Consider the following 57542-nt stretch of genomic DNA (forward strand, 5'->3'; position numbering starts at 1 on the left):
GAAAGGAGAAGCCTTAAAACAGATAAAAGAAAGAGATTATGCGCAGAAGTATTTAAATAAATCTAAAGAAATTTACCTGGTTGGTATAGAATTTAGCTCTGAGGAAAAGAATATTGTAAATTTTGAATGGGAGATGTTAGAGTGTTTAAAGGCTTAAGCGAGCGTTTCAACCCTATAAATGTGGCAGGGTGGAAGTTGGTTGTATGAATTTGGGAGTATGAAAGTTAGCTAGAAACTTGTTTTAAAACCAATTATACTCACCTTCCCTTCTTCAAAATCTACTTGACATTTTTTAAGAAGTTTAGAAAGCAGAGTTCATCTGTTGAACAAAAAAAATATGATTGGAAAAGGTTATGGCCTTTTTAGCAAATCTTGAAGAAATTTATAAAATTATCAAGGAAATAGAGAAGGATAGTAATGTCTCTCAGCGAGACTTAGCCAGGAGGCTGGGATATAGTCTGGGCAAGATAAACTATCTTCTAAAGGCGCTTGCAGAAAAGGGGATAATAAAATTTGAGCGCTTTAAAAAAAGTCCAAACAAATGGGCATATCGTTATCTCTTAACACCTAAAGGAATAAGGGAAAAATACAAAATTACTAAAAGATTTTTGCAAATAAAGCTTGATGAGTATGAGAGGCTAAAAAGGGAGATTGAGGAATTGGAGAGGGAAGTGGGGGAAGGGGGGAGAGGGTTTTGAGGTTGTAGACGTTGTAGAGGTTGTAAATGGGTAATAGTTGGAAAGATTTGGTGGTTTGGCAAAAAAGTCATGATATGGTATTAGATATTTACAAATTGATAAAGGATTTTCCAAGGACAGAGGTATATTCTTTAGTTGATCAACTTAAAAGAGTAGCCTGTTCTGTGCCTGCCAATATTGTAGAAGGGCATTCTAAGAAAAGTAAAAAAGAATTCTCCAGGTATTTATACAGTTCCAGAGGCTTTCTGGAGGAATTAAGATACTTCCTTTTGCTTGCGAGAGATTTAGGCTATATAAGCAAAGAAAAGTACAGTGAACTTGAAGACAAACTCACTGAAATAAGCTACCTCCTCAACCAACTAATAAAATCCATAACCTCTAGCTCCTCTACAACCTCTACCACCTCTACAACGTCTAAAACCTCTACAACCTTTACAACGTCTAAAACCTCTAGAACTTCTACAACCTCTAAAACCTAAGTAACCATGCTAACTAAGATGCTTAAAAAGGAGATTGGGGAAATATATGAGGTCAAAAAAATGATTTACCTGTTCACTCTTCACTTTTCACTGTTCACTTTTCACTCTTCACTCCCAAGGGGTAATCATGCTAACTAATCTTGCAGCCAAATTCCGAGAAAAATCAAACTTAAAAAGGCGTCTTAAAACCCTCAGCACTGATAAAAAACGACTTTTAGAGAATTTTATTTCTCTTTCTGTTTTACAGGGAGTAAATTACATATTACCTTTAATTACTTTTCCATATTTGGTTAGGGTTTTGGGGGTAGAGAAGTTTGGGCTTTTGGCATTTGCTACTGCAACTGTAACTTACTTTCAAATACTTACTGATTATGGTTTTAATCTCTCTGCAACGAGAGAGATAAGCATTCACAGAGAAAATAAAGAGAAAGTTCAGGAGATTTTCAGCTCCGTGATGATTATTAAGTTTGGTTTATTGATTTTAAGCTTTGTTTTACTTATAATATTGATTTTAAGTTTTGATAAGTTTAGGAAGGATTGGGAGGTTTTTATCCTGAGTTTTGGCATGGTTGTAGGGCAAGTTTTGTTTCCTGTCTGGTTTTTTCAGGGAATGGAAAAGATGAAGTATATAACAATTTTAAATATTTTTGCGAAGCTTTTGTTTACCGTTGCTATTTTTATATTTGTTAAAGAACAATCAGATTACTTGAAAGTTCCGCTTTTAAATTCTTTGGGGTTTATTTTGGCTGGGACATTGGCTTTGTGGGTTGTTTTTAGGGATTTTGGGATTAATTTTACTATTCCAAATATGAGTGCTATAAAACATCAATTAATAGAGGGATGGCATATATTTATATCCACTGTTGCGATAAGTTTGTATACAGTTTCCAATACATTTATTTTAGGGATACTTACAAATAACACAATCGTGGGTTATTATTCAGCGGCTGAAAGAATTGTTAAAGCTATTCAGGGATTATTAAATCCAGTTTCGCAAGCTATATATCCATATGTTAGTAAACTGGTTCATGAATCGAAAGAGATGGGTATTAAATTTGTAAGAAAGTTAACTTTAATGATAGGTAGTATAAGTTTCTTTTTGTCTTTAATTTTATTTGTTTTTGCAGATTTAATAGTTAAAATTTTTCTTGGAAATCAGTATTTAGAATCAATAATAGTTTTAAGGATTTTATCATGGCTAATTTTTATTATTGCGTTGAGCAATATATTTGGAATACAAACTATGTTGCCTTTCAATCATAAAAAAGCTTTTTCGAAGATTCTTATAAGGGCAAGTATTATTAACCTTATATTAGCTTTTATTTTAGTTCCCATTTACAAACACATTGGGACCTCTATTGCTGTTTTAATATCCGAGATTTTTGTTACTCTTAGTATGTTTATGTATCTGCAGAATAAGGGAATAAAAGTTTTAGAGGGAAAAGTTGTTTAAGTACATAGTTGTAGGCTCAGGTTTTGCAGGTAGCGTTATAGCTGAAAGGATAGCTAATGTACTGAATGAAAAAGTTTTAATCATAGAAAAAAGAAACCATATTGGCGGAAACTGTTATGACTATAAAAATAAAGATGGAATAATTATCCACAAATACGGACCCCATCTTTTTCATACAAATTATAAAGAAGTTTTTGACTATCTCTCTAACTTTACTAATTGGGATATATACCACCATAGAGTTTTGGCTTTCATAGATGGTAAAAAAGTCCCAATACCATTTAATCTAAATAGTCTTTATATAGTGTTTTCAGAAAGTTTAGCAAGAAAGATCGAAGAGAAACTGTTAAAAAAATATCCTTATAATTCAAAAGTACCAATATTAGATCTCAAAAAAGAAGATGATGAAGATTTAAAATTTCTTGCGGAATATATTTATCAAAGAGTCTTCCTAAACTATACAGCTAAACAATGGGATTTAAAACCAGAAGAAATAGACCCTGAGGTTACTGCAAGAGTACCAGTTTTAATAGGAAGAGATGACAGATATTTTAATGATAAGTATCAGGCAATACCAACAGAAGGTTACGCAAAAATCTTTGAAAGAATGCTATATAATCCAAATATAAAAATTATGCTAAACACAGATTTTAAGGAAGTTATAAATATAGATTTTGAAAGAAAAAAAATATACCTCTTTGGACAAGAGTTTAAAGGAAAGTTAATATTTACAGGAATGGTAGATGAGCTCTTTGATTTTAAATATGGTTATTTACCATACAGAAGTTTAGACCTAAAATTTGAAACTTTAGACATAGAGTGGTTCCAAGAGGTAGCAACTGTAAATTATCCTAATGATTATGATTTTACAAGGATAACAGAATTTAAACATATTCATCCAGTTTCTACAGAAAAAACAACAATATTGAAAGAATATCCAAAGCAGTATACACCAAATAAAGATGTGCCATACTACCCTGTATTTAAGAATGAAAATCAGGAGCTTTATAATAGATATAAAGAAGAAGCTGAGAAGTTTGAAAATTTAGTTCTTGTTGGTAGGCTTGCAGAGTATAGATACTATGATATGGATGATGTAGTAAAAAGGGCTTTAGAAGTGTTTGAGGAGAGGATAAGATGATAAAAGTATATTCAGATAATAAAATTTATGTAGTTGCTCCTGCTGCTTCTTCAACAGGAGGTCCTGAATTGCTTCACCAACTTGTATATCATTTAATAAATGATTTAGATATAGAAGCATACATTTACTATATACCTCCAACTCATCCTGATCCTGTTCATCCAGCGTATAAAAATTATAGGGTACCGTTTGTAAGACAGATAGAGGATAAAGAAAGAAATATTTTAATTGTTCCAGAAGTCCATACAGGGGTATCCTTATTAAAATATTTTAAAAATATCAGAAAAGTTTTATGGTGGCTAAGTGTAGATAATTTTTATTTATCTTATATATTTCGTTCTAAATTAAATTTTTTTACACAAAGATTAATAAACTATATATACAAAAAATTTAGAGGAAAAAATTTATTTGATCTTGTAGAAATTGCATTAGAAAATGAAAAATTTAAAAAATTACAGTTGCCCATATATATAAAAAAAGCTGATTATCATCTTGTACAAAGCTTTTATGCTTTAAATTTTATTAAAAGTAAGGGAATAACTCAAAACAAAATATACTATCTATCAGATTATCTTAATGAATCTTTCCTTGAAACCAAAACGGATTTATCTGAAAAGGAAAATATAGTAGTATACAATCCTAAGAAAGGATTTGTTTTTACAGAGAAAATAATAAAAGCTGCTAAAGAAATAAAATTTGTACCTATAATTAATATGAGTAGAGAAGAGGTTATAAAAACACTTCAAAAATCAAAAGTTTATATAGATTTTGGTAATCATCCTGGCAAAGATAGAATGCCAAGGGAAGCAGCTATTTTGGGTTGTTGTGTAATCACCGGTAAAAGGGGGTCAGCTGCATTTTTTGAAGATGTTCCTATACCTGATGAATATAAGTTTGAAGACAAAGAAGAAAATATTCCAAGAATTATAGAAAAAATAAAAGATTGTTTTGAAAACTTTGAAGAAAGGTATAAAGATTTTGATTATTATAGAGAAATAATTAAAAATGAACCGAAAAAGTTTGAAGAAGATTTAAAGAAAATATTCGTAAGAGGAGAAAAATGAATTACATAGATGAATATTTTGACAAAATTAATAATGAAAATTTAAAAAAATTTCTAAAAAAGTTATTAGAATATTATTTTAGTCCTTCTTTTGGTTCTACAAAGCAAAGAGAGTTTGATATATTTCTTTTTTCTTTATTAAAAGAATATGGTTTTTTTGATAATAAAGACCCTTCATTATTTGAAGTTATTTCAAAGTTACAAGTTACAAGAAATAAAGCAAAAAACTTAATATATGAATCAAATTTAAGGTTTAACAAAGATAATTTGGATGAAAAAGTTAAACAAGAATTAAAACATGCTAAATTTTTAAAATATGATGGTTCTATGATTGGATTAGATATAGAAGATCCATTGCTAATAGATTATTTAAAAGATAGATTGAAAAAATTAGGTCATCCTACTGATAGTTCTTATTCAAACCAAATATTAAAAGTTACACCAGATGCTTATATTTCACTTTTAGATGAATATTTAGATAAGGATATAAAGAAAAAAATAATAGAAGAGCTGGAACGAAATGGATTGATACATGACAAGTCTTTTAAAGGTGTCGCTAAACTAATATTGAAAGGACTAACCAGTAAAATTATAGGTTCTGCATCTGATAGTTTAATAGAAGAATATATGGCACCTTTGTTTGATGGTGCCATTGACAAGGTAGCAGAATTAATTAAAGCAGGTAAGACAGATGAAGAAATATCCTAAAACCTACATAATCATCCTCAACTACAACAGCTGGGCTGATACAATAGAGTGTTTGGAGATAAACGTATGGTAAGGAATAAAGAAAAAGTTTGTGTGGTAACTGTAACTTATGGGGATAGATTTCATTTTCTTAAACAAGTTATTGATGCTTGTTTTAAAGAGGGTGTAGATAAAGCAATAGTTGTTGATAATGGTTCAGTATTAATTTCAAAAGAAAAGTTAAAGAAGTATGAGAAAGAGAATAAAGAAAGATTAAAGGTCATCTATTTAAATGAAAACTCTGGTTCTGCTTATGGGTATAAAGTGGGGCTTCAGGATGCTTATAATTGTAAAGAGTGTGATTTCATTTGGCTTTTAGATGATGATAATAAACCTTTAGAAAATTCTCTTAATATTTTACTGAATTTTTGGAGTTCTTTGGAAGTTGATAATAAAGAAGAAAAAATAGCTTTGCTTTCTTATAGATTTAAAAAAGAGCAAATGGCAAAGGAATCCATTATTAATAAATTAATAGTAGGAAAGAAAAACAGTTTTATGGGATTTCATATAAAAGATTTACCAAAGAAAATCTTAAAACATTTAAAAATTAGAGTTAATTTAATAACTGACAAAAAAGAAAAGACGCAAGCAACAAATGTAAATGTAAAGTATGGAGTGGTGCCTGTTGCTCCCTATGGAGGATTATTTATACATAAAAATATTCTTAATAAGATTGGTTATCCCAATGAGGAGTTTTTTCTCTATGCTGATGATCATGATTGGACAAATAGAATTACTAAAAATAGTGGAAAAATATATTTATTGTTAGATAGTAAAATAGATGATTTAGAACTTTCGTGGCATGTTCCTAAAAGCGTAAAGGATACAGCATTTTCTATAATATCAAGAGGCAATCCCCAAAGAGTTTATTATAGTGTCAGAAATAGAGTGTTTTTTGAAATAAATAACTTAGTAGACAATAAAGTGATTTATTGGATGAATATATTTGTGTATCTGCTTTTTATAAGTTTTTCAAGCACTAAAAACCTAAAGTTAATCATAAAAGCGATAAAAGATGGCTATAAAGGGAAATTGGGAAAGTTGGAGGTATAAAAAATGAGAATACTATTTGTAAATGTATTATATGCTCCCTTAATAGGCGGTGGTGCTGAAATTACTATAAAAACTTTGTTGGAAGGTTTACAGAGTTTAGGGTATGAACTGAAAGTATTAACTTTTTGGGATAAAGATGATATAGAAGAAGTTGTCAATGGAATTCCAGTTTATAGGGCTAAAATTCCTAATCTATATTTACCATATGGTAAATATAGGCAACCTTTCTTAAAAAGAAGGCTATGGCATATTTTAGACATTTATAATCCTATATCCAGAAAAATAGTGCTTAAACAGATTAAAGATTTTAAACCTGATATTATATCAATTCATAATACTCAAGGCTGGTCTTCTTCCATATGGGATGCAGTAAGTGAATCGAATGTACCAGCTATTCAAGTTCTCCATGACTTATTTCTCTTATGTCCAACTAATATGTTTAAAAATAATGTTGCATGCAAAAAACAATGTTTAATTTGTAAGTTAATGAGGTATCCTTATAAAAAAAAATCCAACAAGATTAAAGCTGTTGTCGGAGTGAGTAATTTTATTCTTAAAAAATATCTAAGTTATGGATATTTTAATGATACACCAATTAAAAAAGTAATATATAACTCTAGAAAACTAAATAATATCGTCAAAATCAAGAGAGATTTTAATTCTAAGTATATAAATTTTGGCTTTATAGGTACATTAGCACCAAACAAAGGAATAGAGCTTTTACTGAAAGCTTATCATAGTATCAAAAAAACAAATTATAGGCTATTTATAGCTGGAGAGGGCAAACAGGATTATAAGGAATATCTAAAATCAAAGTATAAAGATGATTCAATCATCTTTATGGGAAGAGTTAAACCCGAAGACTTTTTTGAGAAGGTAGATGTTACTATTGTCCCAAGTGTTTGGTATGAAAACCTACCTGGAGTAGTTTACGAATCCTTTGCTTTTGGAATCCCAGTAATTGGAAGCAACATAGGTGGTATACCAGAAATGATTACAGAAGAAGTAAATGGTATACTCATTGATCCTTATAAAGAGGGAGATTTGGAAGAAAAAATGCTAAAATTTGAAAGTGATATTTTCTATTGGAGAAATAAGTCTGATATTATAAAACAAAGTGCGCAAAAATTTTTGGACTATGAAGGATGGCTAAATCAATGGGAAGAGTTGTATAAATTAGTCGCTGGAGAGGTTAAGTGATATATGTACATTCTATGAATTTTGATAAACTTATAAAATATAGTATTTATAGCTTAGCAGGAGTTATATTAGTCTTGTTCTGTTTTTTAAAACCCATTGGATTTGATCCTGATAGCCTTCAATATGTTTCAGTTCTGGAATATTCACCAGCAGAATATGTTTTTTCACTATATGAACCTTTGCATTGGGGTATTGTTTATATAAATTCTTTGCTATTTAATTCTAATCCACATACTTTCTTTCTTATTTATGGAATTATTTATGTATTTTTATCTTTATATGCTATTTCAAAGTTTTCTGTTAACCCTTTTTTCTCTTTATTAATATTTATATTGTTAGTTTATCCTAATTATGGCTTAATACAGGTAAGACAGGGTGTTGCTCTTGCTATTCTATGGTTAAGTATCGATGATATAATAAGGGGAAACTATAAAAAACTATTATTGAAGGGGCTATTTGCAACAGCTTTTCACTATTCATCTATAATTTTGCTTATATTAGTGTTGATAGCAAAAAAAATACAATTAAAGTTTGGGAACTATATTTTAATACTCCTTGTTGCTATAGTTTTAATAAAATTTATTAGTCTTGAATATTTATTAATTATTATTAATAAGCTTGAGTTTTTAAATATTTATCCTTTTTTAAGTCTGCCTATAATAAAACTTCAAAATTATATACAGATTAAATTGAGCGATGAAGAATTATCACTGAACAAGATAAATTTAATTAATCTATATACTCTAACAAACTTTTTTTTTATATCTTTAAGCTTATTTTTTTTAAAACTTTCAAGCAAAAAAAGAGATATTTATTTATTATTTTATAACAATGTGCTTATTATTGGATTATTAATTTTTTCTGTGTTCTCATTTTTACCAGTATTATCTTTTAGGATATTTTATCCTTTATCATCTTTCTTAGTTTTTTTAATACCTTATTTACTTAGAAAATTTGAGCCTGTTTCGTTAGCTTTTTTCATTTTTTTAATGCTTATTTTGATAAATTCTATTAATACTTATATTTATGGCGGTTTATTTAAATTTAATATAATATTCGAATGAAACTATTTGCAGTCTCCCCGTTTTTTTAATGGAATTATGTAACTGATTGGTTTTATGTAAGAAATTGTAATAAAATAGTTGTAAGTACCTCTTTTCGCTGGTATAGTTGAATTCGCGTAAACAACTAACAACCAAACAAAAAGAGGTGTTTAATTATGACTGAATTATTAAAAAAAGTGAAGGGAAAAATTAGAGTAATGGTCCATAACTTTGAAGGTAAAGTAAGTCTACCATATGGTAAATTCATTCTGGAACTAGTATCAGGGGTATTAATAACAGGAAGTTGTAACATTACTGAAATATCAAGAAGCCTGAATGAGAAAATAAAACTTAAAAACACTATGAAACGTTTGTTTAATCATCTTGAGGGTAAGACTAATTTACTTGAATTAGCTAATGATTATTTATTATCACAAGCATCTACTAAAGTAGATGATAATACAATAATAGCCCTTGATGATGGAGATATAAGCCATTTATTTGCTAATAATTTTGAGCAGTCCTGTAAAGTGAGAGATGGTAGCACAGGTAAATATCTCGAGGGTTATTATTTGAATCAGATAAGTTTATTTGATGACAAAAGTAATCAAACTTATCCTGCTTATCTTGGGATGTACAGCACAGAGAGTAAAGATTTTAAGAGTGCTAATGCAGAAGGCTTAAAAAGTGTAGAAAGTTTTGTAACTAATGTTGGTAAAAAAGGCTTATGGGTAATGGATAGGGGCTATGATAATGGAGCTTATCTTGGCTATTTCCTAAAAGAATGTTTAAGTTTTATTGTGAGAATGAAGACCAACCGTCATTTAATTTATAAAGGGAAAAGCGTAAATATTGAAGAGTTAAGTAAATCTATAAATAGAAGATATAAAAACGGAAAACATTTTAGATATGGATATTTGAAATGCTTTATAGAAATTAAATCAAAATTATATCCTGTCACCCTAATATCACATAAAGGAGAATTTAATAAAGAATCCCATATATTTTTAACCAATGGACATTTAAGTAAATCAGAAGAAATTAAGAGGAGAATACGTGGCTATTATAGACGTTGGGGAGTAGAAGAAAGTTACAGATTTGAAAAGCAAGGCTTTGGCATAGAGAAATCAATAATAAGAAATTTTAATTCAATAAGGTCAATGCTTGGTGCAGTAATGCTTGCTTGGTCTGTACTGGTTGATATTAATGAAGATGAAATATTACGAGAAGAAGTAGTTCTTGCCTCAAAACCCGAAAAGAAGAAACGACCTCAGTTTATTTATTATACACTTTTAAGGGGTGTAAGAAATATTTTTGCTGGAGTTAAGACATTATATCTTCACAGGCGACGAAAGAAAAATAAACTAAAACAACTGACAATAGAAGATTTCTTGTTTCCAAAAAGTTCACTATGCCATATAGTATGAAAAAAACGGGGAGACTACAGAATGAAACTATACATTGATGGACTCTTTTATAAAGGTTCAGGTATTGGACGGTATTACGAATCTCTTACAAAAGAATTTGCTAAAAGAGGTATAAGAATTTATACTTGTGTACCGAAAAAGCTGAAAGACGAATTTGAAAAGGATTTTAAAGATGTTTCAAGCAATATACAGCCTATTTTTGTAGATTATGCAAAGTTTTCTATTAAGGGTTTTATAACACAATCAAAAATATTAAAAAAACTGGAAGGTGAGGTTGATTTATTTTTCTATCCTCACATTAATCTACCCCTTTATGTGCCCTCCAATACAATAGTTACTATACATGATTTGGGACCATTAACAGATTTTTGGGATAGAGATGAAATTAGAAGGAAGATTTTTTTGTTTTATCTCAAAAGGGCTTTAAAAAAATCAAAGATAATAATAACAATATCAAATACGGTTGCAGATGAATTAAAAAATAGATTTCTCATAAGTACGGATAGATTAAAGGTTATATATGAATTTATAGGTGATAAATTTTATAATATTGATTTAAGCCAAAAGCCTATAGTTGAGGAAGAGTATATATTATTTGTCGGAAATAAAAAAAAACACAAAAATCTTAAAAATCTTGTTTTAGCTTTTGATAAGATAAAAGATAAAGCGAAAGTAAAGCTTGTAATTGCTGGTTCAAAAGATAGGAAAATAGATGAGGTTGATGAACTAGTGGATAAACTAAACCTAAAATCCCACATAGTTGAGTTTATAGCACCATCTGATGAGGTAATTATAAATCTTTACCAGCACGCAAAATTATTTGTTTTTCCTTCTCTATTTGAAGGTTTTGGATTACCACCACTTGAATCCATAGTCCTTGATTGTCCTGCTATTACTTCAAATATATCGGTTCTCAGAGAGATACTTGGCGAAGAAATAGCCTCCTTTAATCCCTATGATGTTAATGATATAGCAGACAAGCTAATAATGGCATTAACTGATGATAACCTCAGGGAAAATCTATTAGCAAATGGAAGGGAAAGATTGAAGATTTTTGATAAGAACCGCATAAAAGATGAATATCTTAAAGTTTTTAAAGAAATTTTGGGAGATAGAAAATGAAAGTTTTACACCTTGGGAAACTTTGTCCTCCTAATGAGGGTGGAATAGAAGTTTTTACTTATGATTTGTTGGAATATTTGAATTCAAAAGGTATAAAAGCAGATTTACTTTGCTTTGGAGATAGAACTTTTGAGGACGATTATAGAGGGTTTAAGTATTTTTCTTGTAAGATGAATTTGAAATTATCTTCTGCTCCATTATCAATTGATTTTATTAAAAAATTTGTAAAACTGGCTAAAAACTATGATATTATTCATGTTCACTCACCGAATCCTCTTGCCGAAGTCTTATCAATATTTTCTTCTAAACCGCTTATAATACATTGGCACTCCGATATTGTGAAACAGAAAATTCTGTATTTATTTTATAAACCCTTTCAACAAGCTACATTAAAAAAAGCAACAAAAATAATATGTACTTCTCCACAGTATCTTGAAAGTTCTAAACAGATCTCAAGATTTAAAGATAAAGCCATTGTAGTTCCTTTAGGACTTAATACACAAAGATTAACCCATGATGAAGGAGATAAAAAATTTTTGGAGTTAATAGATAGAGTAAAAGAAAAAAAGATAGTTTTATCTATTGGTAGATTAATCTATTATAAAGGTTTTGAATATATGGTTCAAGCTGCCAAATATTTACATGATAATGTAGTGGTTGTAATTGTAGGGGATGGTCCATTATATAGTAAGCTTAAGGGTATGATAGATCAACTGGGATTGAACGATAAAGTTTTCCTTACTGGAAGGGTAAATGATATTGGTATTTTTCTAAAAAACTGTGATTTGTTCTGCTTGCCATCTATTGAAAGGAGCGAAGCTTTCGGTTTAGTATTGGTAGAAGCTTTATTTTATGGCAAACCACTTGTTACTACGGATGTATATGGTTCAGGGATGAGTTATGTAAATAAAAGTGGAGAAACGGGATTAGTTGTTCCTCCAAAAGATCCTAAAGCTCTTGCTGGTGCTATCAATAAAATTTTGTCAGATAGCAAACTTTATAAAAAGTTCAATTATAATGCAAAAGAAAGATTTAAAGAGTTTGAAATTAGCTCTATTGAGAATAGAATTATCACTTTATACAAGGAGGTCTTAAATGATTATAAGAGCTAAAGCACCGCTTAGACTTGGGCTTGCAGGTGGAGGAACTGATGTTAGCCCATATTCAGACTTATACGGAGGAGCCATACTAAATGCAACTATATCTATGTATGCCTATGCCACAATTGAGCCTAAGGATGATGGAAAGATTGTCCTAAACTCCATAGATAGAAATGAAAAGATTCAAAAGAAACTTTGGATATAGATGGGAAATTAGACTTATTAAAAGGCGTCTATGACAGGATAGTTAAAGATTTTGTAAAAAGACCATTATCATTTGAACTGTCAATTTATGTGGATGCTCCTCCTGGCTCTGGACTTGGTAGTTCTTCTACTTTAGTTGTTGCCATAATTGGAGCTTTTGCAGAGTGGCTTAAACTTCCACTTGGTGAATATGATATTGCCCATTTAGCCTATGAGATAGAAAGGAAAGACTTGGAAATGGCAGGAGGAAAGCAAGACCAGTATGCAGCAACTTTTGGTGGCTTTAACTTTATGGAATTTTATGACAACGATAAAGTTATAGTTAACCCACTTAGAATTAAACAGGAAATAATAAATGAACTTCAATTTAGCATTTTATTATACTATACAGGTACAAGCAGGTTATCATCTAAAATAATAGAAGCTCAAGTAAAAAATGTTAAAATAAAAAAAGAAAAATCTGTAGAAGCCATGCATAAACTAAAAGAGCAAGCAATTTTAATGAAAGAATCTTTATTAAAAGGGAAATTAAATGAAATAGGAGAGATTCTTGACTTTGGATGGCAATATAAAAAACAGATGGCAGAAGGTATAACAAATCCGGTTATAGAAGAAATCTACGAAACAGCAAGAAAAGCCGGATCTCTTGGAGGAAAAATCTCTGGTGCAGGAGGAGGTGGATTTATGATATTATATTGTCCTGAGAATACAAGATATAAAGTTATTGAAGCTCTACAAAAATTTGGTGGTGAGTTTAGAAGATATCAATTTACAAAATATGGAGTAGAAGCATGGAAAATTTAAAATTAAAAAGCTACTTTACAAAAATAAAGGGAGTAAGAAATGAAAGCACTAATAATAGCAAGACTTAAGGAATCTATTGATGTAAAAAAGAAAATGTTAGAGGACGAGATACTACAAACAACAATATTTGATGTAGCTAAGGCTATTATAGAAGCATTTAAAAACGACAAAAAAGTTCTTCTCTGTGGTAATGGTGGATCTGCAGCTGACGCTCAGCATATAGCAGCTGAACTTTCAGGTAGATTTTATAAAGATAGAAATCCCTTGTTTGCAGAAGCATTGCATGTCAATACTTCGTATTTAACAGCTGTGGCTAATGATTACTCTTACGATGAAGTGTATTCAAGATTAGTTAAGGCAAAAGGTAGAAAAGGAGATATCCTAATAGGGATATCAACTAGTGGAAACTCAAAAAATGTTGTTAGAGCTATTGAAGAGGCTAAAAATAAAGAAGCGGAATTATCTATGATCCATCAAAAGTTGCAGATTTACTCACAGAAAAACAGGAACTTGAAAAGTGGATAAAAAATCCTGTAATAATCCGTCCTCTCGGTGAAATTAGTTTAAGTCCTAAACCCGTAAAACCAAAACCTTTGCTTAACCTGAGCATTGGAATTGTCTCAGGTATTTTTATTGGAATTTTTGTAGCACTTTTAAAGTGTGCTTTAAAAGAGAGAAAATTTCAAACAAATTCATCAAAATTTTAAGATTTTTGGTGTTTTAAACTTTACAATTTTGAAGTATAATCATACATAAAACAATGCAAAGGCGATGCAGAATACTATAAGAACTGTTGGATTTCTCCAGAACAAAACTGCAGGAATTGTACACAATATCTGAACCATCCACAAATAAGGCGAAGTCAGCGAATTCCTGAGCTTTCTTTTTATTTTTCTGAACTTTGGTCTTACAATTCTCCTATATATCAGTGTATGTAGATGAATTGAGTCTGGATTAAAGGGGCTGAAAGCTCGGGCATATTTTCTTCTCCATATTGAAAAGACGGTTTCCCATACAGGATACATAAGCAATAACAAAGGGAACCATGCTGAAACAGAAGAATGATTTTTAACAAGTAAAATTCCGCTTAAGCCTGCAAGAAATCCCAGTGTATATGCTCCTCCGTCACCCAGAAATATTTTACCAAAGGGATAGTTCCATAGAAAAAAGCCCATCAAAGAGGCAAAAATACAGAGATTAAGATAAAGAAGAAAACTATCATTAACTAAAAAAGCTACATATGCGTATGATAAAAAAACAATAATGCTTACACCTGATGAAGGTAAAAATCCATATAAAGATGTTAAACTTTCTTTAGAGTATTTAAAGCTATATAAAAAAATTAAACCAGATATAGTTATAAATTTTACTATAAAACCAAATATCTACGGTTCTCTTGCTTGTGGAGTTTTAGGAATAAATTCTATTAGTGTAGTCACTGGACTTGGTTATGCATTTATTAAAAAAACTTGCTAACGGTTATTGTCAATAATCTTTATAGACTATCTTTTAAACAAAATAAGTTTGTAGTGTTTCAAAACGAAGAAGATTTAAAAGAGTTTATTCCTTTTTTAGGTAAAAATAAAGCTGTGCTAATAAAAAGCTCTGGAGTAAATTTAAAATATTTTTCTAAAGAAGTTTGCCAAGAATTTTCTAAATTTAAAATAAATAAAAAATATTTTACTTTTTTATTTGTCGGTAGGTTTTTAAAAGATAAAGGAATTTACGAACTTATAAAAGCATGCAAAAAATTAAGTCAAGATGATTTTTTATTTAATCTCTGGATTCTTGGTTCTATTGATAAGGGAAATCCAGCTTCAATGTCAGAAGAGGAATTGAACCAGTTAAAAAAACTATCCTTTATAAAGATTTTACCTTTTGCAAAAGATGTTCGCCCTTATCTTTGTGCTAGTGATTGTGTAGTATTACCTTCATATAGAGAAGGTATACCAAGAAGTCTCTTAGAAGCTATGGCTATGGAAAAACCTATAATTACAACTGATGCTCCAGGATGTAGGGATGTTTGTTTTGATGAGGTAAATGGTTTTTTGGTAAGGCCAAAAGATGAAGAAAGTTTATATATGGCCATGAAAAGAATGATTGAATTATCTGAGGCAGAAAGAAAATCAATGGGAGTAGCAGGTAGAAAAATTGTTCAGGAAAATTTTAGTGAAGATATCGTTATAAGAAAGTATATTGAGGTGATAAATAAAATTTTAAAAGAAAAACAGAGGACAGGAGAATAATATTCTTTTTGGTTGAGTAGATGAATAGTTGAGTAGATAAGTGGGCAGAAGAAATACAAAGAATTAATTATTAAACATTAACCACTATTCTACTATTCCACTCAACCAATTCTATTAAAAGGAAAAACCTTGAGCCAGTTCTTTAATCTGCCGGGCATAGGCTTTTTTTAGCTGCTCCAAATAATTGGGGTCAATGGGGCCTTTGTAGGTAACCACCTGTAAGTAGCGTTTGGGAATGTTGATTTTTTCAGGGTCAAAGCCGGTTTTAAAGCGTAATTGCCAGCGCAGGCTCTGAATTTTTTTTCCTAAAGTTTTTAGCTCCTCTAAAGAAGTAGTAAAGCTTACACTTTCCAGGCAAGCAACCAGGGTTTCCAGGGTATAGGCCTTGCGGGCAAAGAGGCAGCCCACACAAGAAGTTAGAATTACTCGGTAGTTTTCTTCTCTGGCAAAGAAATCTAAGGCCTTATCCAGATTTTTGGCCTCTTTTTCCTGGTCAAAACTATAGGCGCCCAAATCCAGATGAGAGTGTCTAAAGCCCAGAGCTTGAGCCACAAAATAGTTTTCTCCTGTAGCATAGCCTGCCATTTCTTGGCCTAAAACGCAGGCAAAATCTTCTCCTCCATGGTGTTTTATCATCCAGTTTAAACCTTTGCCTGCATCCCGCCAGAATTTATTGGGTGGCATGGCCAGATATCTGATTGCCTGAAGGTAGTTTGCAGGCTCAGAAAATTTCAATTCCAGAAGGACTTGTTCCTGGGTAAAGACTTTTTTCTCTAACCCTTCAGTTATGTAAGCTAAAATTACTCCTGTGGAAATGGCGTCCAGGCCCATTTTTTCCACTTCTTCCAAAAGCTTGAGCACAGCAGAAGCGCTTTTGATGCCCAGCATGCTGCCCAGGGCAAAGATGGGTTCATAATCATAGGCCACCTGATGGTAGAGAAACTCGTGCTCTTCTCCAAACTGCTCTCTAAGCAGACCAATGTGAATGCAACCCACAGGACAGCCTGCGCAAGCCACCTGCCTTAATAGCAGGTGTTTGGCAAAATGTTCCCCAGAGATGTTGGTTATATCCGGGTCAGAAGTCTTTTGCAGGTTGTTCCAGGGTAAACACTTAAGTTCGTTTAAAGGGATTAGGTTTTGAGGAGTGCCCAGGTCATGATATTTGTTTACTGCCTTGGTGGTGGTAACTATTTCGTGGATTTGTTGGTAGAGTTTGGGATATTGAGAGGAAGCCATTTTGTTTAAATCAAAGGCACTATTTCCTCCAACAATAATACCTTTTAGGTTTTTGCTGCCCATAACAGCGCCTGCACCCAGTCGCCCAAAGTGGCGATAGGTATCCACATTGATACAGGCAGTGGGCACCAGGTTTTCTCCAGCAGGACCAATGCGCAAGATGGAGCGTTTGCCACTGGGGATGGTGGAAACTCTTCTTAAGAGTTTGCCAGTGCTAAAGACATCTTCTTCCTTGAGAAAGGGTGTAGAATGAAAGTTTACTTCCTGATCGCTTATTTCCAGGGTGGTCAATCCCTTAGCCTTGCCCTTTACCACCAAGCCCAGGTAGCCAGCAAACCTTAAGGCCAAAGCCAGTCTGCCCCCAGCATGGCTTTCTGCATATTGTTCATGATAGGGGGATTTAAAGCCCAATACCACCTTGCTCATCATGGGAAAGGCGCCAGTTAAAGGTCCAATGGTAAAAATAAGGGGCTGGTCTGGATGAAAGGCTGGTTCTTCGAAAAGACCGTATTTTAAATATAGAGAGGCAGCCAAACCTGAGCCGCCCAATAAGCCTTCTTTTAAATCTATCTGCTCGATACTAGCCTTTTGGGAAGTGAGATCTATAATTAAGATTTTAGCGAACATTTTCCACCTCTACCAGATCAATACAGTTATGCGGACAAAAACTTACACATCGGCCACAGTGTAGACAAAAAATGGGCTTTCTAAGCTCCAGGTCAAAATATATTGCACCTACTGGACAGGCTTTGGCACACTCTGCACAGGCAATACACTGCTTTTCCTTAAATAATATCCCTCCTCCTTTTCTGGGAGTAAGGGCTTGAGTGGGACAAACTTCTGCACAGGGTGGAGGATCGCAAGCCAGGCAATAAATAGCTTCAAAACCTGTGGAAATGCCTCCGGAAGAGCGAATTTGGATGCCACTTCTTTTCCAGGACAAACTTTTATGCACTTCCCTAGCACAGGCCAGGGAACAGGAATAACAACCTATGCACTTTTTCATATCTATGGCTTTAAGTTTTTTCATCGACTATTCCTTTGGGTAGAAATTAAAAATAATATTTGGGTTTCCAGGGAGTTTACCTTGCGTTAAACTTCTATTAATGAGAAAAGCTCAAACAGTCCAGTAAAAGAGGTGTAAAGATGAACTTAGCTGAGAGAATTGTAAATATCCCCCCTTCAGCCACTTTGGCCATTAATGCCAAGGCTCAAGAACTAAGAAGTAAAGGGAAAAAGATTATTAGCCTGGCTGTGGGTGAACCTGACTTTACTCCGCCTAAAGAAGTAAAAGAAGCCATGCTTCAGGCTGTAGAGCAGGGTTATTTTCGCTATTTGCCTGTGCCAGGCACTTTAGAACTCAGGCAAGCTGGAGCCAGGTACTTTCAGCACTTTTACGGAGTGGAAGCTAAGGCCACAGAAATAATGTTTAGTAATGGTGGCAAGCAGTGTTTGTACAATCTTTTTCAGGTGCTTTTAAACCCTGGTGATGAAGTTTTGTTGCCCGCGCCTTACTGGGTGAGTTATCCGCCCATGATTCAGCTAAGTGGTGGAATAGCCAGAGTAGTTCCCACCAGGGTAGAAGATAATTTTAAGTTAAAAATAGAAGAGCTGGAAAAGCAGGTTAGCCCCAGGAGTAAGATGCTCATTCTCAATTCACCTTCCAATCCCACGGGCATTACCTATACCCAGGAAGAATTGGAAGAACTGGCTTCCTGGGCTATAAGTAAGGGGCTGATAGTGATTTCTGACGAGGTTTATGACCAGCTGGTCTATGCTCCCTTTAAGCCAGCTTCTTTAGCTTCCTTTTGGCAAGAGCATAAAGAATCTGTGGCTATAGTAAATGCCTTGTCCAAGAGCTTTGCCATTCCTGGCCTGCGCATAGGCTTTGTGCTGGGGGCAGAAAAGCTTATCCAGGCCATGACCAAATTGCAGGGTCAGAGTTGTTCCAATATCTGCTCTATTGCCCAGGCTGGGGCTTTGGCTGCCTTGCAGGGTGATTTTTCCTTTCTGGAAAGGGAAAGGCAGTCTTTACAAGAACGGCGAGATCTGGCCTGGAATTTTTTGACTGAACTGGGACTAAAGTGCCCCAGACCTGAAGGGGCCTTTTATCTTTTCCCTCAGGTAAAGGATTTTTTTAAAGGAGAGATAAAAAATTCTACAGACTTGTGTGCCTATCTTTTGGAAGAAGCTGAAGTGGCCCTGGTGCCAGGCATAGCCTTTGGGGATGACTCCTGTTTGCGCATCTCTTATGCTGTGCAACAAGAAGTACTAAGGGAAGCTTTGAATAGAATCAAACAGGCCTTAACCAAACTAACCTAAAGGAGAGGATATGGCCTTTATTCGCTGGGACCTGGCTTATAAAAAGCAGGTGGAAGGGAGCGCCAAAAGGGAAGACAAGGCTTCCTTTTTAGCGCACAGGCTAAAAGAAGAGTTTAGTAATCTGGGGTTTCTCAACTTTGAACATGTGGAAAAGCTGGAAAAAGACTTGGCCAGGGTTGGGCCCAGAATAGAAAAGTATAAAAACATGCTGGTCCTGGGGATTGGTGGCTCTGCCCTAGGGGCAAAGGCCTTGCAAAGGGCCTTTTACCCAGAGCAGGATTTTCCTCTGCACCAGGGAAAATCCCTTTATATTCTGGATAATATTCATCCAGAGCTCATTAAAGGGTATTTAGACAGACTTTCTCCTGAGGAAACTGTAGTTGTGGTCATAAGCAAGTCCGGGACCACTATAGAAACCCTGTCTCAATATTTCTGGGTAAAGAAGTGGTTGGCCCAGCAGGTGAAGAACTATAAAGAGCATCTGGTTATTATTACTGACCCCAGGCAGGGCTTTTTGCGGGCAGAGGTAGAAAAAGAGGGCTTTTTAAGCCTGGAAGTGCCTCCCAGGATGGGAGGCAGATATTCAGTGCTCTCAGCAGTGGGGCTTTTGCCTGCCTATTTTTTAGGTATAGATTGGAAGTCTTTACTTCTGGGAGCAAAGAGCCTGGTGCCTGGGGAAAATTTAAAAGACCATCCAGCCTTTAAACTGGCCTTCTGGGCTCATGAACTCTGGACTCAAGGGTTAACTGAACTTATTTACTTTAATTACATTCCCTTTTGGGACTGCTGGGGAGATTGGTTTGCCCAACTGTGGGCAGAAAGTTTGGGTAAAGCTGGCAAAGGCAGTATGCCCATTCCCAGTGTTGGGGTGACAGACCAGCATTCTTTGCTGCAGATGTTTTTAGATGGTCCCAAAAATAAAGGCTGTATTTTTTTGAAAACCAGAGAATTGCCTCCAGACCCCTATTTTTCCTTTGCTTTGCCTCAAGAATTCTCTTTTTTAGAGCAAAAGAGCTTTGGAGACATCTTTCAGGCTGAAGCCCTGGGCACAGAGATGGCCCTGGCCAGGAAAATGCCTCTGGTAGAAATAGAGTTAGATCGCAGGACTGAGCTTGAAGCTGGAAAACTCATCTTACTTTTGGAATTAACTACCTTATTTACTGGCTGGCTTTTAGACCTTAATCCTCTGGACCAACCTGCTGTGGAGCTGGGAAAACGCCTGGCCAAAGCCAAACTGGGGGCACCTGGCCTGGAAGAAGAAAAAAAGGAACTGGCTATTTTTTTGCAAAAAGATAATAAGTTAGAGGAATTTTAAGTGCGTATTTTTAGACCTGACCCTGCTCACCCTTTTCAATTTGCCAAATTTGTCTCTCTGAGTTCCTTTTTACTCATTTTAAGCACTGCGCTTTTACTCTCAGTGTTTATGTCCAATTATGCTAGAGAAGTGTTGTTAAAGAAAAATAGTGACTTTGCCTTACTTCTGGCTGAAAATTTAAACCATCAAATTTTTCAGCGTTTTACTTTGCCCACTATTATTGGTTTTGGCCGGGTGGAATTGAAAAACAAAGACCAGTACGAACGCCTGGACCAGGTGGTTAAAAGCACCATCCATAGTTTTCATGTCCTGGAAGTGAAAATTTTTAACAATTCAGGTGAGGTTTCCTATGCCAGCAATAAAAAATTTTTAGGAGAAAAATTGCTTTCCAACCTGGAAGTAGAAAGGGCAGTAGAAAAAAGGGAGCACTTTTTTATTCTGGAGAAAAAAATTTCTAACCTCAGGGCCATGTTTAAACTGGACTTTGAGCCCAGGACAGTGGTGCTTAGGACTATTTATCCTTTGAAGGCTGAGCGCACCTTTGGTCTGAAAAAAGAACCCATTATGGGGATACTGGAATTTAAACAGGACATAAGTAAAGACTTTGAAACCATAGTTTACTTTCAGTGGTTGATTATTGCGGTGTTCTTTTCTTCTTTTTTAGTACTTTATGTTTTGTTGCGTTTGATTATCAAACGGGCCGAAAGTTTGCTTTTGGAAAGGCTTAAGGAAAAGGAAAAATTGGAAACCGAGTTGCATAGGACTGAAAAGCTGGTGAGTATGGGGAGAATGGTTTCAGGCATTGCCCATGAAATAAGGAATCCTTTGGGGATTATTCAAAGTACCAGTGAGTTTTTGTATCAGCGTTTTAGCAAAGAAGACAAGGCTGAGTCCAAGCTGATTAAAGCAGTTTATGAGGAAGCCAAAAGACTGGGTAAAACAGTCAATGATTTTCTGGATTATGCCAGGCCTGTAGAGCCCAGGCAAGAACTTGTGGATTTAAAGCAAATTTTTGAAGAGATAAAAGGGTTTTTACAGGGAGAGCTGGAAAAGAAAAAAGTAACTCTGGAACTGGAAGGAGAGTCCATATATATAGAAGGGGATAAACACCTGCTCTATCGTGCCTTTTATAACCTGATTTTAAATTCCTTTCAGGCTGTAGAAGAAAAAGGGTGGATAAAGGTAAAGTTTTTAGCCTCAGAAAAAACCATAGAGATTTTGGACTCTGGCCCGGGGTTTGAGCCTGCTTTGCTGGAAAAGTATTTGGAACCTTTTTTTACTACCAAAGATAGTGGTACTGGTTTAGGTCTGGCTATTGTCAAAAATATTTTAGAAGGGCATCGGGCCAGTATGCTTTTGGACAATCATTCCCAGGGAGGAAGGATTATTCTTAAGTTTTAAGTTTGATAGATGGGAAGCTAAGTGGGAGGACAGATAAATATGTCTGGGCATATTTTGGTTATAGATGATGAAAAAAATTATCTTTTGTTGCTGGAAACCCTTTTAAGGGAGGAAAGTTTTGAGGTTACTACCTTAAGTGACCCAGAGCTGGCCCTTTCTTTTCTGGAAGAGTCTGAGGTGGATGTGGTTATTACTGATATGAAGATGCCCAAAATAAGTGGGCAGGAGATTTTAGAAAAGATCAGACGGGATTTACCCCATGTGCCAGTGATTATTATGACCGCCTTTGGCTCTATTGACGGCGCTGTTGCTGCTATTCGTTGTGGAGCCTTTGACTATTTGACCAAGCCCTTTTCCAACGAAGAATTACTTCTGGCAGTAAAACGAGCTTTGAATTTTGCCCGCATGGAACGGGAAAATGTTTTACTCAAGGAAAGTTTGGTCAAACAGTACGCCCGAGAGCATATTGTAGGCAAGAGCAAGAAAATCCAGGATATTTTAAGCATTTTAGATAAAGTTGCTCCCAGTAAATCCACGGTGCTTATTACTGGAGAATCTGGAACAGGAAAAGAACTCATTGCCAGAGCCCTGCACTATGCTTCTCCCAGAAAAAAGGAACCTTTTATTGCTGTAAATTGTACAGCCTTAAATCCAGGAGTATTGGAGAGTGAACTTTTTGGCCATGAAAAGGGTTCTTTTACTGGTGCTATTGCTACCAAAAAGGGTAAGTTTGAACTGGCCCACAAAGGCACTTTGTTTCTGGATGAAATAGGTGAGCTTTCTCTAGAGACACAGGTAAAACTATTACGGGTATTGCAGGAAAAAAGTATCGAAAGAGTAGGTGGTAGTAAAACCATTCCAGTGGATATTCGTCTGGTGGCTGCTACCAATAAGGATTTAAAAAAAGAAGTAGAGGAAGGCCGTTTTAGAGAGGACTTGTACTATCGCCTAAATGTAGTGCAGATTCACCTGCCTCCTTTGCGAGAGAGAAAAGAGGACATTCCTTTATTGGTTGCTTATTTTGCTTCTAAAATATGTCGGGAAAACAATTTGCCAGAGCGTAAGTTTTCTTCCCAGGCCCTGGAATACCTTACCCTTTATGATTGGCCAGGCAATGTAAGGCAATTGGAAAATGTGGTGGAAAGATGCCTGGTGCTTTCTTCCAGTGAAGTCATAGGTGTGGAAGATTTGCCTGCAGAAGTAAGAGATGAGGACAGCCAATTAAAAAGTGCAGTGGATTTACTGCCCTTGCAGGGCAATTTGGCTGAAACCCTGGAAAAGATAGAAGCTGCTCTGGTGAAGCGAGCCTTGGTCAAGGCCAATTTTGTCCAGGTAAAGGCAGCAGAGCTTTTGGGTATTTCCAAAAGCTTGCTCCAATATAAAATTAAAAAGTATAAAATTAGCTTTTAATCAATTTGTTTTTAGGGTCCTTTAATCTTGTCTTTTAAACAATTATCCCTTTTTACTCCAAATTCCTTAGACCTTTTGGTAGATAAATTAAAAAAAGAGGAATTGGGCTGGCAGGTGGTTTATGAGCACACTTTGCCTGGACAAGCACCTGATTATCTCCCTTATCCAGAGGAACTGCTGCCTGTACTTAAGTCCTTTTTAGAAAAACAAAAGCTTAAGTTGTATTCTCATCAGGTAAAAGGGATAGAAGGTCTTTTAAAGGGCGAGCACATCTGTTTGGCCACTCCCACTGCCAGTGGCAAGTCCCTGGTATATAACTTGCCTGTGCTCCAAAAGTGGCTGCAAAATCCAGAGCAAAGAGCACTTTATATTTTCCCCTTAAAAGCCCTGGCTCAGGATCAGGTGAGAGTCTGGCAAAGCTGGAAGAAAGAATTGGGTTTACAGTTGCAGGTAGAACTTTATGACGGAGATACCTCTGCCTGGAAACGGAGCAGGATTAGAAGTAATCCACCGCATATTCTGGTTACCAATCCAGATATGTTGCACCTGGGAATCTTGCCTCACTTTGAGCTCTGGGTGGATTTTTTAAAAAAGTTGAAATTTGTGGTTGTGGACGAGGTTCATACCTATAGAGGAATTTTTGGCTCGCATTTAGCCTGGGTTTTTCGGAGGTTAAAACGGATTTGTTCCTTTTTGGATACCAGGCTTCAGTTTGTGTTTTCCTCTGCCACTATAGCCAATCCAGAAGAACTGGTTTTTAGCCTGGCTGAAATCAAACCTAGAGTAATTGACCAGAGTGGAGCAAAAAGAGGAGAGATAAGGTTTGTTTTTTTAAAACCTTTTTGGTCTGCTTCCAAATTGGTGCTTTACCTGCTCCAGCAGTTAGAAGCATTAAACTTGCGAACTATTGTCTTTACCAAATCCAGGAGAATGACCGAGTTGCTTTTTAAATGGGGCAAGGGAAATAGAAAGATTTTGCCCTATCGCGCTGGCTATAGACCAGAGCAACGCAGGAAAATTGAACAAAAGCTTTTTCAGGGAGAAATAAGTACAGTGGTGGCCACCAGTGCCCTGGAACTGGGAGTGGATATTGGGCACCTGGATGTGTGCGTAATTTTAGGATATCCTGGCTCCATTATGTCTACCTGGCAGCGTATAGGTAGAATTGGCAGAAAGGGACAGCCCAGCCTGGTGCTTTTTATTGGTCTGGAAGATGCCCTGGATGAATACTTTCTTTTAAATCCCACAGAGCTTATCTATGGCACTTCTGAAAAGATTAGAATAAATCCTTTTAATCCTTATGTCTTAAAACAGCAATTACCCTGCCTGGTGGAAGAAAGGGAATTGACTTCCAAAGAATATGCTTCTCAGCCTGAGTTTATTCAGTCTGTTTTAAATGAACTCTGGCAAGAAGGCAGAGTGCTTAAGACCAGGGAAGATAGTTTTATTAGCAGTGAAAAAAGGGTGGCCAGAAAAGTTAGTTTGCGTGGTACCAGTTCCAACTATAATCTTTTTGACCAAAACAATAATTGGCTTGGTGATATAGATGGTTATAGAGTTTACAAAGAAGCTCATCCTGGAGCAGTGTATGTGCATCTGGGTAAATCCTATCTGGTATTGAAGATAGATGAAGAAAAAAAGATGGTTTTTTTAAAAGCCCAGGAAGTTTCTTACTATACTCGGGCCTTAACCCACAAAGAAATTTCCATTTTGGAAGTAGAAAAACAAAAAAAACTAGGGGAGTTTTCTCTTTTCTGGGGCAAGTTAAGAATAAGGGAAGAAGTAATAGGGTATGAAAAGCGTTTAAATTATAATTCTGCACTTATGGGAAGGGTAGAACTGGACCTGCCGCCCTTAATCTTTTCTACAGAAGGTTTTTGGTTGACCATTCCTTCTACCCTAAAAGAACAGATTGAAGCCCAAAAACTACACTTTATGGGAGGCATTCACGGCTTAGAGCATTTATTAATAGGTCTTTTGCCCCTTTTGGTCTTAAGTGATCGCAATGACTTTGGGGGGATTTCTCTGGTCTATGAGCCTGGTTTGCAGAGTCCTGCAGTATTTGTTTATGATGCCCATCCAGGAGGGGCTGGACTTACAGAGCAGGCCTTTGCTGAGTTTTCCTTTCTGACTAAAAAGGCTTTACACCTTCTTGCCAGTTGTGATTGCTCTCGGGGATGCCCCTTGTGTATCCAATCTCCCAAGTGTGGTTCAGGCAATAGGCCTCTAGATAAGCAAGCTACGCTTAAGATTTTGGAACATTTAGCTGACCTTAAAGGCGAGTTCAATATAGTACAACAAAAAGCAAAGAAACCTCGGAACCATTTAAAAAAAGTCAAGAGAGTGCAAAATTTTGTGGTCTTTGATGTAGAGACCAGACGCTCAGCCCAGGAAGTGGGAGGTTGGTCCAGGGCAAGTAAAATGGGAGTAAGTGTGCTGGTGGCTTATTTTTCAGCCCGGGATGAATTTATAAGTTTTGAACAGGAAGAGATAGGTGATTTCTGGCGTTTGCTCACTCAGGTGGAACTGGTAATAGGTTTTAATGTGTTTGCCTTTGACTATCAGGTCTTAAGGGGTGTTCTGGACAAGCCCTGGTCTAAGTTGCCTACCTTGGATATTTTACAGGAAGTGAAAAAGGTTTTAGGTTATAGAATTAGTTTGGATAATCTGGCCAGGCATACCCTGGGTGCCAAGAAAAGTGCCCATGGTCTTTTGGCCCTGGAGTGGTGGAAACAGGGAGAAGTGGACAAAATTAAAAAATACTGTGAGCAGGATGTCTATTTGACCAGGGAGCTTTATCTTTTTGGGCGCGAAAAGGGGTATTTATATTTTCAGAATAAGGCCAAACAAGTAGTAAGATTTTCTGTTTACTGGGAATAAAAGGAGTTTGCATGGACAAAGCAAATATAGCAAAATCTTTGGGTGAAGAATTTTTGACCTGGCTGTGGTTTAAAAGCGAAGAACAATCCGGACTGTTTACCCTGGAAGGAGAAAGCTTTGCCCTTTATTTTAGTGGCAAGGTGGTGGTGGAAGGAGGAGAAGGAGAAAGTCTGGAGAAAACCATTTGTTCAGGAGAAATGTCTGAACTGGCTGAAGCCAAACAGGGGCTTAAAAGGGGTAAAAAGGTAACCCAGGCCAAACTCAGGTTTGAACAGGATAGCTTTACCTGGCAGATGCAGGTGAAGGGAGAGGACTTTTCCTTCTCTCAACTAAAAACCCCCAAGATAGAGATGCGCCTGGAAGAAGGGGAAGGAGATGAGGGAAGGTTTTTGGAAAAGATGTATTTAATAGAAAAGTGTTTGGGCTTTTTTTGGGAACTTTATAAAGAATTTTTGGAGCTGCGTTTTAGTGAGAGGTGGAAAGAGGAAAAAAATAAAATAAGTAACTGGATAGCAAAAGAGTAGAGTTTAAAAAGGGTATGTGGTTTTTGCTACATACCCTTTTCTTTTGGTCTTACATTTCTCTTCCTAATTACCTTTCTTTCATTTCCGAGTGGAAATCTTTTTCTTCCATTTGACTTTTTAGTGGTTTTTAGTAGCACTTTAATAAGCTTTAAAGTTTTTATTATTTTTTATCTTGGGAGGCGAAGATGAAAAAATTCTATTATATCCTGGGCATATGTTTTTTAATTTTTATTGGTGGATGTGCAGAGGAAAGTGCTGGGCCTAAAAAAGCCAGGGTTTCTTCGGTTAGCCTTATTCAAGAGGATGTGGCTAAGGGCAAGCTGGATAAAGAAACAGGGCTCGTTTATCAGGTCTATGCGCTGTTTGACCAGGAAAGGCTTCCTGCTGAATATCGTTCTGAGGTGATTATACCTTCAGGCTCTTCCATTATGGTAGAGGTCAGAAGAAACTGGGATTCCCTTTCTAAAGAAACAAAGGAAAAATTAGAGCCTTTTTTCGTGGATTCCCAGGACCCCAGGTATTTTCGCCAGCAGCAGAAAAAAAGGTAGCTGGTTGGGACCAAGGTTGGCTTATGCGCAGAACCTGTCCTTTTTAGATACAGCTAATGGTAAGGTGCGTATCTGGTATGATAGAAATGACGAAGGAGAGAGGCAGCAGGTCAGCTGGATCCTGGATACTTTTAATGAAGATAGGGCCTGGGAAAAAGAAGTGGCTTTAATGGGTAGAGAAGTTAAAAGTGATAATGGGGCTGTTGGCAATGACGGTAAGCTGGATATCTACCTGGAACCTTTAAACTGCATGGGAATGGCTGTGCCTGGACCGGTTAGCAATAAAAAGACTTATGCCAAACTCATTATTAACAAAGGGCAAAATAAAAAAGAGACTCAAAATTCAGTAGTTCATGAATTGTTTCATGCCTTACAATATAATATCAATATAAATATTGGTAGTTGGTGGAAAGAATCCACTGCTACCTGGTGTGAAGATTATATTTATCCTGATTATGACATTGAGCATCATTACTTGCCTTGGTACTTTAATCACCTGGAAAAAGGGTTGAAATTTAAAAATGGTCATTTGGAATATGGCGCCTATGTTTGGCCTTTATTTTTACAACAAAATTATGGAGCTCAGATTATTGGTAAAATTTGGCAGGACTGTGAACACAAATCCTTAGAAGAAACTTGGCTGGCAAATTTAGGGGGACAGGTTGGATTTGAAAAGGCCTTTAAAAAATACTCCCTTTGGTTATACAATCAATTACCAGTACAAGAATTTCGTGATGGAAATAAACCTGGTAAATATCTCTCTGTTGTACCAGAGATAATGGATACCTATACTGCACTAGGCATAGATATAGTTGACCTCAAACATATAAATCCCTTAGGTATAACTATAGTAAGATTTTTGATTTTAGATAAAGATAAAGGAAGATCTATATATTTTAGATTTCCAATACATATTGAATATTATAATATGTTATTATGGTCTATTGTCAAGATAAAAGATAAAGAAGAAGTGGTGGAAGATTTGCAGGGAGTGTCTGAAAAGAGTTATTGTTTTGACTTAAAAGAGGAAGACTTAGAGGAAATTGTTTTTATTTTTGCTAATCCCTCTTTTGATAGGTCATTTGTAGCTGTAGATGTTTTATATGGACTCTATCCCTATGGCTGTGAGGCTAAATTGGATTTGGATATAACCTTGACCAAGGAAGGGGATGGGCAGTGGAAACATCCTGTGGCCAGTATGTGGTTAAATGCTCAGCAAAAGGAAAAGATTAATTTAAGCGTGTTGTTTACGGATCCAAAGAAGAAGGAAAAAACAAAATCTTTAAACAAACTAGTTCCTACAGGCGGATTTTCCTATAGTTTGCAGGGTGAATCTGAAGGTGGACAAAGTGTGGTAGGCGTAGCTTTAAAAGGTAGTACTCAGCTAAGTGGGTATGTTGTGGATAGATGGGAAGGAGATAGTCTGGAGAGCAAAGAAACAAAATCAACTATTACTTTAAGTGTAGAGGCAGGGCAAGAAGAACAGGCTCAGGATATGGATAAAATGCCTGAAAATGTACCTGCAGGAATGGAAGAGGAGTTTAAAAAACTACAAAATCAGCTGGAAAGTTTACAACAATTAACTACGCAGGGTTTTAACCAGGCTAAATCTTTAGGCATGAAAGTGCCAGGCAAGGATGAACTAAAGTACAAAATAAATCTTTATTTAAATGAAATGCCCTATACTTTAACTACTATTTTAGGAGATAATAAGGAAACAGAAAAGATGACGAAAAGTGTTGGCCCTGTTGAAATAGAAGATGTTGTAAAAAAAGATAAAAAGGTTATTGTTATTAATAAGCAGGGCAGATGGAGAGGTGCTTCTTTGAAAATCAATGGGGTGCTTAAGTTAAAGAAAGATGATTTATTTTTCAATTTTATCTTCTAAGTTTTGATAAAAAAGGAGGTTAAAAATATTGAAAAATAAAAATAAATAAGATAAGAGAAATATAAAACTTATTTTGCTAAAAAATGAGAAAAAACTAAAAGGCATAGATATAAAAAATAGAATAATGAGGTATATATTTATGAAGCTTTTTCTCAGGGTATTTTTTTTATGGTTCTTGCTTGGAGGCTTAATTTTAGATGTTCAGGCTGCTTCTCAGCAAAATAGTATCCACCTGGATGAAGTATTGGGTGACTGGATAAAGGAATCTGGTTATGAGGCAGATGCCATATCTTTTGACCTTGGAGAAGATGGAGGATGTGTCTTTAGGTCTTATTTAGATGGGGATTTTTATCAGATAGCAGAATGCAGGCTTGAAGGTAAAGATTTAATACTTTCTCCTTTAGGAGGTAAAAAGGAGATATATAAAAATATTACCTTAAGAAAAGAAAAGCTTGCCTTTGTAAAAGGAGAAGTTTTGGGTGAAAAACTTTGTTTTTATTATCAGGGAAAAGAAGCTAAGTTTGTAAGAGGGTATTATGGACTCAAATTTAAAGAACTGCGGCAGTTTATGCTTGCTTTGCCTCAAAAAACTGGCCTTTCCTTTGAAAATCTTAAAATAACTAGTTTTGCCTGGAATACAAAAGAAAGTGAAACCAGGATAACAGGGTATAACACGTTTGCCATTGTAGAAGATAGGTTTGTAGATAAAGTGAAAACCTATATGCTGGAAAATGGTTTTAAGGCTGATGAGAGGAATGTCTTTAAAAATACTTATGGTTATTTTAAGGGAGAAACTTCTTGCCTGGTTACAGTTAGTAAAAGCCCAGAAATTAAAGAAAATCAAGTTTATATAAATGTGGATTGTGGTATTATGGGCTTTTAAATCCTTAAGTGTTTAAGTGCGGTTGGTAAGAGTAAGGGGATTAGGTACTTTGGTCTTTTATAACTTTAACAATATGTAAGTTGAGATTGTGCAAAATGAAAGGGGGAGAACTAGCAGGAGTTATTTTAATAATTTTTGCTATTTTGTCTGGTGGACTGGCCTGGCAGTCCTATAGGATAGATGAGTTTAAGAAAAAGGGGATTGCCAGTAAGGCCCGAATACTTAGAAAATATATAAGCCATCAATCAAAGCCATGGGGTATTTGGACTATTGCAAAGAGTCCAAGATATTCCTTTATAAGGAAAACTGATTATTATTTTGATATTGGATTTTTTAAAGGTAAAAAGGAGAAAAAGACTAATTTTAAATTTGTAGAAGCATCTTTTAAAGCAAGCCAGAAGACAATTTCAGGAATAAAAAAAGGAGATTTAATTAAAATTATTTACTTGCCAGCTGATCCTTATGAAACGATTATTTCTTCAAAAGATTTTGAAGACAATTTTTATATCATGATTGATGCTTTGAAGTCTCTTTATAATAAGGATGGTAAAACAGTTGATGCTACTGTCAAGAGTATAGATAAAGATAACGGGATGGTTTCTGTAATGGTGATGCTAAGTTCTATTCCTAGTATGGGTTTTTTGGAGATGACAACAATATCAGTTGTTGAGTCTGTATATGATTCTTTTAATAAAGGAGATGAAATGGAAATATTGTATTTAGAAGATAACCCCAGGATTTCTGTTCCTAAAAAGCAACTGGAGAGTTTAATATATGTAAATCCATATATTTTAATAGCTTTGACAATTTTTTTTATTGTTTATGGGATTTATTTAATGAAAAGAGGCTAAAGATTGATAATCATTTTTAAATCCTAATGATTTCAATTTCTTTATTCTGAACAAGTTTATAGGTTTCTGGTCCAATATATGTATATTCTGCTTGCGGCCATTTTTGTACATATTCATGAATTTTATTAAATGCCTTATAAATAGCGTTTGAATAGTGTTCATTTTCAGGGAAAAGAATAGATATTTCACTGCTGTATACTTTTTTACCATTACATTGACATTTGCCAAGTTCTATAACCGGTGATTGATGAGGTAATAAATAGGATAAAGCAGGCTTGTATTTCATAGGAGTGTAAAGACCTTCAGTTAGAGGAACACTTTTGGGAATCAAATAAAACACTTCTTCTCCTGGTTTTAGTTGAAATTTTATAGGTGGTACAGCTTCCTGTTTGCCTCGGTTATAGTCTTCAGTAGTAAGAACTTTTGGTATCGCCAACAAGTCAATATCCTGTACAAATTGTAGTAAATCTTCGTAGTCTTGACCTATTGCAAAATAATTCAACCATTGCATATGTAGATACCTCTTTTAATAAAAGAAATAATAGAAAAATTTATTCCAGAGAGATGCCAGATAGTTCGATCTCTTTTTATTGCGGGCAAGTTTGTAAGTTTCAGGTGCAATATATGCCTTCCCTGCTTTAGGCCACTTTTTTATGTATCTAGCAATTCTATTATATGCATTATAAACAGGTTTTGAGTATAATTCATATAAGGGAGCACAGATATAGATACGATTTTGATATACTGTATTTTCTTCGTGGGTGGATAGCCCAAACTCTATGACGGGTGATACATGAGGCAATATATATGATTCAGAAGGGTCAATCGTAGGTTTATAAAACACCTCTACTACAGGAATATCTTTGGGAACTAAATATATAGTACCTCCCTCTGCATCTTTAAACTGTACAGGAGGTACAGCTTTCAGGTCTCCCAGGTCATATTCATCAGTGGGGACAAAGGGGGGAAGAGCTAACAACCCTGTATCCTGTGTAAATTGTAACAATGCGTTAAGTTCTTTATCTATTGCATAAAAATAAACCGCTCTTCCCATGCTTATAGTCCTCCTCTAATCAAGAATTTTTTAATTTTTAGATAGCTAAATAAATTTTAGATATCCTTTTAGCTCAGATTGAGTAAGGGCGCTTTTTTAAAAGCGCCCTTGTAAGTATAAGCAGGTTATTTTAATAGACCTGAACTTCTCCAGAAGTAGACTTTCTTTCCGGAGTTTGGTTTAGCAGTCTTTGTTGTTGTTCTAGTTTTTGCATGTCTCTTATCTTTTTGTTTATCCTTACCTTGGCTTCTATATACATGTCCTTGGAATTGGCCTTAATGGCCTTTAAATAATAGTTCCTGGCTTGAATAAGGCTGTTTAGATCCCCTCTGGCTTCATAAGCTACTCCCATATTATAGAGGGCAGGCCCGGAGTAAGGATCTTTTTCTAGGGCCATTTGCCACATTTCCATGGCTCCTTCCCAGTCTCCTTTTTTGGCCAGTTTAACTCCCTTACTTACATCACTGGAGCCGCCTGTATCCAGGGCTACTTCCATGGTGTATTTGGTGGGAGCAATTTTGGCTACCAGGCGTGTAGCAACCTTTTCAGCTAGGCTGCTTAGAGTTTCCTCTGGCGTGGGTAGGTCTTCTATGGTTTTGGCTCCAAAGAGGCAGCTTAAGGAGTCATTTCCTTCTTTGCCTCCATATTTTTGTTTGAAGCTTTCGGTAACCTGTTTGGTGGCCAGGATTTTTCTGGTTTTTAAGTCAAACACCTTAATGGAAGCAGTAAGAGAGGCAGTGCGTACAATGTAAGGGACAGGTTTTAAGACTGTACGCATAATCTCTTCTTCTACCCATTCATTTTTACCCGTAAAGATATTTTTTCTTTTTACCTTGCGATACTGGCCTGTTCCTTCCTGCATTTTGACCTGGTCTGCTCCTCTTATATCTTTAATTTGATGAATCACCTGCCCGGCAATGGCTGCATCTGCCTTAATTCCTGCAAATTCAGGCATAAATCTGGGGTCGTCCATTTGTTCCCACTGAATTTTATCCAGAGCTTCATTGTAACGAAGGTCTTGCAGGGTAAAGTGTTTAACATCATCTAATTTGGAATAAAATTCATCCCTTACCAGATCTCCATATTGCCCTCTAAAAGGCAATATGGCCAGTGTCCTTACTCCGGGCATACTGACTTCAGCTGGTTTTATGGCCGTGAGTTTCATCTTAGGTGCACAGGAAAAGACAAGAGTACTTAAAAGTAAGCCCAAAAGTATGGTTAATCCTTTTTGCATTTTAAAACCCCTTTTTAGGTTATTGTAAGTTTACTTCTCCAAAAGGATTGTTGGTCCCTGCTTTAAAGAAGAGGAAACGATTACCTTTGGCCTGTTGAGTTTCAAAGGCAATGCCTCTTTGTTGCATAGTTTGGTAGAGTTGGCGCTGGAAATCGAATTTTTTGCCTTGATAATTGACATCTACCTGGAAATTACCCGGGGATTGTTGACGTACATTGATATCTTTAACCCCTGGGATATTTTGTAAAATGTCATAAATGGTATAGGTCTCTCCTTCACTAAAGTTTCTAAACCAGATATCAAAACGAGCTCCACCGTGTACCTGGCGTTCAAAATAGGCTAAAACATCGCCCACCAGGGCTTCAGCAACAGCCTTTCCTACCTTATCTGCTGCTTGGGCTGCCATCATGTCTTCATAATAGTTGCCAGCCATTTTTGCTGTTCGTACATAAACATCTCCATGTTTTTGGGCAATAAGATCAGCAGTTGCTGGAGCTACTGCTCTTAAATCTATTTCTACCATTACGCCACCAAAATACTTACTCTGTCCACCTTGCTTTACTCCCACATGTACATCATAGACCAAGAGCAAGTCTGCTCTATACTTGAGGGCCAGAGCAGAAAGGTCGTCCATGTCTATATCAATGCGTCCAGCTTGTTCTATTTCATTATAAACATTATCTACAAACATGCGGTCTAAGACCACAAATCCTTTGCGGGCAAAGACTCCGTTGATAGCCTGCTCAGCTGCTACTACTGCCCTGGAATGTCTATAGGCACTGGATTTGGTTTGAGGTAGATAAATAGCCATGAATCTAGGATTACCCACTTGTTGTTTTAAGATTCCAATAGCCCTGAGGTCGTTTTTTATACTTTCGGTAGAAACGCTGGCTTTAATGGTTACATTATACATTTGCCCATCAGGGCTTAAGCCTTCAGAAAGGATTTGATAGTTGGTTACATAACCAGAGGCCTGGGAATAGATTTTATCGGAGATTAATTGATAGTTTTGCACCATGGTATTGGAATCAATAAGCGTACCCACTCCTTGCTCTACAGCATTGCGCAGGGCCTGACTTAAGGCTTGATTCCTGGCTTGAGCTTGATTGCCTAATAGCGGGGCCATGCCAGTGGTAATTACTTCTTTGGCTGCACTACTTGAGTTGGGGATAAAAAGTAATAATCCTAGACTAATAAGCGATAAAAAGATAAAAAATTTTCTCCTCATAACCCTTTCTCCTTTTTATAATTTTTAGTTTATTTTTTTTAGCTAAAAAATATCTTTTTGGCAATTGATTTTATTTTTAAATTTTATCCTCTTCTTTTTTTCTTTTAGGTAGTAGAGTATTAAATCAGGTTTTTAAAGTCCTTACTTTAAATTTTAGAAGCTGAGTTGGTTTTTGCAAAAAGTAGTAAATTCTAAAAGACAGCAAGAAAAGCTTGGCACTTTCAGATATTTTGGGTAAATTTTTCTCTTATAGTTTAAGAGCCTAAAAGGAGGTCTTTAGGGTGAGAATCAAGATAGGTGTATTGGGTGGAGGTAGTTGGGGTACTACTTTAGCCAATATGTTAGCTGAAAAACAAGATCTGGAAGTTGAACTCTGGGTGCGGGAGCCAGATCTGGTAGACGAGATAAAAGAGAAAAGGGAAAATAGCTGGTATTTACCAGGAATAAGGCTTAATGATAACTTAAAGGTGAGTAGTGATTTAAAAGAAGTGGTCAGATATAAAGATTATTACCTAGTAGTGGTACCTACACAGTTTATCAGGCAGACTTTAATCCAGGTAAAAGACCTTTTTCCCATGTCTCCCACAATTATTTGCGCCAGTAAGGGAATAGAAATTGCCAGTTTAAGCCCTTTATCTAAAGTGATTGAAGAAAGCCTGGCTGAAAAAAAGCCTGTATATGCCATTTTATCAGGTCCTTCTTTTGCCAAAGAAGTAAGTTTAAAATTACCCACTGCAGTTAGCCTGGGTTGCGCTAATGAGCAGATAGGCAAAAGAATTCAACGCATTTTTTCCAATAACTATTTTAGGGTCTATTATAATTCTGATTACTTGGGAGTGGAACTGGGAGGAGCTTTAAAAAATGTGATGGCCTTGGCTGCAGGGATTGCTGATGGCCTTGGTTTTGGTCATGATGCTAGAGCTGCCCTGATTACCAGAGGATTAGCTGAGATGAGCAGGTTGGGAGTAGCGCTGGGAGCCAGGGAAAGGACTTTTATGGGGCTTTCTGGTATGGGGGATCTGGTCTTAACCTGTACTGGGGATTTAAGCCGCAATCGTCAGGTGGGCTTGCGTTTGGGAAAGGGAGAAAAGTTAAAGGAGATTATTGATTCCATGCGCATGGTGGCAGAAGGGGTAAAAACCACAGAGGCAGTGTATAAGCTGGCCCAGAAAATTGGCGTGGATTTGCCCATTACCTCTCAGGTGTATGCCATCTTATATGAAGGAAAGGATCCCAGGGAAGCAGTATCTAAGTTGATGCTACGGGAATTAAAGGAAGAATAGATGGATTTCTGGAACTTCTGGCAACATCTGCCTTCTTTGGTCAGGCCTGAAATATTTCGGATTGGCAACTTTCCCCTGCGTTATTATAGCTTGATGTATGTAGTTGCCTTTTCCCTGATTTATTTTTTGGTGCGCTGGCGTTTGCAAAAAAAGGAAGTGGATTTGCCTCTTAATCTGGTGGATGATTTTTTTACCTGGGCCATTTTAGGCGCTATTCTGGGTGGTCGACTGGGCTATGTGCTTTTTTATGATTTTCCTTACTTTAGCAAGCATCCAGCCCAGATTTTTTTACCCTTTGTTTGGGAAAAGGGACACTTTATTTATACCGGCATTTCCGGGATGTCTTATCATGGTGGATTACTAGGTCTTATCCTGGTTACTTTATTTTTTTGTAAAAAGAAAAGGGTTTCTTTTTTAAAACTAAGTGATCTTTTTGTCCCGGCTGTGCCCCTGGGATATACTTTTGGGCGCCTGGGCAATTTTTTCAATGGCGAGCTTTATGGTCGTCCTACAAGTGTAAAGTGGGGCATGTATTTTCCTGCAGATCCCCTGGTGTTGCGCCACCCTTCGCAACTGTACGAAGCCCTGGGAGAAGGTGTTTTTTTGTTTCTTCTTCTCTGGTGGCTTAGAAAGAAACCTTTTCCTGCAGGTACACTGCTTGGTTTTTATCTTTTGGGGTATGGAGGGGTAAGGTTTGTTATTGAGTTTTTTAGAGAGCCAGATCCTCAACTGGGTTTGGTCTGGGGACCTTTTTCTTTAGGTCAGGTTTTTTGTCTGGGTATGGTGGGAATGGGGCTGGGTTTAAGTATTTATCTTTTACGCAGGAAAAATGTTTAAGAGAATTGTTGGCAAATTACTTTCCCTAATTTTGACTTTTTTGGGTATTACAGTGATAAGTTTTTGGGTAATACACCTGACTCCTGGCTCACCTACAGATTTACAGACCACTTTAAACCCTAAGGCAGATTCTCTGGCCAAAGAAAGACTAACCAAGCTTTATGGCCTGGATAAGCCTTTAGGAGTACAGTATCTTAACTGGCTTAAAAGGATTGTACGCCTGGATTTTGGCAATTCTTTAAGTGGAGATCATCGTCCAGTCTGGGAAAAGATAAAGGAAAGGTTGCCTGTAACCCTGGCTCTAAACTCCATTTCCCTTTTTTTGATTTTTCTTTTGGCTCTACCCATAGGGATTTTTTCAGCTGTTTATCCTGATAGCTGGTTTGATAAGAGTATGACGGTATTTGTCTTCCTGGGATTTTCCATTCCTGGCTTTTGGCTGGCGTTGCTTTTGATGTTGTGGTTGGGAATTTATTGGCCCATTTTCCCCATTTCTGGCCTTACCTCTCTTAACTTTGAACAGATGAGCTTTAGTGCTAAACTTTTAGATCTGGCCAGGCACCTGGCCTTGCCGGTGTTTATCTTTGTTTTTACTGGTCTGGCTGGTCTATCCAGGTATATGCGAGCCAGTTTGCTGGAGATTTTGGGGCAGGATTTTATTTTACTGGCCAGGGCTAAGGGGCTTTCCTACTGGCAGGTGGTTTTTAAACACGGTTTAAAAAATGCCCTTTTACCCGTGGTAACCCTTTTGGGCCTTTCTATCCCTGGGCTTATTGGAGGAAGTGTAATTATTGAATCCATTTTTGCCCTGCCTGGTTTGGGACAGCTTTTTTATCAGGCAGTAATGGCCAGGGACTATCCTCTTATTTTGGGAAACCTGGTTTTGGGTGCTTTGCTTACCTTACTGGGAAATTTGCTGGCTGATATCGGTTATATGTTGGTAGACCCGCGGACTAGAAGGTAAGAGATGAAAAGGACCAAAATTTTTCTTTTTCTGGGGCTTATTCTGGTTTTGTTTTCCACGGCTCTGGCCCTGTTTGCGCCTTACTTAGCCCCCTATGACCCTTTTCAAATCAATGTAGACCAGTTATTGCAACCGCCGTCCTGGGAGCACCTTCTGGGTACAGATGCTCTGGGCAGGGATGTGTTTTCTCGCCTGGTTTATGGGGCCAGGGTGTCCTTGTGGGTGGGTTTTGTGGCTGTGGGTATTTCTGTGGGTATTGGCGTTGTTTTGGGACTTTTAGCTGGTTATTTGGGCGGATGGGTAGATGAAATAATTATGCGCTTTGTGGATATAATGCTTTGTTTTCCTTCTTTTTTTCTTATTTTAGCGGTGATTGCCTTTTTAGAACCCAGTCTGTTCAATATTATGGTGGTCATAGGCCTTACTTCCTGGATGGGAGTGGCCAGACTCATGCGGGCAGAAACCCTTAGTTTAAGGAAAAGGGAGTTTGTCCTGGCTGCTTATTTAAATGGAGCTTCCTTGCTCCGAATTTTATTCGTCCATATTTTCCCCAACGGCATTGCCCCTATTTTAGTATCTGCTACCCTGGGCGTGGCCTCAGCTATTTTAGTGGAAGCAGGTCTGAGTTTTTTGGGAATTGGAGTTCAACCCCCTATACCCAGCTGGGGCAATATGCTTATGGAAGGAAAGGGAGTTTTGGAAATTGCGCCCTGGCTTTCTATTTTCCCCGGACTTATGATTTTACTTACTGTCCTTGGGTATAATCTTTTGGGTGAGGCCCTGAGAGATATTTTAGACCCTAGAAAAAAAGAAAATAAATGAGAATTCTAACTATCAATTCCACTCTTGCGCCCTATTTCCCGGATACTTGCCAGGTAAAGAACTTAGATTTGTCTGGTGGCATTGTGGATTTGAGCAAAATAAGAGACGTTAAAGAGTTTAATCCTGATTTAATTTTTCAACAGGAAAATTTAGGCCCCAGAACCCTATTGTTTGGACTTAGTGAATTTTATTGTAAAAAAGTTTTTTGGTCCATTGATACCCATTTAAACTTTTTTTGGCATAAAATTTACGGCAAAAATTTTGACCTCTTATTAACTACCCAGCCTTCCTTTGTATCCCTTTTTAAGAAAGAAAATATTAGCAGTGATTGTTTGATGTGGTATGGCTTACCTCTTAACTGGAATGCCTGGGAAAGTAGAAAACATAGTATTGGTTTTGCAGGAAGAGTAAATGAGTATCGTACCCTGCGTAAGGTCTTGGTGGATTTTTTAAAAAAAGAATTTAGTTCTCATTTTGTGCATCAGGAACTTCCCTTTACACAAATGCTAAATTTTTACCAGCAGACTAAAATAGTGGTTAATGAAGCCATAGCTGGAGAGATAAATTTTAGAACCTTTGAAGCCCTTTCCTGTGGATGCTTGTTGTTTTCACCAGGTTTAAAGGAAGATTTAAGAGAGTTTTTTGAACCTGAAAAAGAATATGTAGAATATAGAGATGGGTTAGAATTAAAAGAAAAATTACATTATTTTTTAAATCACCCGCAGGAAGCCAGCCTAATTGCTAGAAGAGGGTGGGAAAAGTTAAGGGCAAACCACCTGGCTCCAGCCAGGGTGCAAAAACTACTTGCTCTTACTCAAAATTTGGAAGTGAAGAAAACTTTAGCAGTAGAAGAAAAGTCAAGGGTGATAGCTAGTTTTTTCCTTTTAAAAGAGAACAATAACTTTCCTGAAGAAGACAAAGATTTAGAAAATATCTTGCTGGCAGGTTATAAAAATGCGCAAATATATTGCTGCCTTTTAGAACTAAATTTGCAGTATAGAAACAAGCTGGAAGAAATATTGTATTATTTACTTAAAAAAGGCTTATATGAGGAGAATTGGGAACTAAATCTTTGTGCCTCTTTTGCTGCCTTGTTCTGGAAAAATCGTGAACTGGCTAGAAAGTTTATAGTTAGATATGTAAAAAGCAATTCTTTGTATAAGGATATTCCTAAAAAGATTAGAGACATGATTTTATTTTGGGCTAAAGAGCTCATTAGAAGAAAACAAAAATTTAGAATTGGTTTTTTATTTGACCCCAATAAACACCTTCCTCGTTCTGCAGCAGAGTGTTTGTATCTTTTGCTTTTAAACAATCCTGCAGATGAAGAGGCTTTAAAATTATTAAAAACTCTTTTAAGAGAACAAAAGGGAGTAGAAGATAAGTTGCTGCAGCTGGAAAGCCAGTTAAGTTTGCTGCATCCAGAGGACTGGCGCCTGGGATTGGATTTGGCTGAGACCAACTTGAAAAATTTTAGAATCCAGGAGGCCAGGGAAGAGTTTCTTTTGGCCTGGCAAAAGGCCAGGGAACAGAAAAAGGAGCAAGAGTTTTGGTTGAGAGTAAAAGGTAAAAGGGGTATTGCCAGATTGGTCCCAGGAGGAAGATATGCTTGAGTTGTTGAGGATAAAAAACTTTGCTCTCATTGAAGACCTGGAGTTGGAGTTTCATTCTGGCTTAAATGTTTTTACGGGTGAGACAGGGGCGGGCAAGTCCCTGGTGGTAAATGCCATAAGCGGTCTTTTGGGAGGCAATTGGCAGCACAAAGAGGTGCGTTTGGGGGCTGAAAAGGCCTGGTTAGAAGGTGTGTTTGTCCTGGAAGAAGAGGAATATATTTTACGCCGGGAATACTTACCCAAAAGAAGCCGTTTTTATATAAATGACCAACTGGTTTCCAGTGTTAAAATAGAAGAACTTAGTAAAAAATTTTTACTTTCAGCTACGCAACATGCCCAACAAAAACTTTTAAAACCTGGCTTTGCCACAACTCTGGTAGATTCCTTTTTAGGTGAAGAGATTCTGGCTAAAAAGGAAAGGTTGCTCAAAAAATTAGAAGCAATAAAAGAGGAAAAGGAAACTATTTTAAATAAAATAAAAGAACTGGAGCAAAAAAAAGACTACTTAGAGTATCAAAAAGAGGAAATAGAAAAGGTAAATCCTTTGCCTGGAGAAGAAGAGGAACTTTTGGCCAGAATAGAACAAATTAAAAAAGAAAAAAACATCCAGGAAAAGGTAGAATTTTTACTCTCTTTACTGGGAGAAGGCAATTTATATAAAGAATTTAAGGCAGTGCTTGAGGCTTTAGGGGAGCTATCTAATCTGGATGAATTTGCTCCTGACCTGGAAAAGGCCCAGGATTTTTTTTATTTTCTGGAAGAACTGGAATTAAAATTAAGAAAACTGGAATTGGTGCCCTTAAGTGAGATAGATAAGATAGAGGCCAGACTGTATGAGCTGGCTTCTTTAAAGCGTAAGTTTAAAGGCTCTTTACAGGATATTTTAGCTTTAAAAAGCGAGATAGAGAAAAACCTGTCTTTTTTAGATGAGAGTAAGTTGCTTTTAAAAGAACTGGAGCTTAGAGAGGAAGAGGTCAAGCAAGAACTTGCCAGAGTACTTACTCAGATTAATGAACTCAGGTTGAACAAATCCCGGGAAATAAAAGCCATTTTAGAAAAAGAACTCAAGGAATTAGGGTTTTCTGCTGAACTTAGTTTGTATTTTGCCCGGGACTCTTATTTTTGGTTTGGCGAGCTGGAAGAGGTAAGGTTGAAATTGCTCTGGCAACCCAACCCCGGGCAAGAACCCAGACCTTTAAATCAAATTGCCTCTGGTGGAGAACTTTCCAGACTTTTACTGGTGATAATGATTTTACAGGGAGGCGAGAAGGGTACACTTATTTTTGATGAAGTGGATACGGGAATTGGTGGCCTTACTTTAGTTAAAGTAGGAGAAAAGATAAAATTATTAGCCAGCACCCAGCAAATTATCTTAATTACACACTGGCCTCAGTTGGCTGTTCTGGCAGATAGGCACTTTAAAGTGGAGAAAAAGATAGAGGAAAATACAACCAGGATTGGTTGTCAGCTACTTAAGCAGGAAGAGGAGATAAAAAAGGAATTAGCTCGAATGGCTGGAGGTGGTAAAGAAGGCGAGTTGCTGGCCTTAAATTTATGGCAAAAGAGGAAAAGATGATTCAAGAAGGTTTGTTGTGTAAAGAATTAGAGGTGTTGGAAGTTAGACCAATCCCGGGCTCTCCAGTAGCCCATTTGTTTTTAGAGCCCTTAAATTTGCCCTTTACGCCAGGGCAGTTTGTAATGCTCAGGCCCAAGTTGTGGGGATATGACCCCTTATGGCCTAGGCCTTTTTCCATTTGCGACCTTAACTCTGAGTATTTGCAGATATTTTTTCAGGTAGTGGGAAAAGGGACCAATTTGCTTCTGGCCTTGCGACCAGGAGACAAGGTCACCTGCTGGGGGCCCCTGGGACAGGGATTTCCTGTGGCTGATAGGGCCTTACTTCTTTGTGGAGGAATGGGCATTGCTCCTTTTATTGCCCTTTGTAAACAGCATCCTCACCCAGAAAGGTTGAAACTCCTCTTTGGTCATAGGCTTCCCCTGGAGGTTTATCCCTGGCAGGATATTTCAGATAAGGTAGAAAAAAGGGCCTCGAGGCAGGAAAGTGAAGAAGAACTGCTTTTATTTGAAGAAGAGCTAAGGGAGAGTATCTGGCAGTATGCTGGCAAGGGTAAAATTTTTGCCTGTGGGCCACATCCCTTTTTAAAGGTAGTGCATAAATATTTAATGGAGAGTAAAGCCCAAGGATATCTTTCTTTAGAAAATAGAATGGCTTGTGGTGTGGGAGCCTGTCTTGGCTGTGTGGCTAAGACCAGGCAGGGGTTGGTTCAGACCTGTACAAAGGGTCCGGTATTTAAAGCAGAGGAGTTGGAGTTGTAATGAGCGTTGATTTAAGAGTAAACTTAAGTAGTTTAAACCTGAAAAATCCCCTTATTTCTGCCTCAGGAACCTTTGGTTATGGCCTGGAGTTTGCTCCTTATGGAGACTTGAAAACCTTGGGAGGGATTATAGTAAAAGGCATTTCCCTTAAACCCAGGGAAGGCAATCCCCCACCTAGGATTGTGGAGACTCCCTGTGGCATGCTCAATGCCATAGGTTTGCAGAATATAGGCGTGGAAAAGTTTCTGGAAGAAAAGCTACCTTTGCTCCCTGAAGAAACCCCAGTAATTGTCAATATGTATGCCCAGAGTGGGGAAGAGTTTGTGGAATTGGCCAGGATTTTAGATAAAGCAGAAAAGGTGGCTGCTTTAGAGTTAAACATTTCTTGCCCCAATGTAAAAAAAGGTGGGGTTTTGTTTGGCCAGAATCCCTTACTGGCAGCAGAGCTTACCCGGGCAGTAAAAAAGGTCGTTAGCAAGCCAGTAATGGTAAAATTAAGCCCCAATGTTACTGACATTAAAGAAATTGCTTTGGCTGTGGAAGAAGCTGGAGCAGATGTGATTTCTCTAATCAACACCCTGGGAGGTATGGCGGTGGATATCTATCGCCGTAAACCCTGTTTAAAAAATGTCTTTGGCGGGCTTTCGGGCCCGGCGATTAAACCTGTGGCCTTAAAGATGGTCTATGAAGTTTGCCGGGTGGTTTCCGTTCCTGTAGTGGGGATTGGAGGTATAAGCAAGGTAGAGGATGTCCTGGAGTTTATGCTGGTAGGAGCAAGTGCTGTGCAGGTGGGTACGGCCAATTTTATGCGGCCAGATACTCTGTTTAGATTGGTGGAAGAATTGCCCTTAAAAATGAAGAAATTGGGGATTAAATCTTTTCAGGAATGGATAGGTAAGCTGGAAGTTTAGATTTTGCCCCACAGATAAAGGGTCTTGTAGGTTAGAAAAAATCCCTTTTCTGCCTGAAAGTGCTTAGCATAAAAGTGAAAAAACTTTTTTAGCCGAGAAGGAGAGACCGCCTTTTTGTCTGGGGTGTAAGAAGTGCCTGTGTTTTTTAAGTGATAGAGAATATCCTTTACACCTGGAAAATAGATTTTGCTTTCTTCTTCCTGGGCAGAAAATTTTATCTTTGCCTGAGTAAGAAAGTCTAAAAAAGGTTTGCTTGCGGGCAAGGGATAAACAGAGCCAAAACCGCTTTCCTGACTGGCTTTGGCTATCTCCTTTAAAGTCCCTTGCACAAAAAAGGCAAAGGAAAAAAATCCTCCTTTTTTCAACAACCCCAGGGTGTTGAGCAAGGCCCTTGGTCCTTCTTCATACCACTGAAAAGTAGAAGCACTAAGTACCAGGTCAAAGGAAGCTCTTTTAAAGGGCAAATGCTCCCCATCTGCCAGGATTTTTATACCCAGAGGGCAGAGTTTTAGCATTTCTTTTGCTAAGTCTAAAACAACAAGCTGAGAATACTTAATTTTTTGAGGTATAAGGCAGGTTAAAATCCCTCCCCCTGCCCCTATTTCTAAGACCAGGGGATAGTTTCCTGGAGGTACAACCTCAAGGCACTTTTGGGCCACCTGGGCCTGAATTTTAACCTCCTGGGGGTATTTATGGGCCTGGCGGTTAAAAGCAGCAGCAATTTGTTTTTTCTTCAAGTACATGGAGGAGTTGTTCTTGCGGTAAAAAGTGTCCCTGGTCAAGCAAAATCACCTCTCCCTGGCCTAGTTCAAGTTCAGCAGCTAGCCTGGTTATTTCCTCTGCTGAAATGAGTTTGTCCCTTTGACCATAGAGTAAATATAGGTGCTTTATGTTCTGGGGTTTAGAAAGCTCTGTTAGTCTGGAGGTTAATAAAAAATTAAGCCCTTTTGCTAAGTTCTCTACCTGGCTGGGGGTGGGTGAAAAGTTTAAATTCACGCCAATGCGCTTATAAAACTTGTGTAAAGTAAAAGAGGGGTTTTGGAGAAGATTTTGCTTTGTTTTTTGAAGCCAGAGAGGAGAGATATGTTGGCTAAAGTCTTTAAAGGGTGCAATTAAAAAAAGGTACTCACTCTTGATTGCTTTTAAGTATTTTAAACACAGATGTGCCCCTGTGGACCAGGCAATCAGGAGGTGGAACTGGTTCTGTTGGAAGAATTGAGGAAAATCCCGGGGCCAGAGGTCTTCAAAAGGCACTACAAAGTTTCCCTTCTGGCTGATTAAAGGATAGAGGTTGGGCCAACCAGCCCAACCAGAGATAAAAGTTAACATAGTACTTTTTTTAATTCCTTAAAGGCTTCCTGGATTTGCTCCATTTCCCTGTCCTGCAAGTCTAAACGCAAACTAATCCTCAACCGGGAGGTGTTTTCTGGCACAGTGGGAGGCCTTATGGCCGGGACAAAAATATTTTTTTCTTCCAAGAATTTTTGGGCCCTCAGGGTTTTTTCCGGGTCTTTGAGGATAACAGGAATAATCTGGGTGGAAGAATTACCTGTATCAAAACCAAGTTCTTGCAAAAATCTTCTTAAGTTATGGGCTAGACTAAGTAACTTTTCTCCCAGCCCGGGATTTTGTTCCAAAAGGTTTAGTACTGCCAGATTGGCGCCAATTACTGCTGGAGGCAAAAAAGTAGAGTAGATAAAGGACCTGGCTTTGTTGATTAAAAAGGAGACAATGGGCTTAGAGGCACAAACATACCCTCCCAGAGAAGCCAGAGCCTTGCTAAAGGTACCCATGTGAATATCCACTTCTTGCTCTAATTTTAGGTGGTGAGCCAGCCCCCTTCCCCTGCCAAAAATGCCTGTAGCATGGGCTTCGTCTAACATAAGCAGGGCAGCATACTCTTTTTTTAACTGAACCAGAGTGTTTAAAGGAGCTATGTCTCCATCCATACTAAAAATACTATCGCTTACAATGATTTTACGCGGGTGGTCTTTGTATTTTTCCAGGGACCAGGCAAGATGCTCCATATCCAGATGTCTATAGCGCACCAATTTAGCTCTAGAAAGGAGTATGCCATCAACAATGCTGGCGTGATTTAGTTTGTCGCTAAAAACAATGGTCCTGGAATCGGCTAAACTGCTTAAAATGCCTAGATTGGCAGTATAACCAGAGGTAAAGATAAGGCTTTTTTCTGTTTTTTTGAATCTGGCCAGAGTGTTTTCCAGTTCTAAAACTTCCTGAAATCTTCCACTTACCAGAGGAGAAGCTCCAGCAGTGGTGCCGTAAGTGTCCAGTAATTCCTGGCTTTTTTGCTTTAAAAGGGGGTGTTTGTGCAGGCCCAGGTAATTGTTGGAAGCCAGATTGAGAAGTTTTTTATTTTGTATTTGCAGGTATAAGTCCTGTCCCTGCTTAAAGTCCTTTAGCTCTCTAAAGAGGTTGGCTTTTTTTTGCTTTTCTAGTATGTCTTGGAAATAGTTTAACCAATTTTTAGTCATAATTTTTTAGGAGTGATACATGCAGTTAATTGAAACCCCTTTTCCGGGCTTGTTTATTCTTAAATTAAAAGTATTTGAGGATAAGCGCGGTTTTTTTATGGAAACCTACAACCAGAATCGTTTTGCTAGCTTAAAGTTAGACTATAATTTTGTCCAGGACAATCATGCCTATTCCAGGCAAAAGGGCGTGTTACGCGGGCTTCACTTTCAGGTTCCTCCTAGAGCCCAGGCCAAGCTGGTCTGGGTGAGCAGGGGCAGGGTTTTGGATGTGGCTGTGGACTTGCGTAAAGGCTCTCCTACTTTTGGTAAGTACTTTTCTTTTGAATTAAAGGCAGGTTCAGGCGAGCAGCTGCTTATTCCCAGGGGATTTGCCCATGGTTACCTGGTGCTAGAAGACCATACAGACTTTATGTATAAGGTGGATGAGTTTTATTCACCAGAGCATGAACGAGGTCTTTACTACCAAGACCCAGACTTGAAGATAGACTGGCCTAGAGAAGAGGTAATTGTTTCAGATAAGGATAAAAACTTACCTTTGTTTAAAGACTTTGAGAGTCCTTTTGTTTTTGAGGAGTAGACTATGCAAAAGAAAAAAGACTTTTATGCCTTTATTTTAGCAGGAGGTTCAGGCAGCAGACTCTGGCCCCTTTCCAGGTCTCTTATGCCCAAGCAACTGCTTTCCTTAAATGGAGAGGAGAGTTTACTTCAGCAAACAGTAAAGAGGGTATTAAATTTTTTCCTTCCCCAGAATGTCCTGGTCATTACCAATGAAGAGCATGTTTTTGAGGTAAAAAGCCAGATAAAAAAGATTAGTAAAGAAAGTATTCAGGTTTTGGCTGAACCAGTAGGTAGAAACACTTTACCTGCTGTTCTGGCCGGGTTTGAGTATTTTCAGCAAAAGCAGATGATTGCAGCAGTTTTCCCTTCTGACCATCAAATTGAAGACGAAACTGCCTGGCAGGCAGATTTGTTGCAGGCCTATAATCTGGCCAGAGAAGGTTTTTTAGTTACCTTTGGGATAAAACCCTACAAACCAGAAACTGGCTATGGCTATATTCAGGTGGGAGAGAATTTGGAAGGGGGATTTAGAGTAAAGAGGTTTGTGGAAAAGCCAGATCTGGAACGAGCCAGGGAATTTGTAAATAGAGATGATTTTTACTGGAATAGCGGGATTTTTGTCCTGCCCCAGCAAAAGGTCCTGGCTGAGGTGAAAAGACAGCAGCCAGAACTGTGGAAGTTTTGGGAACAAAAGGAGAGCTTGCTGAGTCTTTATCCCAAATTGCCGGACTTATCCCTAGATTATGGAATTATGGAAAAGGCTCAGGATGTGGCTGTGGTGCCAGCCAGTTTTTCCTGGGATGACCTGGGAAGCTGGGAAGCCTTGTTCAGATTGGGAGAAAAGAACCAGGACGGTTGTGTGGTTAAAGGCGATGTGCTGGCTTTAGATTGTGCCAACAGTTTGCTTTTTTCCTATGGCAGTAAGCTGGCAGCAGTGGGAGTGAAAGACATGGTGGTGGTGCAAACCAGAGACGCCACTTTGATTGTGCCCTTAAGTCAGGTGCAAAGAGTAAAAGATGTGGTAAATGCTTTGAAAAGCAAAGATAAACATCTGGTGGAAGCCCATCTTACGGTCAAGAGGCCCTGGGGAAGTTATACCATTTTGGAGGAAGGGGAATTTTATAAAATTAAAAGGATTGTGGTAAATCCAGGAGCCAAACTCAGTTTGCAGATGCACCATCATCGAAGTGAGCACTGGGTGGTGATTAAAGGTACGGCTGAAGTGGTCGTTGGAGAAAAGACCCTGCTTTTAACAGAAAATCAGTCTGTGGATATCCCCAAGGCTGTAAAACATAGATTGGCCAATCCTGGGAAAGTGCCTGTAGAAATTATAGAAATTCAGTCCGGGCCTTACCTGGAAGAAGATGATATTGTGCGTTTTGAGGACATGTATGGACGGAAAAAAGAAAAATAGCCCAAATTTAGCTTGAATTTCTTAGAAAATTCAATAAAAAACCATGTGAATTTTTTCTTTAACTCTCTTGACACTCTTTGGCTCTCTTCAATAAGGTGAGCCAAATTTAGGTTAGATTTTGGCAGTTAGGTGGTTTAGGTTTTTTCAAAAATAGTGCTAGGGAGGGTATGAAAGTGGCAAAAGGTAAAAGTTGTGTGGTGCTTCCTTTTCTCATTGGTTTTGTGGGAGCACTAATCGTAGGATGGGGGCTTTTCCCGAAACTGCTCTATAGTGAAAAGGCTCAGCCTATTCGCTTTAGTCACCAGGTGCATGTGGAAGATCAGGGAATGGCCTGTGATGAGTGTCATACTTTTCGGGAAGATGGTTCCTTTGCTGGTATTCCCACTACAGAGCAGTGTGCTGAGTGTCACGCTGAGGTGATGGGAGAGGATCCTGCGGAAGCAAAGTTTGTGGAAGAGTATGTGAACGAGGATCGTGAAGTGCCTTGGCTTATCTATCAGAAACAGCCAGACAATGTGTTTTTCTCCCACATTGCACATCAGGACTTTGACTGTACTACCTGTCATCCTGATGTAGGTAATAGTGATACTCCTCCTGTCTATTATGAGAACAAAATTTCTGGTTACAGTAAACAAACCATGAAGATGTGGCAGTGTGAGAGGTGTCATGCCCAAAATGGGGCCAGTAATGCCTGCTATGTTTGTCATAAATAAATGAGGGGTGGAAAAATGGGACTTGATCGAAGAGGATTCATTACCTTTTTAGTCGGTGGTGCTGTGGGCACTTTATTTACACCAGTGCCCTGGAAACTGGCAGACGATGTATCCATTTGGTCTCAAAACTGGCCATGGATACCCAAACTCCAATATGGAGCTAGAAGTGAGGCTCCTTCTTTATGTAAATTATGTCCTGGGGGATGTGGGCTTTCTGTACACAAGGTGGGTAAACGCCCGGTAACTGCCCAGGGTAATAAAAATCATCCTTTAAGTCAGGGTGGTGTTTGTCCTTTAGGTTCTTCTGCAGTACAGCTTTTATATAGACCTGCCAGAGTAAAAGGACCTTTAAAGAAAAACAATGGTCGTTTTGAAGCCATTTCCTGGGAAGAAGCTGCCCAGATAGTTGCTGATAACCTTAAAGGTAAAAAGATTGCTGCTCTTAGTGGAGATGAAAATGGCTCTGCCAGTGAGGTTTTAGCTGGATTTTTAAAACTTTTAGGCAGTGATGATTTTTACTTTATGCCCAGCGATGCCCAGGTAAGTCAGCGGGCCTGGTCACTTATGGAAGGTAAAGGGCAATTGGGATTTGACCTGGAAAATTCTGATTATGTCTTGATTTTAGGGGCAGATATCCTTTCCAGTTGGGGTCCTGTAGTTCGCAATCAGAAGGCTTTTGCCTCTAGAAAGGGTAAATTTGTCTATGCTGGTCCAGTACAGACAGGTACTGCAGCTACTGTGGATAAATGGATGCCAGTATATCCTGGTCAGGAAGGTGTCCTGGCTCTGGGTATTTGTTATTATCTTTTAAAGATGGGCAAGAGTGCTTCCCTTAAGAACTTTGGCCTGGTTAGAGACTATATCTTGAGTAAATATACTCCCAGTGTGGTAGAAGCCAAGACTGGAGTTAGTGCTGCTCAGGTTCAAAAACTGGCTCAGGATTTGGTTAAGGCCAGTGCTCCTTGTGTGCTGGTTGGCTCTGATTTTGGCCAGGGAAGTGGTGCTTTTGAATGGGCTAGTGGTATCTTGGTGAACTTGCTTTTAGGTACTCTTAATCAAAAAGGTGGCCTGGTTGCCCTCCCTGAAAACAAGGTCATTACAAGTGCACCCTGGCGTAGTGAGCTAAATCAAAAGAGTTTTCTCAAGTTCTTGGATGAAGTGGAACAGGGTAAGGCTGTAGATGGCTTGTTGGTTTATGAAGCCAATCCTCTTTATGCTTTGCCTCAGCCAGAGCAGGTGAAGACTGTTTTGGAAAAGATTCCTTTTAAGGTAAGTTTTAGTACTTTCCTGGATGAAACAGCTATGGCCTGTGACCTTATCTTGCCTGCTCCTCATTTCCTGGAGCGTTGGGAGTTGATCTGGGCTTTGCTTCTTTTGAAGAAGTTTTGCAGGCCAAAGCAGAAAGTTTGGGCACTGATTTAGAAAGTGTAAGTGCTGAAGCTTATACCTCTGATAAGTGGCTGGCTCAAAACAGCTTGAGCTTACCTGTAGAAATTTTAGCCACAGGCCTAGAAACAGAAGGAGAAGGTGTCTTTTTAGCTCCTGTAGCTAGAAATTACCTGGGCAATACCAAACAAGCCCTTACTCCTTTTGAAGTGGTGGTAGTGAAAGAATTTGAATTGCAAAAGAAGGATTTTTATATCCAGGTAAATAAAAATACTGCCAAGAAGTTGAAATTAAAACAAAATGGCAAGGTAAAATTACAAGGTGCTGGTGGAGAGTGTGTAGCCAGAGTAAATATTACGGAAACAGTGATGAATGATGTTATAGCTGCACCTCTTGGTTTTGGGCACCAGGCCTGGGACGAGTTTGCCAAGGGCAAGGGCGATAACCTGTTTAAAGTATTAAGTGTGAAGGAAGAAAAAGGCAGTGGTCTTAAGGTGTGGAACAGGTCCCAGGTAAAAGTTGTTAGGGCGTAAATTTGGAGAGAGGGGTGAATTATGGAAGCCATAGAATTTAAAGTAAAATGGGGAATGGTTATCAATATAGATAAATGCACTGGCTGTGGGGCCTGTATGGTAGCTTGTCAGGCTGAGAATAACATTGCGCCAATGGTAGATGGGTCAGATAAACGCATGACCTTAACCTGGATGTTGGTATATGAGCTTAGCAATAAAAAACCTTTTCCAGAACACGATATAGCTTATCTACCTAGACCCTGCATGCAGTGCGGTAAGCCTTCTTGTTCTACAGTGTGTCCTGTAATTGCTACCACTAAGGATGAAGAAGGTGGAATTGTTAGCCAGATTTATCCTAGGTGTATAGGTTGTAGGTACTGTATGGCTGCTTGTCCTTATCATGCCAGGTATTTCAACTGGTATGACCCCAAATGGCCAGCAGGTATGGAAAAGACCTTAAACATTTCCACTTCAGTGAGACCCAGAGGTGTGGTGGAAAAGTGTACTTTTTGCCATCATCGTTTTATGGCTGCAAAGGAAAAGGCTCGTTATGATGGAGAAGATCCTCTGGATCTGCCAGAAGATGCCTATATCCCAGCCTGTGCAGAAATTTGTCCCACAGGTGCAATTGTTTTTGGGAATTTGAACAATCCAGAACACCAGGTGGCAAAACTGGCTAAGAGCAAATATGCTTTTAGATTGTTAGAGCGTTTGGGTACTGACCCACAGGTTTACTATTATAGTGAACGGGAGTGGGTCCGTAGACAGGGTGACAACTATTTGCCACATGAAAAGACAAAGGGAGAGTAAGCCATGATAGATAGAGAATGGTTACCTGAAGGAGTGGAGCGTTGCTCCTTTGGCAAATTTGCCGTTTGGCTGGCCATTATTGGTGTGGTTTTTGCCTGGGGACTTTACGCTACCTATAGGATTTTTGCCAATGGATTGGTGGAGACCAATTTAGACAACTATTTTGGATTTGGGTTGTGGATTACCTTTGATTTGGCTGTTATTGCTTTGGGAGCTGGAGCTTTCTTTTCTGGTTTCCTCAAATACATTGTGGGCATTGAAGAGTTAAAAAATATCATCAACCTGGCTGTAATTGTGGGCTTTATTTGCTACTCTGGAACCATGCTCATTTTGACCCTGGATATTGGCCAACCTCTTAGAGCCTGGTTTGGTTATTGGCACCCCAATGTCCATTCCATGCTCACTGAAGTTATCTTTTGTATTACTTGCTATTGTATGGTTTTAATTATTGAATATATTCCTATTATTCTGGAAAACAGAAAGCTCAATCAAAATCGTTTCATCCACAATTTGGCTCATAACTTTCATGTGTACATGCCTCTTTTTGCTGGTATTGGTACTTTTTTGTCCACTTTCCACCAGGGTTCCTTGGGTGGTATGTATGGTGTGCTTTTTGGTCGCCCCTTTGCCTATAGAGAAGGTTTCTTTATCTGGCCCTGGACCTTCTTCTTATTTGTAGCTTCTGCTATTGCTTCTGGTCCTGCCTTTACCATGCTTATTGCTACCTTGATGGAAAAGATTACTGGCCGTAAGCTGGTTTCCTATGAAACCAAGGCCTTAATGGGTAAAATTGCTGGTTCCTTACTTTGCTTCTATCTTTTCTTTAAGTTCTTAGACACCTGGTATTGGGCTACTGATACTCTGCCCAGAATGGGTCTTACCTTTGACCAGATGTTTAATGATGTCTATGGAAAATGGCTGTTGTGGGCAGAACTTGGCCTTTGTGGAGTAATTCCAGCTATTTTACTGGTAGTGCCTAAGTTTAGAAACATTCCTTTCTTACTCTACACTGCTGCTATTCTGGATTGTATTGGTATTGTGATTAATCGTTTCGTCTTTACAGTTCAAACCCTTGCTTTTCCTGTAATGCCCTTTGATAAGTGGTATTCCTATACACCCAACTGGGCAGAATGGGCTACTACCATTGAGATTTTAGCTTACGGAGCTTTGGTCCTTAGCCTATCCTATCGTTACTTGCCCGTATTTCCACAGGAAAAAGAATTGAATTAAGCTTTTAAAGAAAAAATAGTTTAAAATAAAAGGGCTATCCCGCAGGGTAGCCCTTTTATTTTTTATTAACCACTTGCTACTTTAAAGTTTTTTTGAAAGTATGGCTTAACCTTAAGGAAAAGGATTAGGAAAAATGAAGGATTATTCTTTAGTTCCCATTGGAGAAGTACTTTCCCCTTTTAAGAAAAGAGAAGAAGTGCCCAAACAAGGAGATAAATCCTTACCCCCGGTTAAAATAAAAATATACTCCAGGTATTTACAGGGACTTTCCAGATTAAGCAGAGGGCAAAAGGTTTATATCTTTACCTGGCTGCATCTGGCTTCCAGGGAGGTGCTGGAGGTACATCCAGGAGGAGACAGGCAACTGGCCCTGCATGGTGTTTTTGCCACCAGGTCTCCAGCCAGACCCAATCCCATAGGTCTGCATTTAGTGGATATAAAAGAAGTACTTCAGGATGGTTTAGTGGTTCATCCCTTAGAAGCCATAGATAAAACTCCAATTATTGATATAAAACCTTATTTACCTGAGGTAGATGAAAAAGGCTTTTCCATATTTTTTGACTTTAAAAAGGTAAAAGAAGTAATAAAAATTGGCCAATTAGGCTGGGAAAAAGGACTTTTTAGTGGGTATAATGGAAATATAAGTGTATTAGATACTTCTAAGGTCTTAATCACCAACTCCAAAACCTTTAAAGGTAATTTGACTTTCAAGGATTTTTCCGTGTTTGATTTAAGGGAGAATAGACTTTTAAATCAGGGAAATCCTTCTTCTGAGAGCAAAATGCATTTATTTTTATATAAAAAGCAACCTAAGGCCAGGGCTATTTTGCATACGCACCCCCCTTATTTAAACTTGCTCCTGTTAAAGGGATATGATTTGTTGGAACTGCCTTTTTTTGAGATGGACTTGTTTAAAAACAAAATTGCCTATCTTCCTCCCTTCAAGCCCGGGAGCCTGGACTTAGCCAGGGTAGTAGCTAGGGCAGGAGAGAAATATTCTATAATTTGCTTACAAAAGCATGGGTTGGTGGTTTGGGCTGAAAACCTCCAGGAAGCTCTGGCTGTAAGCGAAGAAATAGAATCTTTAGCTAAACTTTTCTGGGAATATAAAAGATAGAAATAAAAGGATATCCCTTAAACTCAAAATAAGGGATATCCTTTTTTTAAGATGTTTACTGGTTTTGAGCTCGAATTGCTTGAGCTTGTGCTTCTAATTTTTGGGCTTCTTCCTGTCTATTGGTTGCCTGATAAAGCATAGCCAGATTTTCCAGACAGATAGCTACATTTGGATGATTGGGGCCTAGAGTTTGTTTCCAAACTTCCAAGGCTTCTTTAAAGAGAGGTTCAGCAGCAGCATAATCTCCTTTTACATAATAAAGAGAAGCTAAATTATTGATGCTCGTAGCTACTGCTGGATGTTCCAGGCCATATAACTTTTTTCTAATATCCAGACAGCGTTTATAATACTCTTCAGCTTGGACATATTCTTTTAAGGTTTTGTGAAAATAGGCCAAATTATTCAAGCTACTGGCTACTGTAGCATCTTCTGGGCCAAAAGCCTGCTCTGCTTTTTGTAAGGCAAGCTCAGTTAAGGCAATGGCTGCAAAATAATCTCCCCCTTTCGCAGCTTTTAGGCTTTCTTGCATTAAACTATCCCATTCTGCTCTAGGATTAGAAGGGTTTTCCTGGGCTGTAGATATAGACACACAACCAAATAAACAAAAAATACTAAAGAAAAAAATACTTACCAAGTGTTCCATCGCTTTTCTCCTTTAACTATTTTTAGTCACGCTAAAGACAAGATAGAGCTTTGTCAATAGATATTATTTTTTTATTAAATGGTTGGAAGTAGTAGGTTAAATTTTTTCAAGGTCTTTTGGAGATGGAGATAGAGTTTTTTATTTTTTAGAGTAGTTTGTCCAGCAGTTCCAATAACTTTTCAATCTCAAAGGGCTTTTGCAAGGCTGCTTTAAAGCCATAGTCCTGGTAGTTGGCAAGTACAGGGTCATGACTATAGCCACTGGAAATAATGCAAAGGGCTTCAGGGTTTAGGGCTAAAATGTGGGGAATAACTTCTTTTCCGCCCATTCCTCCAGGAATGGTAAGGTCCATGATGGTTACATGAAAAGGTTTATTTTCTTCCAGGGACTTTTTATACTTTTCTAAAGCCTCTTCCCCTGTACTGGCTGTTTCTACTTCATAACCATAGGATTCCAGCAGTTCCTTAAAGGTCTCTTGCAATACCTCTTCATCATCTAAAAAGAGGATTCTGGCCTTTTTAAGGGTGTGTTCTTGAGTTTTTTTTGCTCTTTGAGAGGCTAATTTTTTCTCAGAAGAGGCGGGTAAATAGATTTTAAAGGTAGTTCCTTTTCCCTTTTCTGATTCCACAAAAATAAAACCCTTGTGTTTTTCTATAATAGAATGGACTATGGCCAGGCCTAAACCACTTCCTGTCTTTTTAGTGGAAAAGTAAGGATCAAATATTTTATTTAAAACTTCCCTGTCTATCCCTATTCCTGTATCTTTTATCTCCAGGTAGATGTAATCACCTTGTGGAAGCGAAGGGAGTGTCTCAGAGCTTTCTTTTATTGATTTGTGGTTTAAGCTGATGGTTAAGGTCCCTCCCCCAGGCATTGCTTCTTTTGCGTTTAAAATAATATTGGAAAAGGCCTGTTCCAGTTGAACTTTATCTCCTTCTACCAGGTAATTTTCTTCTGGGAAGTAATAAATGGCTTTTACCTTGCTACCACTTAAGTCTAATTCAGCAATTAAAGGAAGGATAGTTTTTAGGTCTACAGTTTCTTTTATGGGCTCCCAGCCTTTGGTTAGAGAGAGTAATTGACCGGCGATTTTTTGGGCCCTTTCAATGGTAGCTTGAGTTTTTTCTAAGTTTTTAAAACTGGGATGGGAGGGGGCCAGTTTTTTTTGAGCCAGGGTAATCTGGCCAAAAATTGCAGTTAAAAGATTATTAAAATCATGGGCAATCCCTCCAGCCAGAGTGCCGATGCTCTCCAGCTTTTCCTTTTTAAATAGAGCCTCTTTGTGTCGTTCTATTTCTGTAATGTCTTCTACCAGCCCAATACCACCTATTATCTCTCCATCCCTTTTTAAAGCCTTAAAAGTGGCTCGAACAATAGCTGTTTTATTCCCTAAAATGGAAGTATAACTTCCTTCAAAAAAGCCAATCCCCTTTTCCAGGGAGTCTTTTATGGCTTTTTTCAGTTTAATGTTAATAACTCTTCCTATTAGGTTAAAGCCAAGCAAGTTTTCTTTGGTTGTGCCTATGATGTTAGCTAAAAAATCATTACATTCTTTTATTGTGCTATCCTTATCGTAAACCATTATTCCTATGGGAGCTTGTTCAAAAACTGCCTTATATTTTTCTTCACTTTGCAATATCTTTTCTTTTAACTCTGTTATTTCGGTGATATCCTGAGCTACGACCATAAGTTTTTTCTTTTCTTTTTGGTACTCTATAAAACTTAGAACTACTTTATTTAGTTTGTTTATATTTAATTTTAACTCAAAGGTTGAGGAGTCTTCTGGAGCAAGCTTATTAATTTTTTCTCTGAATAATTTTTTATCCTGTTCTGTAAGGAGAGTTAAAAGATACTCTAGAGTAAGCTCTTCTTTTCTGTCTAGCTCTAACAAAGAGTAAGCATTTTGATTGGCCCTAACCTTTTCAGTTTTTAAGTCTATTTCCAGAACAATTAGTTTAGCCAGACTGGCTGCCTTTTCTAATAATATTTGTTGGGAAAGAAGTTCTTCTTTTAGTTCATATTCCTTACTTATGTCCCTAAAGATAAGTACTACTCCCAATGGGTTTCCCTGCTGGTCTATAATGGGAGCTGCTGAATCTTCTATATGGTACTCTTGACCAGTTTTAGAGATTAGCTTGGTGTGATTGGCTAGTCCGCAGACTTTCCCAGTGCTTAAAACCTTTTCTACGGGATTTAAGGCAGGCTTGCGGGTAAGTGCATTTACAATCTTAAAGACCTCAGTAAGTTTTTGGCCCTTAGCTTCTTCTAAGCTCCAGCCAGTTAGGCTTTCTGCTACAGGGTTCATTAGGGTAATGTTGCCCTTAAGGTCAGTGGCAATCATTGCGTCCCCTAAAGAGAGCAAGGTGGTTTCAAACTGACTGCTTAACCTGGCCAATTCTCTGGTCCTTTTTTTGACCTGGAAGCGTAAAAGGAAGTTCCAGAGTAAAAATAAAACAATAATAACAGTTAAAGCCAGGATAAACTGGTATATCTTTTTTTTATTTAGCACATATTCTCCGCTCCACTGTTTTAAGATTTCCTTGCTTTCTTTGTCTGTTATCTGGCTAAAACCAGAATTAATTAGGTTTAATAACTCTGGGTTTCCCTTTTTTACTCCAGCCACTACCTTTTGAGTGTAGATGGGCTTGGTTAAATAGCGAAACTCTTCTCCTTCTTTTTTCTGGGACAAGAAGAATAAGCCTGTTGGTTTGTCTAAAATAAAAACTTTAATTTTATGTTCAAAAACAGCTCTAAACAGTTCTTTTACAGTGGGAAAGGGTTCTAAATTATAAGAGGGAAAATGGTTTTTTAAATATTCTTCAGCAAAATCTCCTTTGATTACCCCTATATCAAAGCCAGCTAAAGAAGATAGGTCTTTTAAGCCCAGGATGTTTTTGTGAAAAAAAATGGTGGTATCTATTTTAAGGTAAGGTACAGAGAAATCAAAATACTTTTCTCTTTCCTGGCTATAGAAAAAACCGCTTAAGACATGGTTCTCTTCTTTTTGAACCAGCTCAAGGGCCTGCTTGAAAGTTGTAAGCTTAAATTCAACCTTGACCTTTGTTTTTTGAGACCAGAGTTTCCAGAAGTCCACGAAAATACCTTGAGGTTGTTGCTTGGCATCAAGAAAAATAAAGGGCGCATAGGAAGTTCCACCCAGCACAACTACCTTTTCTACTTTGGCTTTTACCAGGGAAGGAAGGGCCAAAAGTATAATCAGGAGATAGCCCAGAATAGGTAAAGATGATTTTTTGGACATTTTAGGTTGATTGGTGTTATTCTTTATTTTATAAGTTTAATGTGATATTATCTTCTAAGTCAAGATTAAAAAAAACATAAATGG

The 57542-nt window shown here is 37.5% G+C and carries 56 protein-coding genes; 44 read left to right on the plus strand and 12 right to left on the minus strand.

What is annotated here, in order from left to right; genetic code table 11:
• The 16 genes from ACTCIM_RS09230 to ACTCIM_RS09305 all read left to right on the plus strand — a co-directional run.
• Positions 1 to 157 (plus strand): PD-(D/E)XK nuclease domain-containing protein (locus ACTCIM_RS09230; protein ID WP_472315311.1); only part of this gene is annotated, 157 nt, incomplete at its 5' end.
• Positions 158 to 353: 196 nt separating this feature from the next.
• The gene (locus ACTCIM_RS09235; RefSeq protein WP_472315161.1) at positions 354 to 698 is read left to right on the plus strand and encodes a MarR family EPS-associated transcriptional regulator; all 345 of its coding nucleotides are present in this window, start codon (positions 354 to 356) and stop codon (positions 696 to 698) included.
• Between the two features lie 26 nt (positions 699 to 724).
• Entirely contained in the window at positions 725 to 1177 is a 453-nt protein-coding gene (locus tag ACTCIM_RS09240) for a four helix bundle protein (protein ID WP_472315164.1), read from the plus strand.
• A gap of 127 nt (positions 1178 to 1304) precedes the next feature.
• The gene (locus ACTCIM_RS09245) at positions 1305 to 2630 is read left to right on the plus strand and encodes a flippase (protein WP_472315166.1); all 1326 of its coding nucleotides are present in this window, start codon (positions 1305 to 1307) and stop codon (positions 2628 to 2630) included.
• Positions 2623 to 3771, plus strand: a complete 1149-nt coding sequence (gene glf, locus ACTCIM_RS09250) for a UDP-galactopyranose mutase (protein ID WP_472315169.1) — start codon at positions 2623 to 2625, stop codon at positions 3769 to 3771. Before ACTCIM_RS09245 ends, glf begins: the two co-directional genes overlap by 8 nt.
• Positions 3768 to 4835 carry a hypothetical protein gene (locus ACTCIM_RS09255; protein WP_472315171.1) on the plus strand — a complete coding sequence of 356 codons (1068 nt, stop codon included), beginning with the start codon at positions 3768 to 3770 and terminating at the stop codon, positions 4833 to 4835. The genes glf and ACTCIM_RS09255 overlap by 4 nt, the downstream gene beginning before the upstream one ends.
• The gene (locus ACTCIM_RS09260; protein WP_472315174.1) at positions 4832 to 5542 is read left to right on the plus strand and encodes a hypothetical protein; all 711 of its coding nucleotides are present in this window, start codon (positions 4832 to 4834) and stop codon (positions 5540 to 5542) included. Before ACTCIM_RS09255 ends, ACTCIM_RS09260 begins: the two co-directional genes overlap by 4 nt.
• Positions 5543 to 5608: 66 nt before the next feature.
• Positions 5609 to 6634, plus strand: coding sequence for a glycosyltransferase (locus ACTCIM_RS09265; RefSeq protein WP_472315176.1), 1026 nt, complete (start codon positions 5609 to 5611; stop codon positions 6632 to 6634).
• A gap of 3 nt (positions 6635 to 6637) precedes the next feature.
• A complete protein-coding gene (locus ACTCIM_RS09270) occupies positions 6638 to 7834 on the plus strand; it encodes a glycosyltransferase family 4 protein (protein ID WP_472315178.1) in 1197 nt (398 codons plus the stop codon).
• On the plus strand, positions 7831 to 8898 hold the full coding sequence (locus ACTCIM_RS09275; RefSeq protein ID WP_472315180.1) for an EpsG family protein: 1068 nt from the start codon (positions 7831 to 7833) through the stop codon (positions 8896 to 8898). The genes ACTCIM_RS09270 and ACTCIM_RS09275 overlap by 4 nt, the downstream gene beginning before the upstream one ends.
• Before the next feature lie 155 nt (positions 8899 to 9053).
• Entirely contained in the window at positions 9054 to 10304 is a 1251-nt protein-coding gene (locus ACTCIM_RS09280; protein ID WP_463064512.1) for a transposase, read from the plus strand.
• 21 nt (positions 10305 to 10325) lie between these two features.
• Complete coding sequence (locus ACTCIM_RS09285) at positions 10326 to 11426, plus strand: glycosyltransferase family 4 protein (RefSeq protein ID WP_472315182.1); 1101 nt, start codon at positions 10326 to 10328, stop codon at positions 11424 to 11426.
• On the plus strand, positions 11423 to 12538 hold the full coding sequence (locus tag ACTCIM_RS09290) for a glycosyltransferase (protein WP_472315185.1): 1116 nt from the start codon (positions 11423 to 11425) through the stop codon (positions 12536 to 12538). Before ACTCIM_RS09285 ends, ACTCIM_RS09290 begins: the two co-directional genes overlap by 4 nt.
• Positions 12522 to 12731 (plus strand): hypothetical protein, encoded by a 210-nt coding sequence (locus ACTCIM_RS09295; protein ID WP_472315188.1) that lies wholly within the window; start codon positions 12522 to 12524, stop codon positions 12729 to 12731. The genes ACTCIM_RS09290 and ACTCIM_RS09295 overlap by 17 nt, the downstream gene beginning before the upstream one ends.
• Complete coding sequence (locus ACTCIM_RS09300; protein ID WP_472315190.1) at positions 12722 to 13534, plus strand: GHMP family kinase ATP-binding protein; 813 nt, start codon at positions 12722 to 12724, stop codon at positions 13532 to 13534. Before ACTCIM_RS09295 ends, ACTCIM_RS09300 begins: the two co-directional genes overlap by 10 nt.
• Positions 13535 to 13573: 39 nt before the next feature.
• Entirely contained in the window at positions 13574 to 14059 is a 486-nt protein-coding gene (locus ACTCIM_RS09305) for a D-sedoheptulose-7-phosphate isomerase (RefSeq protein WP_472315193.1), read from the plus strand.
• Positions 14060 to 14280: 221 nt separating this feature from the next.
• On the opposite strand, the gene ACTCIM_RS09310 is transcribed toward ACTCIM_RS09305, so the two are convergent.
• Positions 14281 to 14895: a hypothetical protein gene (locus ACTCIM_RS09310; protein ID WP_472315314.1), complete on the minus strand. Its 615-nt coding sequence runs from the start codon at positions 14893 to 14895 to the stop codon at positions 14281 to 14283.
• Here ACTCIM_RS09310 and ACTCIM_RS09315 point away from each other — a divergent pair.
• Together ACTCIM_RS09315 and ACTCIM_RS09320 are read left to right on the plus strand one after the other, a co-directional pair.
• Complete coding sequence (locus ACTCIM_RS09315; protein ID WP_472315317.1) at positions 14795 to 15010, plus strand: glycosyltransferase; 216 nt, start codon at positions 14795 to 14797, stop codon at positions 15008 to 15010. The genes ACTCIM_RS09310 and ACTCIM_RS09315 overlap by 101 nt on opposite strands.
• Before the next feature lie 53 nt (positions 15011 to 15063).
• Positions 15064 to 15780, plus strand: coding sequence for a glycosyltransferase (locus tag ACTCIM_RS09320; RefSeq protein ID WP_472315196.1), 717 nt, complete (start codon positions 15064 to 15066; stop codon positions 15778 to 15780).
• A 114-nt stretch (positions 15781 to 15894) separates the two neighbouring features.
• Here ACTCIM_RS09320 and ACTCIM_RS09325 read toward each other — a convergent pair whose 3' ends face one another.
• Together ACTCIM_RS09325 and ACTCIM_RS09330 are read right to left on the minus strand one after the other, a co-directional pair.
• Positions 15895 to 17643, minus strand: coding sequence for an aldehyde ferredoxin oxidoreductase N-terminal domain-containing protein (locus tag ACTCIM_RS09325; RefSeq protein ID WP_472315199.1), 1749 nt, complete (start codon positions 17641 to 17643; stop codon positions 15895 to 15897).
• Positions 17633 to 18046 carry a 4Fe-4S binding protein gene (locus ACTCIM_RS09330; protein WP_472315202.1) on the minus strand — a complete coding sequence of 138 codons (414 nt, stop codon included), beginning with the start codon at positions 18044 to 18046 and terminating at the stop codon, positions 17633 to 17635. Before ACTCIM_RS09330 ends, ACTCIM_RS09325 begins: the two co-directional genes overlap by 11 nt.
• A gap of 116 nt (positions 18047 to 18162) precedes the next feature.
• Here ACTCIM_RS09330 and ACTCIM_RS09335 point away from each other — a divergent pair, with 116 nt between their 5' ends.
• The 10 genes from ACTCIM_RS09335 (at position 18163) to ACTCIM_RS09380 (ending at position 31038) form a co-directional block, all read left to right on the plus strand.
• Entirely contained in the window at positions 18163 to 19338 is a 1176-nt protein-coding gene (locus tag ACTCIM_RS09335; protein ID WP_464279148.1) for a pyridoxal phosphate-dependent aminotransferase, read from the plus strand.
• A 10-nt stretch (positions 19339 to 19348) separates the two neighbouring features.
• On the plus strand, positions 19349 to 20653 hold the full coding sequence (locus tag ACTCIM_RS09340) for a glucose-6-phosphate isomerase (protein WP_472315204.1): 1305 nt from the start codon (positions 19349 to 19351) through the stop codon (positions 20651 to 20653).
• Positions 20654 to 22054: a sensor histidine kinase gene (locus ACTCIM_RS09345; RefSeq protein WP_464279150.1), complete on the plus strand. Its 1401-nt coding sequence runs from the start codon at positions 20654 to 20656 to the stop codon at positions 22052 to 22054.
• A 39-nt stretch (positions 22055 to 22093) separates the two neighbouring features.
• Positions 22094 to 23464: a sigma-54-dependent transcriptional regulator gene (locus tag ACTCIM_RS09350; protein WP_472315207.1), complete on the plus strand. Its 1371-nt coding sequence runs from the start codon at positions 22094 to 22096 to the stop codon at positions 23462 to 23464.
• Between the two features lie 27 nt (positions 23465 to 23491).
• Positions 23492 to 26344, plus strand: coding sequence for a DEAD/DEAH box helicase (locus ACTCIM_RS09355; RefSeq protein ID WP_472315210.1), 2853 nt, complete (start codon positions 23492 to 23494; stop codon positions 26342 to 26344).
• An 11-nt stretch (positions 26345 to 26355) separates the two neighbouring features.
• Entirely contained in the window at positions 26356 to 26868 is a 513-nt protein-coding gene (locus ACTCIM_RS09360) for a hypothetical protein (RefSeq protein ID WP_464279155.1), read from the plus strand.
• Positions 26869 to 27053: 185 nt separating this feature from the next.
• Positions 27054 to 27416: a hypothetical protein gene (locus ACTCIM_RS09365; protein ID WP_472315212.1), complete on the plus strand. Its 363-nt coding sequence runs from the start codon at positions 27054 to 27056 to the stop codon at positions 27414 to 27416.
• A gap of 16 nt (positions 27417 to 27432) precedes the next feature.
• On the plus strand, positions 27433 to 29304 hold the full coding sequence (locus ACTCIM_RS09370; RefSeq protein ID WP_472315214.1) for a DUF6055 domain-containing protein: 1872 nt from the start codon (positions 27433 to 27435) through the stop codon (positions 29302 to 29304).
• Between the two features lie 139 nt (positions 29305 to 29443).
• Positions 29444 to 30187: a hypothetical protein gene (locus ACTCIM_RS09375; RefSeq protein WP_464279158.1), complete on the plus strand. Its 744-nt coding sequence runs from the start codon at positions 29444 to 29446 to the stop codon at positions 30185 to 30187.
• Positions 30188 to 30282: 95 nt separating this feature from the next.
• Complete coding sequence (locus ACTCIM_RS09380) at positions 30283 to 31038, plus strand: hypothetical protein (protein ID WP_472315217.1); 756 nt, start codon at positions 30283 to 30285, stop codon at positions 31036 to 31038.
• Positions 31039 to 31054: 16 nt separating this feature from the next.
• On the opposite strand, the gene ACTCIM_RS09385 is transcribed toward ACTCIM_RS09380, so the two are convergent.
• The 4 genes from ACTCIM_RS09385 to ACTCIM_RS09400 all read right to left on the minus strand — a co-directional run bounded on the left by ACTCIM_RS09385 (position 31055) and on the right by ACTCIM_RS09400 (position 34554).
• Entirely contained in the window at positions 31055 to 31549 is a 495-nt protein-coding gene (locus ACTCIM_RS09385) for a hypothetical protein (RefSeq protein ID WP_472315219.1), read from the minus strand.
• Between the two features lie 15 nt (positions 31550 to 31564).
• Positions 31565 to 32092 (minus strand): hypothetical protein, encoded by a 528-nt coding sequence (locus ACTCIM_RS09390; protein ID WP_472315222.1) that lies wholly within the window; start codon positions 32090 to 32092, stop codon positions 31565 to 31567.
• Positions 32093 to 32222: 130 nt separating this feature from the next.
• Entirely contained in the window at positions 32223 to 33326 is a 1104-nt protein-coding gene (locus ACTCIM_RS09395) for a DUF6340 family protein (RefSeq protein WP_472315226.1), read from the minus strand.
• A 19-nt stretch (positions 33327 to 33345) separates the two neighbouring features.
• Positions 33346 to 34554 carry a flagellar assembly protein T N-terminal domain-containing protein gene (locus ACTCIM_RS09400; RefSeq protein WP_472315229.1) on the minus strand — a complete coding sequence of 403 codons (1209 nt, stop codon included), beginning with the start codon at positions 34552 to 34554 and terminating at the stop codon, positions 33346 to 33348.
• Positions 34555 to 34841: 287 nt separating this feature from the next.
• On the opposite strand from ACTCIM_RS09400, the gene ACTCIM_RS09405 reads away from it, so the two are divergent.
• From ACTCIM_RS09405 to ACTCIM_RS09440, 8 genes are read left to right on the plus strand one after another with little or no spacing between them, the layout of a single operon-like run.
• On the plus strand, positions 34842 to 35837 hold the full coding sequence (locus ACTCIM_RS09405) for an NAD(P)H-dependent glycerol-3-phosphate dehydrogenase (protein WP_472315320.1): 996 nt from the start codon (positions 34842 to 34844) through the stop codon (positions 35835 to 35837).
• Positions 35838 to 36674, plus strand: coding sequence for a prolipoprotein diacylglyceryl transferase (lgt, locus tag ACTCIM_RS09410; RefSeq protein WP_472315231.1), 837 nt, complete (start codon positions 35838 to 35840; stop codon positions 36672 to 36674).
• Complete coding sequence (locus ACTCIM_RS09415; protein ID WP_029968627.1) at positions 36667 to 37638, plus strand: ABC transporter permease; 972 nt, start codon at positions 36667 to 36669, stop codon at positions 37636 to 37638. The genes lgt and ACTCIM_RS09415 overlap by 8 nt, the downstream gene beginning before the upstream one ends.
• Positions 37639 to 37641: 3 nt before the next feature.
• Entirely contained in the window at positions 37642 to 38460 is an 819-nt protein-coding gene (locus ACTCIM_RS09420; protein WP_029968618.1) for an ABC transporter permease subunit, read from the plus strand.
• Complete coding sequence (locus ACTCIM_RS09425; RefSeq protein ID WP_472315233.1) at positions 38457 to 40073, plus strand: glycosyltransferase family protein; 1617 nt, start codon at positions 38457 to 38459, stop codon at positions 40071 to 40073. Before ACTCIM_RS09420 ends, ACTCIM_RS09425 begins: the two co-directional genes overlap by 4 nt.
• On the plus strand, positions 40066 to 41649 hold the full coding sequence (locus tag ACTCIM_RS09430; RefSeq protein WP_472315235.1) for an AAA family ATPase: 1584 nt from the start codon (positions 40066 to 40068) through the stop codon (positions 41647 to 41649). Before ACTCIM_RS09425 ends, ACTCIM_RS09430 begins: the two co-directional genes overlap by 8 nt.
• Positions 41646 to 42410: an iron-sulfur cluster-binding protein gene (locus ACTCIM_RS09435; protein ID WP_029968611.1), complete on the plus strand. Its 765-nt coding sequence runs from the start codon at positions 41646 to 41648 to the stop codon at positions 42408 to 42410. The genes ACTCIM_RS09430 and ACTCIM_RS09435 overlap by 4 nt, the downstream gene beginning before the upstream one ends.
• On the plus strand, positions 42410 to 43321 hold the full coding sequence (locus ACTCIM_RS09440) for a dihydroorotate dehydrogenase (protein WP_029968610.1): 912 nt from the start codon (positions 42410 to 42412) through the stop codon (positions 43319 to 43321). The genes ACTCIM_RS09435 and ACTCIM_RS09440 overlap by 1 nt, the downstream gene beginning before the upstream one ends.
• Here the strand turns inward: ACTCIM_RS09440 and ACTCIM_RS09445 are convergent.
• Genes ACTCIM_RS09445 through bioF form a run of 3 tightly spaced genes read right to left on the minus strand, consistent with a single transcriptional unit; the run spans position 43318 to position 45816 of the window.
• Positions 43318 to 44064, minus strand: a complete 747-nt coding sequence (locus ACTCIM_RS09445; RefSeq protein WP_472315238.1) for a methyltransferase domain-containing protein — start codon at positions 44062 to 44064, stop codon at positions 43318 to 43320. The genes ACTCIM_RS09440 and ACTCIM_RS09445 overlap by 4 nt on opposite strands.
• On the minus strand, positions 44027 to 44650 hold the full coding sequence (locus ACTCIM_RS09450; protein ID WP_029968604.1) for a hypothetical protein: 624 nt from the start codon (positions 44648 to 44650) through the stop codon (positions 44027 to 44029). The genes ACTCIM_RS09445 and ACTCIM_RS09450 overlap by 38 nt, the downstream gene beginning before the upstream one ends.
• Entirely contained in the window at positions 44644 to 45816 is a 1173-nt protein-coding gene (gene bioF / locus ACTCIM_RS09455) for an 8-amino-7-oxononanoate synthase (RefSeq protein ID WP_035260482.1), read from the minus strand. Before bioF ends, ACTCIM_RS09450 begins: the two co-directional genes overlap by 7 nt.
• Positions 45817 to 45835: 19 nt before the next feature.
• Here bioF and rfbC point away from each other — a divergent pair, with 19 nt between their 5' ends.
• From rfbC to tsaA, 8 genes are all read left to right on the plus strand, one after another.
• On the plus strand, positions 45836 to 46393 hold the full coding sequence (gene rfbC / locus ACTCIM_RS09460) for a dTDP-4-dehydrorhamnose 3,5-epimerase (RefSeq protein ID WP_472315241.1): 558 nt from the start codon (positions 45836 to 45838) through the stop codon (positions 46391 to 46393).
• Between the two features lie 3 nt (positions 46394 to 46396).
• Complete coding sequence (locus tag ACTCIM_RS09465) at positions 46397 to 47788, plus strand: mannose-1-phosphate guanylyltransferase/mannose-6-phosphate isomerase (RefSeq protein WP_472315244.1); 1392 nt, start codon at positions 46397 to 46399, stop codon at positions 47786 to 47788.
• Positions 47789 to 47955: 167 nt separating this feature from the next.
• Complete coding sequence (qrcA, locus tag ACTCIM_RS09470) at positions 47956 to 48501, plus strand: menaquinone reductase multiheme cytochrome c subunit QrcA (protein ID WP_029965361.1); 546 nt, start codon at positions 47956 to 47958, stop codon at positions 48499 to 48501.
• A 15-nt stretch (positions 48502 to 48516) separates the two neighbouring features.
• Positions 48517 to 49923, plus strand: a complete 1407-nt coding sequence (gene qrcB, locus ACTCIM_RS09475; protein ID WP_472315246.1) for a menaquinone reductase molybdopterin-binding-like subunit QrcB — start codon at positions 48517 to 48519, stop codon at positions 49921 to 49923.
• Complete coding sequence (locus tag ACTCIM_RS09480; protein ID WP_472315248.1) at positions 49848 to 50420, plus strand: molybdopterin dinucleotide binding domain-containing protein; 573 nt, start codon at positions 49848 to 49850, stop codon at positions 50418 to 50420. Before qrcB ends, ACTCIM_RS09480 begins: the two co-directional genes overlap by 76 nt.
• Positions 50421 to 50441: 21 nt before the next feature.
• Positions 50442 to 51209, plus strand: coding sequence for a menaquinone reductase iron-sulfur cluster-binding subunit QrcC (gene qrcC / locus ACTCIM_RS09485; RefSeq protein ID WP_472315250.1), 768 nt, complete (start codon positions 50442 to 50444; stop codon positions 51207 to 51209).
• A gap of 3 nt (positions 51210 to 51212) precedes the next feature.
• Positions 51213 to 52439, plus strand: a complete 1227-nt coding sequence (gene qrcD, locus ACTCIM_RS09490; RefSeq protein ID WP_472315252.1) for a menaquinone reductase integral membrane subunit QrcD — start codon at positions 51213 to 51215, stop codon at positions 52437 to 52439.
• A 133-nt stretch (positions 52440 to 52572) separates the two neighbouring features.
• Positions 52573 to 53556 (plus strand): tRNA (N6-threonylcarbamoyladenosine(37)-N6)-methyltransferase TrmO, encoded by a 984-nt coding sequence (gene tsaA / locus ACTCIM_RS09495; protein ID WP_029965357.1) that lies wholly within the window; start codon positions 52573 to 52575, stop codon positions 53554 to 53556.
• Positions 53557 to 53611: 55 nt separating this feature from the next.
• Here tsaA and ACTCIM_RS09500 read toward each other — a convergent pair whose 3' ends face one another.
• Together ACTCIM_RS09500 and ACTCIM_RS09505 are read right to left on the minus strand one after the other, a co-directional pair.
• Positions 53612 to 54199: a tetratricopeptide repeat protein gene (locus ACTCIM_RS09500; protein WP_464279176.1), complete on the minus strand. Its 588-nt coding sequence runs from the start codon at positions 54197 to 54199 to the stop codon at positions 53612 to 53614.
• A 145-nt stretch (positions 54200 to 54344) separates the two neighbouring features.
• Positions 54345 to 57458: a PAS domain S-box protein gene (locus tag ACTCIM_RS09505; protein WP_472315255.1), complete on the minus strand. Its 3114-nt coding sequence runs from the start codon at positions 57456 to 57458 to the stop codon at positions 54345 to 54347.
• Positions 57459 to 57542 lie beyond the last annotated feature (84 nt).

Source organism: Desulfonauticus sp. (genome assembly GCF_055126295.1).

Bases quoted from the DNA above. Each gene is read 5' to 3' on its own strand.
- ACTCIM_RS09235 (WP_472315161.1), top strand. From the start codon at position 354: ATGGCCTTTTTAGCAAATCTTGAAGAAATTTATAAAATTATCAAGGAA.
- ACTCIM_RS09240 (WP_472315164.1), top strand. From the start codon at position 725: ATGGGTAATAGTTGGAAAGATTTGGTGGTTTGGCAAAAAAGTCATGAT.
- ACTCIM_RS09245 (WP_472315166.1), top strand. From the start codon at position 1,305: ATGCTAACTAATCTTGCAGCCAAATTCCGAGAAAAATCAAACTTAAAA.
- ACTCIM_RS09255 (WP_472315171.1), top strand. From the start codon at position 3,768: ATGATAAAAGTATATTCAGATAATAAAATTTATGTAGTTGCTCCTGCT.
- ACTCIM_RS09260 (WP_472315174.1), top strand. From the start codon at position 4,832: ATGAATTACATAGATGAATATTTTGACAAAATTAATAATGAAAATTTA.
- ACTCIM_RS09265 (WP_472315176.1), top strand. From the start codon at position 5,609: ATGGTAAGGAATAAAGAAAAAGTTTGTGTGGTAACTGTAACTTATGGG.
- ACTCIM_RS09270 (WP_472315178.1), top strand. From the start codon at position 6,638: ATGAGAATACTATTTGTAAATGTATTATATGCTCCCTTAATAGGCGGT.
- ACTCIM_RS09280 (WP_463064512.1), top strand. From the start codon at position 9,054: ATGACTGAATTATTAAAAAAAGTGAAGGGAAAAATTAGAGTAATGGTC.
- ACTCIM_RS09285 (WP_472315182.1), top strand. From the start codon at position 10,326: ATGAAACTATACATTGATGGACTCTTTTATAAAGGTTCAGGTATTGGA.
- ACTCIM_RS09290 (WP_472315185.1), top strand. From the start codon at position 11,423: ATGAAAGTTTTACACCTTGGGAAACTTTGTCCTCCTAATGAGGGTGGA.
- ACTCIM_RS09295 (WP_472315188.1), top strand. From the start codon at position 12,522: ATGATTATAAGAGCTAAAGCACCGCTTAGACTTGGGCTTGCAGGTGGA.
- ACTCIM_RS09305 (WP_472315193.1), top strand. From the start codon at position 13,574: ATGAAAGCACTAATAATAGCAAGACTTAAGGAATCTATTGATGTAAAA.
- ACTCIM_RS09325 (WP_472315199.1), bottom strand. From the start codon at position 17,643: ATGTTCGCTAAAATCTTAATTATAGATCTCACTTCCCAAAAGGCTAGT.
- ACTCIM_RS09330 (WP_472315202.1), bottom strand. From the start codon at position 18,046: ATGAAAAAACTTAAAGCCATAGATATGAAAAAGTGCATAGGTTGTTAT.
- ACTCIM_RS09335 (WP_464279148.1), top strand. From the start codon at position 18,163: ATGAACTTAGCTGAGAGAATTGTAAATATCCCCCCTTCAGCCACTTTG.
- ACTCIM_RS09340 (WP_472315204.1), top strand. From the start codon at position 19,349: ATGGCCTTTATTCGCTGGGACCTGGCTTATAAAAAGCAGGTGGAAGGG.
- ACTCIM_RS09350 (WP_472315207.1), top strand. From the start codon at position 22,094: ATGTCTGGGCATATTTTGGTTATAGATGATGAAAAAAATTATCTTTTG.
- ACTCIM_RS09360 (WP_464279155.1), top strand. From the start codon at position 26,356: ATGGACAAAGCAAATATAGCAAAATCTTTGGGTGAAGAATTTTTGACC.
- ACTCIM_RS09365 (WP_472315212.1), top strand. From the start codon at position 27,054: ATGAAAAAATTCTATTATATCCTGGGCATATGTTTTTTAATTTTTATT.
- ACTCIM_RS09375 (WP_464279158.1), top strand. From the start codon at position 29,444: ATGAAGCTTTTTCTCAGGGTATTTTTTTTATGGTTCTTGCTTGGAGGC.
- ACTCIM_RS09380 (WP_472315217.1), top strand. From the start codon at position 30,283: ATGAAAGGGGGAGAACTAGCAGGAGTTATTTTAATAATTTTTGCTATT.
- ACTCIM_RS09385 (WP_472315219.1), bottom strand. From the start codon at position 31,549: ATGCAATGGTTGAATTATTTTGCAATAGGTCAAGACTACGAAGATTTA.
- ACTCIM_RS09390 (WP_472315222.1), bottom strand. From the start codon at position 32,092: ATGGGAAGAGCGGTTTATTTTTATGCAATAGATAAAGAACTTAACGCA.
- ACTCIM_RS09395 (WP_472315226.1), bottom strand. From the start codon at position 33,326: ATGCAAAAAGGATTAACCATACTTTTGGGCTTACTTTTAAGTACTCTT.
- ACTCIM_RS09400 (WP_472315229.1), bottom strand. From the start codon at position 34,554: ATGAGGAGAAAATTTTTTATCTTTTTATCGCTTATTAGTCTAGGATTA.
- lgt (WP_472315231.1), top strand. From the start codon at position 35,838: ATGGATTTCTGGAACTTCTGGCAACATCTGCCTTCTTTGGTCAGGCCT.
- ACTCIM_RS09415 (WP_029968627.1), top strand. From the start codon at position 36,667: ATGTTTAAGAGAATTGTTGGCAAATTACTTTCCCTAATTTTGACTTTT.
- ACTCIM_RS09420 (WP_029968618.1), top strand. From the start codon at position 37,642: ATGAAAAGGACCAAAATTTTTCTTTTTCTGGGGCTTATTCTGGTTTTG.
- ACTCIM_RS09425 (WP_472315233.1), top strand. From the start codon at position 38,457: ATGAGAATTCTAACTATCAATTCCACTCTTGCGCCCTATTTCCCGGAT.
- ACTCIM_RS09430 (WP_472315235.1), top strand. From the start codon at position 40,066: ATGCTTGAGTTGTTGAGGATAAAAAACTTTGCTCTCATTGAAGACCTG.
- ACTCIM_RS09435 (WP_029968611.1), top strand. From the start codon at position 41,646: ATGATTCAAGAAGGTTTGTTGTGTAAAGAATTAGAGGTGTTGGAAGTT.
- ACTCIM_RS09440 (WP_029968610.1), top strand. From the start codon at position 42,410: ATGAGCGTTGATTTAAGAGTAAACTTAAGTAGTTTAAACCTGAAAAAT.
- ACTCIM_RS09445 (WP_472315238.1), bottom strand. From the start codon at position 44,064: ATGTACTTGAAGAAAAAACAAATTGCTGCTGCTTTTAACCGCCAGGCC.
- ACTCIM_RS09450 (WP_029968604.1), bottom strand. From the start codon at position 44,650: ATGTTAACTTTTATCTCTGGTTGGGCTGGTTGGCCCAACCTCTATCCT.
- bioF (WP_035260482.1), bottom strand. From the start codon at position 45,816: ATGACTAAAAATTGGTTAAACTATTTCCAAGACATACTAGAAAAGCAA.
- rfbC (WP_472315241.1), top strand. From the start codon at position 45,836: ATGCAGTTAATTGAAACCCCTTTTCCGGGCTTGTTTATTCTTAAATTA.
- ACTCIM_RS09465 (WP_472315244.1), top strand. From the start codon at position 46,397: ATGCAAAAGAAAAAAGACTTTTATGCCTTTATTTTAGCAGGAGGTTCA.
- qrcA (WP_029965361.1), top strand. From the start codon at position 47,956: ATGAAAGTGGCAAAAGGTAAAAGTTGTGTGGTGCTTCCTTTTCTCATT.
- qrcB (WP_472315246.1), top strand. From the start codon at position 48,517: ATGGGACTTGATCGAAGAGGATTCATTACCTTTTTAGTCGGTGGTGCT.
- qrcC (WP_472315250.1), top strand. From the start codon at position 50,442: ATGGAAGCCATAGAATTTAAAGTAAAATGGGGAATGGTTATCAATATA.
- qrcD (WP_472315252.1), top strand. From the start codon at position 51,213: ATGATAGATAGAGAATGGTTACCTGAAGGAGTGGAGCGTTGCTCCTTT.
- tsaA (WP_029965357.1), top strand. From the start codon at position 52,573: ATGAAGGATTATTCTTTAGTTCCCATTGGAGAAGTACTTTCCCCTTTT.
- ACTCIM_RS09500 (WP_464279176.1), bottom strand. From the start codon at position 54,199: ATGGAACACTTGGTAAGTATTTTTTTCTTTAGTATTTTTTGTTTATTT.
- ACTCIM_RS09505 (WP_472315255.1), bottom strand. From the start codon at position 57,458: ATGTCCAAAAAATCATCTTTACCTATTCTGGGCTATCTCCTGATTATA.